This window comes from Planococcus sp. TJ-201 (assembly GCF_058268495.1).
Genome location: NZ_JBZDOG010000012.1, coordinates 1 through 51,780, shown reverse-complemented (window position 1 = coordinate 51,780; position 51,780 = coordinate 1). Strand labels below are relative to the sequence as shown.

The window sequence follows — 51,780 nt, the reverse complement described above, 5'->3', positions numbered from 1 at the left end:
TAAGGGTTGTTCTCCACCATTTGTGTTACGACGATACCGATTCCGTACCGCCTCTTACGGTCTCCCGCAAGATCAGACTATATCATCAGTCAGCGACGACTAAATTACGCCCATTTATACCCTAAATCGTGATTTATCTGCGCCGGACAATCCGGTAGTATTGCAAAGAAATCGTTTAACATGCGTCTAGGTATGCGTAATCTTCTGCGGTTCCAGTCTATTTGTAAGGGAATACCGAAGTCACGTTCGAAGCAGTCGCGTAGAAATACGATTTCTTCATCTGTGTATCTATCAGTACAAAACTGCACCCGTTGTGGAACGCCTTTTAAGTGGACTAAATACCCGTCGCCGATGTACCATTGCAGTAGACTGATTGGAGTCAGTTTTAAGTCTTTTGGTACGATCTTGAAATGAGTGCCATCATCTCTTGTTTCGTACCGTCTGCTTTCTAAATCGGCGAACGTCTTGTAGAACTTCGAGTACACCGTCGAAGCTGCTGTCGAGCCAGGAAATGCGCCCTGCTTATCCCGCAACTTAACCATATGATCGACGTCCTCTTGCGCAAGTAACTCCGCTACATAATGAGCGTGCGAAGCGTATTTATTAGTCACAATAAATTGGCTTGAGTGTTTGCTTTTATTACGGTTAGATAAATAACCGTCCCCTAACATAAACCCTTCAAAACTTTGCATAAATTCGTCAGATAAGTTGCGTTCTTTGAAGAACTCCCTCATATCAAACATCCCCTTTTCGATGGTTTGTCTGACGTAATTTAGCTCGCTGACTGCCTCCCGTTTCGAGCGCTCTTGCGCCCTACTCTACTCGCTTCCGCATTTCTGCGTGCTTTCGATAGTCGTTGAACGTTCCGCTTTCGCGGCTTCGCTGCTGATTACCCTCGGCTTTACGTTAGGGCGTTCCAGCAATTAAAGAGGTTTTACATCCGCCTGTCGGTTGGCCCTTAACGGATTAGTTGCGACGACTTTCTGACCGTATGCCACGGCGTTCGTTGCGTCGTTGGCGTTGTCTAAGAAGAAGATGCCCGGCTCAGCGCTGTATGTTGCGCAAATATTAACGAGGTTCCATAACTCGCGCGCCTTGATCGTGCGGTACGTTTTGATTGCGAACCCTTTCGCCGCCCAGTCGCGCACATCACCGCTTGCCTGCCAGTTATCGTCGTACAGCGCCATGTCGTACTCGCTGTAGTTTTCAACGTCAGGAAAGCGTAGTTCGTAGTCGGCGTCGGCTTCAACTGCAGCCATAAATTCACGTGTGATAGCTACGCTAATGTTGGCGCCGGTTAGGAAGTCCGGTTCGTGGACGCTGTAACGCCCACCATCGTCAAGGATGTCTTGCGCATAGAATTGCGCGTCGTCGTCGAGAATGTGGTCGGCTACGTATTGCAGCGACTTCAGCTCATTCTCCGCCAGCGGCGTAAACTTCAGCTTTTCTTGCGCTAGTTTGCGAATTTGCTCATCTTCCGTAGTCTCGATAATAAAGCGCAATATACGCGGGTTCTGCATCTTCGACAGAATAAACTCGACTATATCCGGATGCCAGTCCGCCATCATAATCATTTGCGCGCCTCTACGGCTGCCACCTTGCTCGACGAGGTGCGTAAGCTGCGCAATATCGTTCAGCCACGAAACCGATCCGCTGGACTTACCGTTGACGCCGCGTGCTAACGTATTACGAGGGCGCAATGTTGAGCCGTTTGTGCCAACACCACCACCACGCGACATGATCTCCATGACTTCATTGCGGTGCTGACCGATGCCCTCGCGCGAGTCCGCCGGGTAAGGCATTACAAAACAGTTACCAGTCAAGATACCGGATCCAATTACGAAGCTGCGCGTTTCTGGTTCTTGCGCACAGTAGACCGGCTCGACGATGTTCAGCGCTTTAACGCTAATTACTTTGAGTGACGTTGTTTTAATGGAATCCGCAGAGTTGTCGAAGTTATCTCGGTGGGCTTTACGTAAGAAGTTTTCGCTGCTTGCCGAACGCTTCGCAAGCTGGACTTTGTAACAAGGGGCGTAGCTACCGTCGTATGGGCTTAGTTTGCGCGACATTTTGACGGAGGTGTATAGGAAGTTTGTTCGGTGGAGATTAGCGATAATATAATTAATCGCTTCTAAATCGCTGCTGTGAAATCCGAATGAACCGCGATTATCGACATAGCCGTCAGTTGCGATCAACCCTTCGATGAATCCCTGCCAGTATGATTCGTCTTCCGTCGTTGGAAGCGCCTTGTACTTAGCGTCTAATTTATAAATACCGACATAATCGCTGTTATAGTGCTCTGTGATATGAGCGCCATCGAAGTAACTAGTTAATGCGGTTTTTTCTCCGAATAATTTGACGTTAGCGTATCCATGCTGTAGCGTTCCGTCGCCGTAAACGATACCGTGTCGAATACCTTCGAATAACGTCATTGTCTTGAAGTTCTTACTTTTCTTAACGAGTGGCACGCGCTTACCTTCTAGGTTTAACGTCGTTGTCTTCGCCAGGCCGTTACTTGCAGTGTAGAACCATTCGTGGCTGGCTGTCGTACGAACCTTCTCGCCATTAGCGAATGTTACTTCGAATAACTCCTGCTCGCCGAATTGGCTGAACGTAGCTGTGCGGTAAATACCGTCTTTAGATAATACGGAAACTTCGCCGTCAAGTTCGTCGATACGCTTCGATCCGTCGCGCGTCTGCACGATTGTTTCTCCGCTAAAGCAGTTAAAGAACGTCACGTCGGTGTCACTTCCTGCGCCGTATAACACGCGGCCAGCCGGTACGAAGTTCAGCGACGACAACTCTTCGTAGAACTCGCGCTCGGCTTTCGTCCGTGCTGATCGCGTTAGCTCCGCCTTGGCGATTCCTTTAGCGTTTCGCAACGCAATCTGTTCGTAGTAAAGTTCAAGCGGCTTGTCGACGACGCTAATATCAGCAATCAGCACTCCGTATTCATCGCCGTATCCTGCGTATGCCTCTTCGAGCTGCACGGTAATCGTACGCCCGTCAATCGCGGCTACTGCGCCAATGCCACGCGCAGGAAACTTCGGATCAGTTTTAACGGTCAGCACAACGGTGTCGCCGACTTTTAGAGTGGACTTTTTAACGTCTTTAAACGAGTAGCGGTCGAGCATAATAAGGCGCGAAACGCCGGCGAAGGTTGTTTTCATAGTGGGTTCAATCGGGTGGACTTGCGGAAACTGGCGGATATCCTCGTTTAATGCGGTGTGTATGTTTGTCAAATTATCGCTCTCCCTTTTCGGTTAATGTACGCAATTCCTGCGCCTGGTCGTTCAGTACCGCCAACTGTGTTTTTAGTGCCGCACGCCTTTCGTCGACGCGGACTAAGTCGTAGCGCAGTTCGGCCTTGCGTTCTTCGACGTATGCGAGCGCTTGTGCAGGCGTCAACCCCATCGGCGTTCTGCCACGATGTAACTTGCGAAGCCAACGAGTATATAGACGAGGTACTGGTCGCTGCTTAGCGTCGTGAATGCGCCAGCCAGCGCGGCTATTGCGTGTAGCACTACTACGATGGCGAACGCTAGTAAGTACGTTTTCATAGGTAGCCAACGGCTTTCCCTACGATGAATATCGTCGCAGATGCGATTAACGGAATTAGTATGATGCGCGAAATCCGTCTGCTGATAAGCTCGTCCGTTTGTTCCTCGGTAATTAACGCGGGATTCGGCAAGGCTACTGCGCGTAATGTCATAAGCACCCAAGCGCCACCGTATCCGATACTAGCGGTGCCGAACATGCCGACTACCAACGTATTCCATGCGAACATTATTACGAAAGGTGTTACCGCAAATAGTGCGGCGATTGATAAGAATAACTCGACCCTTGATAGTTCTGCAACGTTTTCCTTACTCGATACTCTACTCATTGCAACGCCTCCAATTTACGCTGTAGTTGCGCGATCTGCCGTTCGATGTCGCGGCGCTCGGCTTGCACGTTGCTGGCGGCTTCTAATTGCTGTAGTGCGGCAAATCCATCGGCGTCGGTCGATACCTCAACGTTGTAAGCACTTTCGTATTGCGACGATGTGATGCTAAACGCGCCAATTCGTACGATGCCGGCCGGCAGTGGTTGCGCATGTTCTTCGGTCACTAATTCGAAATGCTCTAACTCGTCGCCCTCAATCGTCATTATGTCTTGCACGTCGTCCACAAAACGAGCGCAACCATCATAATCCACATCAATAACGTCGTAGATTTTTCCTATAGTAGTGTCGTAGTAATCGCTAACACATCGAATCTTATCGCCTTTTTGCGGTATTGTTGTCAACATCATTTAATCACTCCTTCGTGTAGTAGATACGCAAGCGCTCCGGCTGCAGCATCCGATTGGTCGTCCGTTTCAAACTCGCCTTCGTAACCGGTCAGGCGTCGTACAGCCGCAGCCACTTCGTCTTTATCGGCAGCGCCGCGCCCTTTGCCGCATACTAGCAGCTTGATTTTCGATGGCGTCGGCCCTAACGTTGCTCGCTTGCCAGGCTCGCGCCACATATCGAATTTAAGACCGAACTTCTCGGCGGCTCGCTGCGTGCCCGACCATGCGGCGAATACTGGATAGTTCTGCGTTGAGGTGCGGCCGTTAAAATCCTCACGCAGTACCGACGTAAAACCTCTCGAAATATGCTCGGCGATGAACAGCGTAGCCCACGCTTCGACGATTTCCGTACGCAAGCCGTGTTCGAGCTTGGCGTTGGGCTTAATATGCGACATGGCGACGATGCGCGGCTTGCCGTTTTTAACTTCGACTATCGCAACTCCTGGCGACGATAGCGACGTATCGAAGAAGAGAACGCGCGTCATTGTGCCGCCTCCCTAGTTTCGCGAATCCACTCGTAAGCATCAAACACCGACTGCTTTTGCCATTCCGGCAGCCCCGACTTCATGTAGCGTTTTGTCTGCGTCTTCAAGTCGTCAAGCTCGGCGTCGGTCAGCGACTCGGCACACGCCGTTTTGAAGTTGTTGAAGCCGAACTTCGCAATGTCCAGCGGCGGCGGCGTCTTAGCTGCGACAGCCTTAGTAATGGCGGCGAACTTATCTAGTAGCGCCAACTGCATGCCGGAGGTAATGTCGACGCCGAACACGCGGAAGTCAGGAGTCTTTTCGAAGTCGTCTTGCGACATGTTCCACGCCTTTTTGCTGGCGTTGACGTAGACGATCAGAAATGCGTCGAGGTCGTACATCAGCGAGTACGCGGTGACTTGTTTAACGTGGTCTTCCTTCGGCTCGCGCATCGAGTAGAGCGACGTTTGAGCTGCGGTGGTTTGTTTCGATTTCACTTCGAGGCCAATGCGCCTAACTTCGCCGTCGTCCGTAATGTATTCGAGAATGCCGTCGGTTGTGCCGAGCAGCGAAAACTTGACGTCGTCATACTCGACGAAACGCTGCGTGAATACGAAATCTTCAAACGCAAAGTCTCCGTTAGCTAGGCGCTCCATACGGAACTTAGCCGGCTTCTTAGTGAATCGCGGATAGTGTTTTTCGGCGAGCAATACCTCCCGTTGGAACCAATCACCGAGCGCCGTTCCCTGACCCGTCCAGCGGCGTCGCCACGGTAGGATCGCTTCGTCGTCTTTCTTAGCGCGCAATGCCTTAACGTAGAGTTCGCGGTCGCACTTGTTGGCGCCGGAAGGTGAGAAATAAGGCGCTGACCAGTCGAGGTCTCTCTTGGTGCGCTTAATGCGGGAATAACGTTCGTGTATATCGGCGTCGAGGTCGTCGTCATACGGTTCCTGAAACGTATGGAACTCGTTGAGGTAGTCGGTAAATTCCTGCGCTACTGCGGTAATGTCAATCGTCAATTATTCGTCCTCCTTCGCAGCTCGCACCGCATCTAGTATTTCCGTCGTCGACACCAAGCCGACCAGGCGGCCAACTTCGCGTCCATTGCGCTCAATCACGATCACCGGCACAGTCGTCAGTTTGTAGCGTTCAACCAGCGTAGGCTCATAAGCGATGTTATGCTCGGTTACTGCGACGCCCAGCGCCAGTAAATCCACCGCAATGCTTTCGAGGTAATTCGTCAGCACGGCGCAGGCCCGGCAGTTTGGGCGTGTGAGCTTGCGTAGGGTTACGGTGCTCATTTACGCAAGTCCTCTACTTTCGTTGGAATCTGCGCCGATACGTAGAAGAGTATCGCCCAGCCTAAGTGATTCGTTTGTTCCGCTAAAGTATCGGAAAAGAATGCCGCTTGAATTACAGAGATAATACCGAATACGTAAAGTAATATGTTTATAATAAGCGTTAAATTCGCCATCTATGTGTCCTCCTTCGAGTTGCGTTGCTTAAACCATTCGTCGACCGATACGCCGTTGCCCCACCGCGTCATAACCTCGATGTCCGTGCCGTTCTCCACTTCGCCAAACACGTACGAATCGAGCATGACGCGCTCAATCACCGCAATGTCTTCGCGAGTAAAGTCCTCCGGTATTTCGAAGATAATTTCGTCGTGCACAGTGGCCCATAAACACCAGCCGTCACGCTTAGCGCATTCTTCATGGCCGCGTATCATCGTCACTTTCGTCTGAATCGACGACGATCCTTGTATACGGGCATTTGTCGCCTGTCTAAGCGCACGGTTGATAGCCGAGTTGTGCTTGCGGTCAGCTTCATACGCCGGATCGTTATATTTGCCGTACGGAATTTGCTTGCGTTTCAGCTTAGCGTCGGGCAGGCGCCGCTTGCGGTATTGCTTATCCGCCCACACGAAGCCGTTCTTCGATACGAAGCGCTCATTGTCTTTGAGCCATGCGTTTAGCTGCGGCATACTTTCGAATAGTTCCGTTTGAAACTTCTTCGCCTCGTCCTTCGATATTCCGAGCATGTCCGCCAGCGAATAAATACTCATTCCGTATAACGTCGCAAGCCATACGACTTTCATGCCTTTACGTTCAACCGTGTCGCTGCCGTCTGGATTCTTGTTGACATCTTCGTACGGTCGCTTGTAATAGTTTGCCGCCATGTTTGCGTAAGGATCGCGGCCAGCTTTAAACGCGTCAATCAGCACCGACTCGCCCGACATATACGCAGCACAGCGAATTTCCTGCGCCTTGAAGTCGGCCCCGACGAGTACTTTACCCGGCGGCGCTACGAACATATTGCGCGCGTCGGCTGGCTGGTTCTGAACGTTGAACTGCTGATCGGTGCCGGACTCTTCGTCTTTGCCGCTACTGAAGCGCCCAGTTACCGTACCCATCGGATTGAACCGCGAGTGCCAGCGTTTGGTAGTGACGTTTTGCTTTCGTGGCAGCGAGTCGATGTACGTGCTCGATAGCTTCGTAATCGTTTTGTACTTAAGCAACTTGTCGATAATATCGAATTGCTTGCGCAGTGGTTTCAGCGTACGCTTGGCGTCCAAGTTTGCGAGGGGCTTGCCGATTGCTTTCGATAGTGCAGGACGTAACTGCTGCGGAGAATTGAGGTTAAATTCGGCGCCCGGCTCAACGAACGGCTTCAGCGCGTCCATTAGCTCGATATACAGGGCGTCGGACTGTGCCCGCAACTCATTGCCGTATTTAACCGCGAAATCCAAGTCGAGCACGTAGCCGTTTGCTTCCAAGTCGGCAATGACATTCAGCAGCGGCACTTCTACATCGCAATAATAACCATACATTTCGGGGAAATTTTCGAGGTGTCTGCGTTGAAACAAATACAATTCGTATGTGAGTTGCGTATCCTTCGCCGCATATACTAGCGCAATGTCAAGCGGCACTTCGGCAAACTTCGCGTTACTTCCGAATAGCTCGGAGAATGTGTCGGATTCTGCGCCCAGGTATTTTGGCGCTAGATCTTTCAATTTAAAAGAGCCGACATTGCCCGGCTTCTTTTCTGCCTCATTCTCGTTAAGCAAGTGCATCGCCGTCATGCCGTCCCACGCAAGACCGCCGAACGAAATACCGTGACGCCGAAACATGTGAATATCGAATACTGCGTTAAACATTACTTTGCGTATGTCAGCCGACTCAATTACAGGTCGCATTGCTTCTAGCGCCAGCTGAGCGTCAAGCACGCGCTCGTCTTCGGTTGGCGTGATCGGTACATAGTAGTGCTTGTCAGCGATTGGTAGCGTAAATGAAACGCCTACTATGACGTCTGTGTAAACGTCCAGGCCGGTCGTTTCCGTATCAACTGCGATCAATGGTTCGTTGTGTAGCTCGGCGACCATTTTCGCCAATGCCGTTTCATCGAGTACCAGCACGTAATTAGCCGGTGTGCCCGCAACCATCGCAGCCAGCTTCGATTCACGCTGCAACGACGCCAGCTCGCGGTACAACCGCAGCGCCTCCGCTTTACTAAATCGTTTACCTGCGCTTGCCGGCTCGCGTCCTAACTGACCGTCGGCCATCGCATTTCTGACCGCCAGCAACTTCGCCTGGTCAGCGTCGGCGTTCTTCATCGCTAAAATGCGCTGCCATGCTTCGTCGGTTGACTCAACGTGCGCCGTGCGCTTGGCGGCCGCAGCTTGCAAACGGTCGGTCTGCGCCGGCTTATCGCTGCTTGCGCCATTTAACGTTAGTTTGAGTTCCATCTTGTGCCGCCTCCGCTTCCGGTGTAGTTACGTTTATGTTACGCGCGGTCGAAACGGTCTTCGACAGGCGTTACTAATTCGACTACGCTAAATTGCTCAAGCTTATTTACGCCAACCCACGGACGGTCGTCGTTCATGTCCCGCAAAACTACTCCAATTTCGCCGGGTTTGTGCGCTGTGTATGCGTCTTCCCGCGCTATAATTCGCACGATGTCGCCCTCCTTAAACTCGTTCACCTTGCGCCCAATTTCGTCCCAGCGCTCGGCTTCGGCGACTGACGCTTGCACTGCGACTACTTCTGCGTCGGTTACGCGTTCTAGTTGCGACGGTTCGAAGTAGTCGTGGTCGCTTTCGTCCGGCAAGGTAACGCGATACTCTCCGTCGCCGTCAGGGCCGAGGTCGATTTTTCCGGTCGTGCCTACTTCAACACCTCCGAAACGTCCGGCTGACTTAGGGCGAACGTAATCGCCTACGCTTAACTTTGGCGCCTTTGCAGCCGCTACTTCTGCGTCAGTTGCTTTGACGAGGCGGTGTGCGCGGAACCAGTCGTACGCCGATCCGTCTAATGTTTCCGCAGCATACGGCATACCAGTATCGTCTACTTTCGTAATAACGCGAATCTGTCCTTCTAAAATGCCGGAGTTTCTGCCACTAGCATCGACGATTTTAGCGTAGTAGCCAACCTTCAGCGGCGCATCTTGCGGCTGTGCATGCGCTTCGCCTACGATTACGAATTTATAATTGTCGTCAGCCACATCGCGGTAGAACGTGACGTTGATTTTATCGCCTACGTCGTCAATAACTTCGTAATCTCCGTCACTATCCTTGCCAGTAACTACGTAGGTTTTGTCGACTGTTACGTAACCCACGTTAGTCTCAACGCACTGCAACGTCATGCCTACCGCAAGATCGTCGTAGCTTGTAATCGGACGCGTGACTTGCTGTTGTTGCGGCTTCGCTTCAAGCTTGCCTACGCGAGCCTCTACGTCTGACAGCCTTGCGTCTAGTGACGGCGTTTCTGCGGTGACTTTTCGGTAATACTCGAATTTTGACAAGTCGTACCATCCGGCTTTGCGAGAATTGTCGATTACTCTAACCGTCAAGTCGCTCTTGTCGAAGCGGACTACCTCGTAGTAGCTTCCGATTGTAATATCACCGTGGTATGACTTCGAGGAACGGTATGCTAAATCGCCTTTCTTGGCGTCTCCCTCAACTAACTCATACGGTGCCCCTTCGTATTCAACTCGAATTACCTCGCCATTCTTCATATCCAACGCTTTAACTCCGGTTAACTTCGCCATTTATAAACGCCCCATTTCGTCTGATTTATAATCGGTGTGTATAGTGCTTTGCGTAATATTCGATTAGCTCTTCCGCGTTGTCCGCCGCCCAGTCGCTGAAGCAACTGCCGCTACACCAAACGGCGTCAGTGCGCTCGTCTACAATATACGGTTTGCCTGGCGTAATCGCCCGCGCACAATTTGCGCATTCCGGCGTCAACCTACATCCACCTCAACGTTATGCAGCGTCGTGCGGTCGAGGTTCAGCGGCAGCTCCGTCCATTCCTTACCGGCGCCTGCTTGCGGCCCCCAGTATTCGGTAATTTCGCGATTAGCAAACGTCCAGACGCGCGGCCCGTCGGCAACACCGACCAGTACACCGATGAACATATCGGCGTCTGACTTGGTGTAGACGTTGCCATTCGATTTCTTGCCGGGCACTTTGTATTCGCCGCGTCGGTCGTCGCGTACGTGGATCGTCTTGCACTGAAACGTCACCCACTCGTCTGTCGTCGGGTGCCGCGCTTGAATGTCGTGCGCCTCGCTGGCGTCGCAGCTCCCCACGGACTTCCACCCGTTAGCGTGCAACGCAGCTCGCGCAATTAGTTCGGCATACGCGCCGATTACGTTGAATTTATGCGCCAATTAGAACGCCTCCGTCGGGTCGGGTGCAAGCGGTGCGCCCTCGCTTGCCGGCGCCTGTTCTTCCGTAGCAGTGGCCGCTGGCAATACGGATTTGTCGATATTGGCTTCCGACAATGCGTCTTGCAGCAACGTCACAATGTCGCTCTCTTCGCGGAAGTTCGCCAGTTCTTCGTAACCGTAGTCGATTCCGATAAACGCTTTAGCCGCTTCGAGTTCTTCGTCCGTTGCGTCGCCTGATTCCAGCGAGAACGACTTGTCGACTTGCTTGATAAACACCGCTTCCCCTACGATGGAATACTCGGCGTCTTTCGTTACCTTGCGCATCGTCTTCTCGAACTTGTCGTAGTCCGAAATCAGGTTGTTGATGTGGAATTCCTTCGTGTCGATCACTCGGTACGTTTTGTATTCGAGGTCGTATACGGGAATCATGGCGTACATTTTACGTTTAGCGCCCGCTTTGCACGATAAGCACTCTTGCTTGCCGGGTTTGAAGAAGTCGATAATGTCAGCGTCTTGGGAACGTGGAGAATGCGTGCAGGTGTGTTTACGGAAGAAGTGCGTCGTTTTGCCGTTGAACTCGGAATGTTCGTGGACAAAGTAGAAGAACCAATTGTCGGGATCAGCGAGAGTGATGAACGTGCGTCCTTCGGCATTTACCTCGCCAAACTTACCCATGCGAACATATCGAGTGACGCCGTCCGGGAAATCGCTGTTACCCCCGTTTGCTGCTGCGTCCCGTTGTTCTTCGCGTTTTTTAAGCGTGTCTCTAATACCCAATCAAATCGTCCCCTTTTCGGTTTAATATGCGGTACACCATGCGCTTACTAACGTCGTGCACTACGTCAGCTTGCGGGATCAGCGTCCGCTAACGGCTACTTACGGCAGGGCGGCGTGAGCTTTCGCTCTTTTCCTGCATACCTATTAACTAGGCTCCGTGGCTTTATCGGGTGCCAGCCTTGGCGTTGTATTAATAACCTAGCGCGTGAGGAACCTTTCTCACCTCGTAAGTAACCGTTAGCCGACGTTGAGCCGGCTTGCATCGACTAGAGCGCCGACACTTCACGCATCTTAATTGGCGGCGTGCCTGCCGGGCAGACTGCGCTGTTTTCACGCGTATTTCAGCGTTAGTTGCAGCGCCCCGCCGTGGTCGCCCTCGATAGCAGCCTTGGTGCTAAACGCCGCTTGGTTCATTGCGTCCGCAGCGATTGCCACAGCCGCTACTACTGTCGAAGGCATTCACGACGGGGCGACGGTTAGGTCGCCGTGACGCCATACATACGCGCTGCTCTACGCTCTGTCTCAAGCACTTCGTCAGCTCGGCGCTGATCCAACGCAAGCCGATCGAGCGCCGCTTGCACTAACGCTATCTTACGGTCAATCTGCGCCTGTGCGACCGGCGACTTCGCCAGGCGTTGGTTCAGGCGTAACTGTGCAATCGCCACGTCTTTGCGCGCTCTTTCGATGTTCAATGCCCGCGTTTGCTTGCGGTGTGTTGCGTTAGCCAGCGTCAACTGGCGCATAACCAGTGCGCGTACTTTGTCGTGTACCGGCAGGTCGTCCTGCAGTGGCGTGACCGAAATAACCGTTGCTGCGTTGTCCGATACGATAAGCCGTGCGTCGGCCGATTCGTATATCAAGCGTCCGCCGCCGCCAGTCATGACGTAAGTGGCCGTGCGCATTTCGTTTAAAATCCAAGCCTGCACCGCCGGCTTAGCGATGCCGAATCGGACGTGCACCTGTTCGACTGCGTGTGTTGACGGTTGGTAGCGTGTTGGCTGCGTGGTTTTCGGTTTAACGTTACTCATGCGATGCGCACCGCCTTTACTAGCGGCTGGTAGTCGGCGTGGTCGTCGTCTGCGTTGTAGCAGCCGTCGTAGTTAAAGTCGATGTCGCCGCGCGCCTGTGCAAACGTATGTTTGTCGGACGAAAGTTGCGTTTTTAGCGGATGGACTGCGAATTGTTTCAATTGTGTCGACATTGTGTATAATGAAAATAGGGACTTCTTCATAGTTGTTCCTCCTTATGCGCCAGTGGCGTGTAATGGTCATGCGGTAATGTATTCGTTTAACGAAATGTCTTGGCGGCCAGCCGATATTTTTCTTATCCGATTCTTTATCGTTTTGTGATCCACTCCGATGAGCTTGCCGGCTTCTCGGAGTGTTTCACTTGCTGCGAATGCCGTAAGAGCTTGCCGGCTCTTATCGTCTGCACTTGCGGTTAAGTACCTGAGTAGCTCGCGCTGCTCTTTTTTTATTGCCGCGATTTCCGGTTCGTTGCCAGTCGACGTTGCCGCGTCTTCTAGGTAAACCGTGTCTCGCTCCGATTGTCGACGCTGTCCACGCCATAGATTTCTAACGTAGAACTTTACGAGTTTTATTAAATACGGTTCAAACCCGCCTTTCATGTCGTAACTGGTGATCGCTTTGTAGAGCGCTAGGTTAGCTTCCGACTCAGCTTCCGCCTGATCGACTCCGTAGTAGCTGGCGCGGCTTCTTGCAATGCCGAACGCTTTGTCGCAATGTCTTGCGTACACTTCGCTGAAAGCCATTTCGCAGCCTTCAACTTGAAACTCTTTTATTAAGATGTCTGTTGTTTTCATATTTTCCCTCCTGATTTCTTTGTCTTATACTACTATCTAGCCGCCGAAGTACTAAGTGGGGAATTTATTTCATATTCTTTTTCTTCTTCGATTTATTTCCTTTTATTTAGTACATCCCTAATATATACCAAAAGTTTTTAAAAGAAGTCAGAATGGACAAAATAGTCTTTTTTATCGAACGTTCAAATACTTGAACATGCTAACAAATAAAAAAGCGACCCTCGTAATGAGAGCCGCTTAATACTTCTGTCTTATCAACCACCTGTTCCGCCATTTCCGCCCGGATCTTTCGCAGCTCTTCCGAACTCATTGTCTTTTACTTCTATAGAAGCAACTTGCTCGTCCGGCTGTACCAACGCTACTCCGAGTGGTGCTAATACCAAGGCTGATACGATTAATAATTTTGCGATTAGATTTTTCATTAATAAATTCCCCCTACGCTGTTTTTAGTATTGTTAGATCGTTATAAACGTTTTGAAGCGGTTTAGCTTGTATGTGCTTCGCTGGCAACTGCGCAAAGAACTCGTTACCTTTGAGACGGTACTCCATCGCGGACATTAACAGCAACGCATCGTCGGCGAATACTAAGCCCTTTACGAATAAGTCAAACGCGCTATTACCTAACGCCAATGCTGCCGTCTGCGCCTTCGCAACTTCCCCGTCTATGAAATACCGATGTGCCTGAGCGCTTGCTGCCAGCGCACTACCTTGCGCCATCGGTCGGTGCCAGCAGTTATATAAAAACGCTATGTCGTCTTGCTCGATCGCTTCTGCGCGTTCAGGGCGGCCAAGCTTTCGCCAACCGTCTGCACTACGTTGCAAGTAGGATAGCGCCTGATCGAAGTCCTCGAACAAATACGAAATACCCGTTGTGTAGTCGTTGTTAATATGCGTCACCGCGCTTGTTAAGCAACTCTGTCGCGTGTTATTCGCGTAGAATCGGCATTTCTTCGTATCTTTGCGGCGAAACAGCATTGCGTTCGCCATCAGCTCGTTGATCGAATTCAGCAGTGAGTTGCGGATAAACTCGTTTTTGACGCCAACTGCGCAACGCTCGGCGTCCTTAACGAAGTCAAGAACGAATATAAAGTTACGCTCGGTATAATTTCCGTGGGCACATAGCGTGTGCTTTAGCGTCAAAACGTCGGGCGAATCGTGTGAAACCTTGTTAACATTCGTCAGCATTTCGTAGCCGACCACTTCGCCTTTCTTGTGCAGCGCCAGGCTTTTGACCAATTCGTACCACGCAATGTTCTCCTTATGCGTATGCGGAATGGATTCGCCGAGTACCGTTATCTCGTCGTACATATAGTTGTTAACGAGGTACAGCAGCGCTGACTTTACGTTAACACGGCTGGCTGATTCTGTATAATCGCTTACTAGCCAGCGCACCACTTCTTTCTCGCTTGCAGGCGCGACAAGCCTCGTCACCTTTAATACGTCGCAAAGCGATAATTCTCGCTTGCCAGCAAAAAACTTTGAAATTAACGATAGATCAATTCCCGTTTGTGTAGCGATGGATTTTAGTGTGATTGGTTTCGCACTGTTATCGATCGCATTTTCTAATAAGCTTTGTACTCTCAATATTTACGACCCCTCGCATGAAAGTTTTCCGTGACTTTTGTAACGTTTTATGGCTTAATTAAATAGTAACATCTTATGTTCAACTTGTCGAACATTTTTTATAGTAATTTACAAATAAGGAGGATTTGCCCATGATTACCTATGAACCACTCAAACAAACGCTGCTCGAAAGAGGCTGGAATATCAGTGAGCTGCGCAATCACGGCGTTCACCCGGATACAGTGGCGAAGATTAACCGCAACGAGCTTCTGACGTTGTTGCAAATCGAACGCATCTGCATCGTACTAAACGTTCCAATCGAAAAGGTTGTGCAAGTTATCTTGGAAAAGGAGTGATCCGCAGTTGGAACGAGTTGGCCGCTGCCTGCTTCAACAACGCCTGGACGAACGCAAGCTCTCACGCCGAGAGTTCTCGCAACGCACCGGCTTGACTGAACAGCGTATATCCGACATCGTTCGCAAGAGGTACATATTGTCGCTGGCAAACGCAAGATTCATTGCGCAAGCTGTCGGCTGCACAATCGACGACCTCTACGAATGGCTACCGTCGGGCGAAGAGTAGCTTCTTCGCGGCTGCTAATACGTGTTTTCGCGTAGCGAACGTTCGTTCCGATGCTCATAACGTTATTTTAGCGACTTAGGGGCCGAAAGTCCACCGCATAACGAAAGTATATCGAACTATTTTTACGTAGGTAAATTCCTAAACGTGGAACTTGCGTAGTTATTTAGTCACTGGCGAAGTTAAATAACGGTGTCACTTCGCGGTATTCCAACGCCCGCAACGCCGCAACGCCCGCTTCGTTCGCGTCCTTCGGACTAACCTTCGCATCACCCGTCCACACAGGCGCCAGCAGCCGCACATGGCCGCCGAGCAACCGTACAACCTCCGCATTCAACTTAGCGCCCGCCTTATCGTTATCGCCGCCCAAAATTAACGTCTCAATCGTCGACCGCTTAATAATGTCCGCCTGCTGCTGCGTAAATGTCACGCCTCCAACCGCTAACCCCGCAATGCCCGCCGACTGCCACGTCATGGCGTCGAATTCAGCCTCGCACAGTACCGCCCGCTTAATGCCGCGTTTGTAAACGATGTCGGCGCCCCATACGAGCGACCGCAATGACCGCCCACCTTTCGCATACCAGAACGTCTTGCCGAACACCTGGCGATATTTAACGTTTGCCAGCCGCCCTTGCGGATCGCGCCACGGTATTACAACCGCCTGGCTGTCCGCGTCATAGCCTACGCCGTTCAGCGCCGTAACTGCCGGATGAATGCCACGCTGGGCCATATACGCAACTCCTCGGCCGGCTAACGGAGGCACGGTTTCGGCGTCAAGCACAACCAACGGCGTGTCGGCGCGGTAACGTTTCAAGTCGAGCGTGAGCTGATCGTCATAGCCGAAGCCGCCGTACGTCGCCAGCAAGTAGTCTTCGGTGTCGACCGTCGGCTCGTCGCGCAGAAACGCCAGCAACTTAACGAAATTACCACGCCCATATTCTGCGTCATAGGCGCCGCTGTCCGACCAGCCACCCGATTCCAAGTTGACGAAGAAGCTCGGCGTCTGATCGTGGCGGAACGGCGAGCCGGCGAGTAGCTTGTCGGCAGTCCATCGCGGGCGCGTCCATTCGTATTGTTCGAGTTCGGCGGTAATGTCGACGTCTATTTGCGTGCTGCGTACGCTGATTAGCGGCATGGCGGTGGCTCCTTTCGTAGGTTATTTAACGCGTAGTTTGAGCGAACGGTTAATATCCCATTGCAAACGGTGAAGCCAAATTCACTGTAATTTCTTCTGAACCCGCTTCGAGTATTACCGTTTTAGCGATATATTCATTACCTCTAATAACAATCACATCGTGTCTGCGAGGTACTATTGGCAATAAGACGCTTTCGTTTATCGGCTCTTTATATTCTTCAAGCATCCAGACATGTACTCTTTTCATAAAACCCCTCCGTTTCCATCTACTGTGCGGCAGCCTTAAAACCCGAACTGATCCGGCGCAACTACCGCTTCCTTAATTACGCCAATCTGCGGTAGGTACACGATTTCGCAAACCTCGTCTTCCCCACCGTCGCGCCCTTTGTTCAAGCCGATAATCCCCCGCGACTCCTTAAACACCGTGTCGACCGCAATCAGCACCGCCGCATCTTGCAGCAACGCTTTGGTCTTCGATACTTCTTTACGCTTCGGCAGCGCCAACTCACGCCCACCTTCGTCGTTTAATGCCTCGTCCGTTTCGTCGGCCTGCGTTATGGCGAACATTACCACGTCTAAGCTGCCGGCTAATCGGCGCAAGCCCTTCGATGTATTAGCCGCATCGCCGCCGCTGGTTTTCGACGTGTTGGTTTCGTAGTCCATATAGTAAAACGGATCAACGAGCACGACGTCGGCCTTCGTATTAATGGCGTCGGCTTCAAGCGCCGTCAGGTGGCGGTCTTTGAAGTTATCGTCGTCGACGCCCCGCAGCACGATATTGCCCGGCAAGATTGCGTTAATGTCGTCGAGGAACGCCATAAACTTCGCCTCGAAATCGGCAGCAAATTCGCCTTTGCGCATGTCGCGTGAGTTAAACCCAGCGTCGAAGTTTACGCCGTCGAGAGCAGCCATGACCACGCCGGTGCGGGCGCTAATATACGTATACAGCCGCACCATGCCTTCGAACCAGCCCATTTCCATCAGCCATACGAGGCAGGTTGCGCCTTGAAACGCCAGCTCAACCATTTCGTCGAGCGCTACTGCCGACTTGCCACGACCCGATCGACCGTATATAACGTACATATTAGACGAAGCATAGCCGCCGGCGCCGTCGTTGATAATCGAATACTTCGACCGCCAGTATCGGCTCGACTCGCCTGCTTTACGTTTGGCGTACTCGGCGCGAAACACGTCATTGTCGTCTTTAACGCTCAGGCCGACCTTAGCGCTGGTTGTCGTGCTGCGCTTGATGTCGGCAATTTGCGCCTGCAATCGGTCGAGCAACTTGGCACCGTCGCGCTCGCGGCTGAACTCGGCGCTGAAATCGTTCTGCAAATACGCCATGAGCTGCGTCTTGGCTGCGTGCGCCTTGACTTGGCCGGTCAGGTAGCCGTAATCGTCGTCGACTTGCGGCACGTAGTCAAACGTCGGGCACTCTTCGATCATGACGGCGTAGCTCGGCGCGCGGCCGCCGTTAGCACGTGCATAGTCGCGGATGAACTGTAGAGCCTGGCGCTCGCCTTCCGTGGCAAAGTGCTCCGGTTCGAGGGCGTGGCGGGCAATCGCTTTAACGTCGTCTTGCTCGACGATCTTATTGAGTAGTAGCATTCCGTAGTTCAATTGGCGTTAACCTCCTTCGTTAATTCTCTCTCAATCGCGGCGTAGTCGTTTATAGCGAACAGCACGGAGTCTACCGCGTGGAATGTCCGCCGATTAGTTACTGCGCCGTTAATACGTAGTTCGTTCGCTGGTGCGCCGATTTTAGCCATGCGCTCTAAATGTTCGTGATAATCCACGTCGGTAGCCTCCCTCGTTATTTCAAATCGGGGTTTTCGTAGATGTTTCCGATGACTTCGAAAATAGTACTGGTATTCCACGCAAGGGTTTCTACTTCGATTCCTCGGATTTTTATAGTTTTCTCGTCCAACCATTTCCTTTTGAACCCAGCGTGGTGAAATATGACCTCGAACATTAACACACTTTTCACATCGCCGGAGTAATCCAGAACATCACCCTCATAAATCTCAACGCCGTTCTTGTCTTTTAAGCCAGCATATTGCATGAATACTAATTCGTCCTTGTGTTTCAAAAACTCATTCAACATGTCCCATGTATCATCAAGAATCGATATATCGCTAAGCATTTCGCATTCTTCCTTATCCCAAGCGCGAAACTTAATATCTCTCATTCGTCAACCTCCTTCGTTAATATTTGCGCGGGTCTATAAACATCACGGCTATCGTTACTATTGCTAGTATTCCGATGAATAAAAGGAATCCGATTACGTCCGTACTCATTCGCTTACCTTCGTCAATTTCGCAAGCATGTCGTCGTAGAACTGCAACAGCGCCAATTGTTGCGCTAGCCTACGTTTCAGCCGCGCCGATTGCTTCGAATGGTTGCAGTAGTAGAGCGCGTCGGCTGTGGCGTCGAACCGCGCTTTGCTGCTGTCTCGCAGGTGCTTCGTTAGTTCTAAGAACGTCATTCTTCGTCAGCCTCCTTCGGCTCTACGGCTACGCTTATTTTAGCTAGCGTTATATCTTCGGGCAGTATTTCCTTTATCCAATCGCGAACTGCGCCTGAATAGTCGAGAACTTGCGGGGTGGTAATGTCGTCAGAAACGTCCTGCTTTAGCGTTATTGTCGTAATTATTTCCTGAGTCATTCGCCCACCTCCGGCTTCAACGGCGCGTCATACGTCCGGTGTGCTAGCCGTTGCTCAATACGCAGCTCAACGTCGTTCATAAAACCAGCCGCCGGCAGTTCGAGCATGGCTAACGCCGTCAAGTCTTCGTCGATTTGCGCAATGCTGCCGTCGTAACCGCCGCTAAAGAACGCAGCCAAGTCGCTGTATTGCTTGCGCTGGTCTAACAGCCAGTCGGTCAAGGCGAGCTTGCGTTGGCGTGTGAGGCGATTGCCCGCCTCTATAGCGGAACTGATCTGACGTGGCGTTTGCTTCTGCATAGGTATCGCTCCCATCGGATTATAGTCGTCGGCAGGCACGTATGCGTAGCCGTCTAAATACGCCTCGGCGTCGGCAGCACGCGCAACCAGCGTCAAATCTTCCATAAACGCAATTTCATAGTCGCCTGTGCCTGCGCAGGTTAAGTCGTAGTGGACGTCCTCGATTACGCCGTCGCCGTCGGTTTGGCGCGACTCCGTGAAGCAGTCGACGTAGTAGAGCTGGCCGTCGTAACCTTCGATCGACACCAAGTCGCCAATTGCGAACGGCGCGGCGGGCAGGCGGTGAGGCACCGGCGGGGTTTTCTTAGCGAGTACCTGGACGGTGAGTAGCGCGGTTAATACTGCGGTGATATGTGTAAAGAAGTTATTGCGGTTCATTCGGCGCCCTCCTTCGAGTTATTTACGTTCAGGCGAAACGGGTAGCTTTCCGGCGTACGTAGTTAATACCGTGACGATTTGTTCGTTTCTACGGGGGATCTCTTCTCTGCCGCTGTCGTCTATGAAATCGGCGTTTATCAGATGCTTCGCGAACCTTAGACCATTTATAGCGCCGGCGTATCTATCTGTTAAACGTTGGTTATCGGACTCCTTAATACTATCTTCGTTAGTTTCGATCTCCTCATCGATCATATAGTTTAAGTAGTCTAGCGTTCCTTGCTGGATCATTCGTCAACCTCCTACTATATTTTGTATACTGGTCAGAACAATCAACGTCATTACAATTACGAAAAGCATCGTGGCCAATAACGAATTAATTTCTTTCACTTCCTCGTATTTAGCCTTCAAACGGTTGTTTTCGTGGCAGATGTCTGTGACCAGCTCAAAATGCTCATCGAATGTCGTTTCGTAAATAACACGCCACTCTTCTGCAGTACGTTCCTGTAACACCTTTTCTATATTGATGCTCATTCGGCGGCGCCTCCTTCGTAGTCAGTTGTCAGCGTAAATCGCGGCCATGCACCGGTCATTACAAGGTTTCCGTTATGCGCAAGCCTCAACGCACGCATTCCGTAGAACACCTCGACCGTGCAGTCCGTCGCATATTCTTCGGCGTAAAACGTAGCGCCCAGCGGCAAGTCGGCGACTAACGTCGGCCTCATTATTTGCCGCCCCGATGCGAGCTGCCTTCGAATTTGTAAACGGTGCACATGTCGCGCATACGGTCGTGCAACCGGCTGTCAAACACGCGCTCCATTTGTTCCAGCGGCAGATTCGACGTATAGACTGTCGGCTTGGCGCCGGCACACCTTGCGTTAATAATGGCGTGTACATACGCCTTAAAAGCCGGCGTTGCGTCGCGTATGCCAATATCGTCGATTACAAGGAAGTCGACAGCTTGCGCCCGCTTCAACGTCGCCTGTACTTGCGCCATGCCTGCGTCGTCGTTCGTCATGGTGGCGAGGTTGTAGTCCGACTGCCACTCGTTGATGTCGAGAAACATTGCCGGCTGCTGTGGCGCTTGTCGGCCGCGTTTGACGGCGCCCATAAGACTAGCGCGCAGCCATTCGTTCAGCAATGCGGCGGCCGTCGTGGTTTTACCTGTGCCGGGCGATTGCGACCAAAGGTACATCGACTTGACTTGCGCCTTCTCGACACCCACTTCGTCCACACGCGTTTGCATGGCGTCGGGGTACTGGCGATCGAACGTAGCTGCGTATGCCGCAAGCTGCTTGTAAATAGGCGCTTGGCCGGCGGCTGCGGGGCTATTGGCGAGCGTGGTGAGGCGGTAGCGTTGCGGCAGGTTGGCGCTGTTTGACCGACCGCGCATTGCGATAAACGCCGTGCAGTGGTCGGTGCAATGCGCAGACTGGCCGGCGAGGAGACATTCGGCTGCTAATAGGCAGCGTGATTCGTTCGTCATTGGCGACGCTCCTTTCGTTTGTTGCGGTTATTGCGCAGTTTCGTTATTCAAAGAGACGATTCTTCAGGACTTACAAATTTTGAAGCTAACTCCTTTTTGGATAAGTAAACTCGTTCCCCCGTCTCTAAATTATCTAAGTGGAAAATAGGATTAGTCATGCTAATATTCCCAGCGCTCACACCGATAATACTTGATGTAGCTGTTACAACCTCATGCAATACACCATCAATTTCGTAAGTCTCTCCTGGTTGAATAATTGGTTTCCCTCTGTAGAATTCGGGTCTATTCATACTTATCTCCCCTTCTATTCGTAAGAATTTAATTACAGTGATTTCAAAATAAACATCGCTAATTCTAACGCTTGTAGTTTTTCAAGTCGCATTGACGCAAATAATTCGCTATCATCATCGCTAATAGTTAACTCCAAGTGGCCGGCATCTTCGACTTTTGCCCTTAGGCACTCACTGCGATAATCCCCGTAGAATAATTGCGATTTGCTTAAATTCTCCATACGCCCAGCCTCCTTCGCATTTAAAACCACCCGTCATTATCTGCGTCTACATCCGTACGCCCCTCCGCCAACTTAGCGTCAAGCTGCAGCTGTTGCCATACGTTGGCGCGGTATTGATAAAGCCAGCCGAAGCTTGTGCCGGGGTACATTGCGGTCGGCTTATAAGTAGCGAACCCTTCGTCGATGAACGCCTTAACCAGCGCCTTGTCGACGGTGCCTGGCTTACGCGCTGTGCCGATCAGCCCGCCGAGTAGCCCTTGTTCGCGCCCCCATGACGCTTGCGGCCGGTAGTCGACGTTGAATAGCCGTAAGTGTTCCGCCTGCATATACGTGTGGAAGTCTTTAACGTTCCAGTCGGTTAGTGGCTTTGTAGTGTCCGTCATTCAAACGCCTCCTTGCGATAAAATACCGCCTCAACCGGCATTGCGTCGAGTTTATTGTCGTTAATTATAGTGAACCCGGAATTTCCAGACGAGCTGTTCCATACGGTGGCGACTGAATACTCGCAACCTTCCGTAACGCCATCGGGAAATGGAACGCTATGCTTTGCGATGATTATATCGCCTACTTCGAGTGGTTTCGTCATTTTGCGCCCTCCCATCGTAATTTAAGTTGCTTGCCGCATACTCGGATGTAATAGAACTCTGGTGGCATTAGCTTTGAAAACATTCGCATAACATCGTCCTCCTTCGTTTTAACCGCGCTACAGGCGTTCTAGCCGTCGCCCATGCGCTTACCTTACTTACTTGCTACCGTATCTGTATTGCGCTGAAATCCCGTCTAAACTACGCTAGTTCCGTACAGCGCCACGACTTCGGCCTGGTGCGCTAAAATAACGTCGCGTAGTTCAGCCAGCGTTTTGGCTTCCGAGGTGCGCACGCGGTAATCAACGTACCAGTTTAGCGCGTGTGCTACGTCGCGACAATGCGCAACTGGCGCCCAGCTTTCGCGCGGTGTGGTGTCGTGCTTACTTGCGTCGAAGCCGGGTCGGCGCGTCGGGTCGCTCAACTTGCGGCGTTCTATATTGACGTTGTATTGGTCGCTGGTAATGCGGTAGTCGGCGTTGATTGCGATGTTCATTCGGTGGCCTCCTTCGATTTTAAGCCTGTTTTCAGCGCGTAGGCGCCGTCTTACGGAGTTGGTCGAGCGTTTAGTCGTTCGGGGCGCTGCGAGGGTGTGAGGCGACTTACTTGTGTTTAAGTTCAGGCGTTCCCTTATATACGGGCACATGCGCTTTTGCGTCTGTACTTATATGCGCAGTTACTTTACGTATGATCGCCTGACGAATGAGCGTTAGCGAATGAGGAAGTATATCTTTTATTAATTAGTTATTATTACTTTGTTATTATTACAGGCACCGTAGAGTGCATCACTGTGCACTGCTGAGTGCATCGGTCTGCACCGTAGAGTGCATCGCCTTCAACCGGCCGTGTATTTCAGCATCGTTTAGCGTCGAATAGTATTGCGGATAATAGAACTTCAACCGCTTAGTCGGCTGCTGCTCATATTCAACTTCGACCAATCCCACAGCTTCGAGCACGCCGGCCAAACGTGGGACTCGGTTTCGCCCTATGCCGGTATCGGCAGCGATAGTTAGTACGCTAGGCCACGCACTCATATAACGCGGATTATCCGGTTGGCCGTTGACGTTCGCCAGTAAGTATAGGTAGAGTTGCGCAATATCGCCGTAACCCTTATCGTATTGGCGTGCCAACGGAATCAGGCGGCGGTACAAATCGTGAGGCACTGGCGCATTGCCTCCGACGGCTAGACAAGCTTGCTTACGATCTGCTGCTTGATTACCGGCTTTCATGACCGATAAGCAAGCCCGTCTTTAAACGGATGTGAGCCGTCTAATAAGAAGCTACGTTTAGCACGGTGCGCCCATAAATTCGTGATAGTTACCGTAGAATCTTCATAGTTATAGATAGCGAGATAATTCTTGGGCTTCCTGCCGACTACTACGTAAGGCTCTCCGTCAGTCAAGTTCGCCGTCTCTATCGCGACATTCTTGATATCGTGGTAACGGATCAAACAGTGCCTTACATGCGATTTGCCTACTTGCACATACGGATTAAATCCTAGTTCTTCAAGTCGTGCGCAAACATTCGCCGCCACTTCGTCCATAACTTACCGCCTCCCCTTTCGATGTCTTATACAACTATCTAGCCGCCGACAGTCGAAGTGGGGAGGTATTTGCGAAATTAATTGCGACTTCACTAAATCACGTATTACGAACTCGCTCTGAAAACGCAATTTACCGTATGTAGCAAACTATATAAGGGTTTAGGCGTTTTCAGTACGGCAAGAGCGCCAGCAACTCGTCGGGATCAGTCGAATACACTTCGCCCAGGTCGCTAAATAACGTCTTTTCGATTTGATTGCGCAGTGTGCCGTAGAAATACCCGACTGCATTACCGACGTTTCCGACTTGCTGACGTCTTAGTGCTGAATACAGCGCACGTACCGCCAATAGTTCCAGCAGCTCCGCCTTGTCTGCGTAGATGTCGAATTTAAGTAGCGACGCTACTTGCTTCTTGAACGCAATGTAGTATTCGCGGCGTTCTTTCTTATCGCTGATTAACGACTTTAAATGTTCATAGAACGTTGCGGGCGCTTTTTCCGCTGCTGGTAACGTTCCATTTAAGGTTTGTATCGGTTTGTTTATAAAGATAGTAGCTTCGGCTTGCTGTGAAGTAGGTTTCGCTTTACTCTCCGTAAGCTCCGCGCCAACTGACCGACTGGACACTTGCGACTGGACACTAGTGTTAGCAGCCGGCAGGATAACGATAATATTCGCACCGTAACCTCCGCTGATCATACGTAGAGTCGAGCGCTTTTCGATAATTCCTAGCCTCTGCAGGCGAGCCAGCCCGCGCCGAACCGTCTTCACGTTGACGTCGAGAAGGCCCGCAAGTGTGTCGGCTTTAAGCCAGGCTGCGCCCGTGTATTTGACGGCATGACGCGCAACAGTTTCGAGCAAGCGTTTAGTCGTAGCGTTCATGGCGAATTGGTGCGTGTAGAAATGCTGGCGAATGGCGCCGTTTAGGTCGGCGGTAGTAGCAAACGTTTTGTGATCGGATAGTTTCTTCATATGTAACGCTCCCTTTGTAGGAACGCAAAAAGGCGGCAGTCATTATCGCATCAATCACGACATGACCACCGCCCGTTACTAACATTCGCTTATTTGCGACATATTAGCGTGTACCTCTTTACAAGAACGCCGAATTTAGATATAATCGGAGTATCCAATTAAAAAGGTGCTGAGCAAGTGGTGCATGTCGGGGTGTTCCGACGTCACCGGTTAGAAGGAATTGGCGTTCCTCTTAACAAGCTTTGCACCTTTTGCTATTCCGTTGTTTTTCGTTATTTAGTATATTACACGTAAACGCGGCTAAGCGCAATACTAATTATTTCGTCACCCGAACCAGCGCCACCACGGACGCTTTGGTTCGGGTTTTTCTTCGGCTGCTGGTTGCGCAGGTTCGGCTGCACGCGCTTCTTCTATATAAGTCTCGATACGATCTTGCCCCGCTATAATCCGTTTCATCTGATCGCGCAAGTATTGGTTATCGTCCATCACAGCGCGCATCATCTTGTCTTGCTCGTCGAGCTTTCGCACCATTGCCGCAAACACTTCGCGATCACCCGCCTGCACTAGTTCACCCGCTTCAGCGCGCGCCTGGCGTTCTTGATTCAACAGACCCGCAGCTTCCTTGCCCGCATCGGCAAGCGTTGCGCCTTTGTCGATCAGCTTGCGCATGTACCGCATTGCCGATAAGTCTTGGTCGCTGAATATACGCTCAGCACGTTCGTCGCGCGCAATGGACGCGCCTGCAGCTTCGAGTGCCGCAGCATGTCGCCGTATGTTCGGCGCGCTAATGCCGAGTAGCTGCGCCAGTTCGTTTGTGCGGTAAGTCTGTGTAATTGCCGGTAGTTGTGTTTCGTTCGTCATAACTGCGCCCTCCTATCGTTTGGCGATTGTCTGCCCATACGGAAAGTATACGCTAAGACCGTCATGTAGGCAACCACAGGCGCTCGTTTACGCCGCGCGCGGCGTAAACCGAAAAAGCCAAGGCGGAAGCCCTGGCGGTTTTAATTGCTCAACATGCGTTGCTGCACGTTTTGCGGCGTTTCGGCCCCGAGGTCGAGCCGGTCGTATTCGACGTAAAGCATATTCGCCACAACTAACGGCGTCAGATTGTCGGGGTTAGCGATCGACGCTTCGATTAGCGACACGGCGTAGTAGCCCATCGCTTGTATTTTTTGCTCAGCCGTCATAGTGCGACCGCCATGGCGCAAGCAAGCACCGCTGTAATGGCGTATGAGCCGTAGAACCAAACTCTATCTGCGTTAGTGCCTTCGTCGGCTCCGATAAAGTAGTCGTCTAATTTGCGTAATAGTTGCATATTGTTGCGCTCCCTTGCGTTTAATTTCGTAAATTAAATATAACGCATAAGCGTAATTACGTCAATAACTATTTACGCTTTAATTTATTTGCGGTATACTTAACGCATATTGAACGGAGGTACGCACATGAAGAAACGCATCCGCATTAAACTACGCGAACAACTCGACCAGCGCGGCATGGCGCAATCAAAGCTCGCCGAGCTAACGGAAATACGGCCGGCAGCCATCAGCAATTTGACGCGCGGCTACGTCGATCGGCTGACGATTGACCACATTGAGCGCATTGCCGACGTGCTGGGTATTACGGACATTAACGAATTGATTACGTTAGAGGACAAAGAAAAACGCCCCAACCGCGAAGGTTAGGGCGTTTGTTTTACATAGTATAATACTATCTTCTGCGCATTGATTGAATTAATTCTTGCATTTCTTTCGCAACTCTCTCGACATCCTCTGCGCCTTTTTCTATAATATCTAACCTGTTTTTAGGCCTAAACACTATTGCATCGTGAACTACGCTCGTTAATTCCGACAGTTCATCCTGCAGTGTGTGGAGTTTTTTGCTTTTTTGAGTGAATGTAGGGGAATAAGTCTCCAAATAAATTACCTCCGTTTTTAGGTGTTGTAGACTTAAACAGCGACTAGATTTTCGAGCTGGCGGAATAACTTCGCGTCGCACTTGAATACGATTTCAAACTCGCTGCCGTCGGTGTCTACGCACAACAGCGCAGCCTTCGACTCGTTCTTGCGTTTAGCGCCGAGTGCACCGCCAACAATGCCGCCGATTGGGCCAGCAACGACGCCACCGACGATAGCACCTGCGGCCGTCTTGCCGGCTGAGCGCGAATAGGTTTCGTTCATCCAGGCGATGTCTACGAGCTGGGCCGGCTTTTTAAATGCCATCGGCACCTCGAAGGTAATGTCGCCGCGTTCGTCGCCTTCCACTACGTTAACCATACGCACGTTGTCAAGCCGTGGCTCCAAGAAGCGCGCGCCCGCCGTTACCTCAATTTTATACCGTGTTTTCATTGCGTTAGACCAAAATCCCATCCGAACCTCCACCTTTCTTACTTGTTAATTTCCTTTATCATACATCAAGCGATATGTAAGCGCAAGAGTTTTTACGCTCTTACGCGTATTTATTTTGCGTTACTTACTTGCGTTGTATCTGCGTAGTGTTTCCCAGAACTCTGCGCGTGTAATCGGACGGTCGGGGTAAGTGCCGTCGCTTAGGTTATTCGCAACGACCCACGCCTGACCTTCGGCTAGACTTGCGCTTGCTTGCGCATTCTTTTTGTACGTAACTTCGTTTTTAGCAGCCACGGTTGCAGCCTCCTTTACGATAGGTTTGGGCGCTAGTACCTGCGCCAGCTTAGACTTCGACATTGCGCCGAAAATGCCGTCTACAGCGAGTTTGTGTTTCGCCTGAAACGCCTTAACTGCTCGCGTCGATGCTGCACCGAATATACCGTCGACTACTAACTTCGGCGATGCTCCGGCTTTGTTTAATTCCGACTGCATAGCGCTGACTGCCGGGCCTCGGTCGTCTTCCATAAGGTAATCACGCGAGGCTGTAACCGGCTTAACTACGTTTAGGGAAGCACTCCCGCCAACGTATGCTACGCCGAAGTATTTACAAACGGCTTGCGCTAGTTCCTGCGCTACTTCACGCTGAAACGCCGGGTCGATCATCAGTAACGCCTCGCGCTCGTCGTCCATAAAGCCACCCTCGACTAAGATTGCCGGCATTCGCGTTTGCCGCGTAATGGCGAGGTCTTGCTTGACGATGCCGCGATTTACCTGGCGCGTACCTTTCGCTAGTTCTGCGACGGCTAGTTGCGCCAGCTTGTACGACTTGCTGCTGTTCGACGAGCCAGCTTGGATATGAACGCTGAAGCCTTGCGCTGTTGACGCGCCGAACGAATGGCTGACGGCGTTAAAATGCACGCTAATGTAAATGTCGGCGCCGGCTGCGTTAGCCGCGTTGGTGCGTGCAGTTAAGCCGGTGTCGGCATCGGTTGGCGCCGTCTGCAACGTACGGAAGCCACAACGTTTTAACTCGCCTTCGAGCATATTGACGACGGGCTTGTTAAATTCGTTCTCGCGGATCGACCGACCTAGCGCCGCAATATGAGGCGTGCGTTTGCCGGCTGTGTTCGGGCCGTGGCCGTCGCACATCGCTACGAGAAAATCGCTTGCTTTCGCCATTATTTCGCCCCCTCTACTGGTTCCGTGCGGTTAAGCACGCGCTGACTGTCGCTCATGCCGCGCACCGTCGGATCGAGCACGGCGTTATATGCGCTGACACCTGCGGTAAACATGACGTACGGGTTCGATACTGCGTCAAGTAACACGTCGCCTAATATCGCCCACGACGTAATGTCGGCGCCTGTGATGCCGAAATATGCGCCTACTGGCATGACGACTGATAACGCAAGCTGTAGCCAAAACAGCGGATTCTTGGCGCGTACTTTAAGATTGATTTTCATGCGTATGTCCTCCTTCGTATTCTTCGTGCGTTGCGCGCGTTTCTTGAATGACACGTTCGCATTCTACCTCGGCTGCGTGTGCTTCCTTTTCGTCCTGAATATCGTTCAGCACCTCGACGATCGACATAAACGTTGCCAACGTCCAGACGGCGTACGTAATGCTGGCGATGTTCGGAAAGCCGAGCAAGTAGCCGCATAGCACAAACAGCACGAAGCCGCCGCTAATAAACAAGCCGACGACCTCCACGTACCGATTGCGCAGCACAAACGCCATAAACAGTATGACGGCGGTTGCAAACGCTACAATTGCGTAATATTGCTGCGGCATAATTGCGCCGAGAAATTCGTACACTTTCGAGTCACTGGACGTAAATAAGTCGTCTTGCACCGCGAGAATAACGGTGGCGCCGAGCATGAAAAAGAAGTTCATGATGCTCAACGACGTGATGCCTAGTTTCATACGATTCCGCCTCCAATTAACCCGTATATCAGCGCAATGGCGCCGCCTATGACACCCGTTGCGACCGCGCCAACTATAATGCCGGTCATTTGTCGCCGCGTGTGCGTGGTGTTGTCGTCGATTTTTTCGAGCGACTTTTCAATGGCGGTCATGCGCTGATTAATTAACGCCTGCTCCGTTTTCACTTCGTCGACGCGTTTGCCTTCCTTGAGTAGTCCTTCTTTAAGGACGTCGAGCTTTACGGCTACGTCGCGTTCTAGTGCGCGTAGTTCGTTTTCGGCTTTATCTACTTCCGATTCAATGCGGGTAATGCGGTCAAATATTCCGTTGAGTCCTGATTCCGGCATGTTAACGCCTCCTTCTTTGACGGCCGCCGGCTGGTTGATCGTTCTGTGTCGCGGTCATTTTAGCCCTCCTTGGATAAAAAGAACGCCCAGGCTGCGGTAGCCAAGGCGTTTTATTTGTTGCGGTTAGTACCGCAGTGCTATCGCTGAGTAATTGGCGGCCGGTAATCGCCCGCTAAAAATCCATCACCGCTGTCAACTAGTCGGTCGTATGTTCCTGGTTTTAAAGAGTCTGGAATATCGCTGAACTCGGTTTTACCAAGTAACACACGTTGCGCAAAAAATATCTCCATCATATTCTCACCTCCATTGTAAATAACCACTTACATAGGTGTATTACTGGTAAACCTTTAGGGCCATCTCTGCTATAACTTCCTCTATGAAATCAGAACGTTCGGAAAGGGCTTTGTTTTGGATTTCTAACAGAGTGACTTTGCTTTCATCTTGCGTTTCTTTCCGAAAAACCAAAAAATTCCCAGTAAAGAGGTTTTCTTCTTTCACAAGTATTAATCCATTGTTCTCGGCAATTATCCTTGATCGAGATTTGCTATCTGAGTATTCGTATTTACGTTCCATGCGGTAACCTCCTTTTAGAGATTTCGGTCTGTCATTAGGCCCCCTGTGATGCCTAAACGGTAATTTAAAATACTAGGTAAATTTCCGACATTCGCCTGTGAAGCGTATAGTTGGACTAAATCACCTTTTTCTACCGTGATATCTTGAGAGTAATCTGTAGTGCCTGTTAGGCTATTACGTAAAACTCCGCGTGCGACCCCATTCACGTATATCTGGCTCCTAAGAGGGAAGGAATTACTGCCCGACTGTAGGTAAGCTGAATACAATACACGAACTGAACCGCTGTATAACATTTCGTGTTCGATGTACTTTGTCATATTGTATTGCGCTGTTAACGTTATAGACGTAGTGGCAATAGGGTCAAATATATTGTTTTCGCCGGCTACCAAAGAGAATGTATTAATCGAGCCAATTCCGTCGACCAAGTCCTGAAAGTCCGGATCTGTCGGTATAGTAACACCGGGGTCTAGGTCAGTGATCGCCCCACTTATTAAGTCTTTCCCGTCACTGACATTTATAAAAAGCTCTTGCATTGCTCCGCCGACAGTGGTAGCTGTGAATAGCGAATTGGGGTCAGGTAGACCGATTGTATCTGCGCCTTTGCCGACTACCTGAGACGCTAAATCCGTCTTATTAGACGAAACGGATTCGGACACCTTCCGCACTGCATTTGCTGTCGCCGCCTGCAAAACGGACGTACTAGTCGTATTATCATTAAGCTGCACGACACCTCTCTGCGTTGTGGAAGCGTCAGCAGGCGGTGCTATGCTCAGTTGTTCTGCGGGTATCTTGCCGTTTGTTCCCAGCGTTGCGAGACCGCCGGCAACGCCCACATTTGCGTCAACTGCTTCGGCAAGTGCGTTTATGTCGCGAGGTACGTCCGCTGTTTGGTTATACGTAATGGTCGGCAGGTTTAATTTATTCGTTGCCATTATAGCCCTCCTTGGTATAAAAAAAGAACGCCCGTTAGGACGCTCAAATCGTTTATTTTATCGCGGGTGATTACCACGCAGTTTGTTCCTACTCAAATATAATCCTCATGAACTGATTCTAAAATCCAAGCCTCCGGGATTAACACTTCCCCGAAAACACAATTACTTATATAGGATTTACCGCCACGTTTCAGGTAGATTCTGTTCATTTCTTGCACGGATTTATCTTGAGTACTTATCAAAGTAACTCTTGATATTAATCCTTTTTGTTCCTCTGAAATAAAATTGAATAAATAACTGATTACTAATTTAGTTCCCTCTTTCGGCGACATTCCGTCAAGCCATTTTGAACTAATTAACAATGTAAATGAAGGTTCTCCGTCATCAGGCAAGAGCATCAAAAGGTTTACATTTCCCTTTTCTCTAATCATTTTGTCAGTTAGAGATCGGATAGTATCTACCAGTGATTTTTCAGCCATGTATAAACACCATCTTCCTCGCCATCGAGTGCATCAATAAAGTCAGCCGCCTGCTCTTCGCCATTTGTACCGATAGGTTGATATCTCATATGGACTGACCATTTACTTAATAAAGACCAATTCGTGAAAAAATCAATATCCTTACTTTTCATCGATAGTTCCTGTTCTAATTTTGCAAACTTAACTAGTTGCTTAAAATTATGTGACCGGTATTCAGGTTTGTGATCTGGATATGCCACTGTTTGATTTTTATTGCATACAGCAGATTTCAAGCTATATTCCACAACATAGCCAGAATCTTGGCAAACAATATCATGGTGTCCTGTTATCAATAAATCTTTTAATGCGGCAAGTCTTGCCATGGATAAATCTTGAAGTTCTTCTCTAGTTGGCATAATATTCCTCCCTTTCTCATCCTGTTTCGACAAATTTAGGGAGGAAACCTGCATCTTTTATCAATATATTTTCAAATTATTGTCCGGGGAAGGACGTTTCTGCCAAAACTTCTATAAAACCGTAAACGGAATATCAGCCGGGATGTTAATACCCTTCATTTGCTGAATGTATAAATCAACATTTCCGTCTGTATTAAATGTCCATGTGTCCTTTCCTCCGCCAGCACAATTAATCAGATAAACCTTTCCTTGTCTTAATGGTTCACCTGATTCATCAAAGTAGAATCCAGCGCGAGTACGGAACGTTGGTCGTAAGGAATCGTACATTGTGCAGTCGATATTGACGCTATAGCACCCGTTTACATCTGCGCAGACAGGCCCGTAACATTCGTAGCCAACAGAGCCAACCCGTAAGACTGTCATACCCTCGTGAGCTGTCGTTGCATTCATTGTGGAGTCACCAGGATTCCCACAATTGAACGCTTCACAATGATATTCGAAAGCAAATTCATTTCCAGCGTTGGTTAGCGATAACGCATGATAATTAAAACCGTCTGATGCTGTATCAAATGCAGTTGAATCGAAACCATAACAATCCCGAACCCCAACAACCGCTAAACCATTCGTTTTCGATTGAGTAAATACGCAATTCTCATAATAAAACTCGCTTACGTCATTAGCATCTGTACCTAATCCATTAACCCTCAACGCATTTGAACCTCCATTGAACACATAATGGATGTCGCGCATGACAAGTCGCTTGTTATTTAGATTGAAGACATACGCAAATGATTGCTGTTGTAACAGCATGATGGAAGAATCTGGTGAGCGATTATCCAGCGTGTGAATATAGGTCTGTGTGGCTCCAAAGAATACAGAGTTGGGCGTGTCCTTTGCTTCTTGAATACTTCCGACAATCTTCATTTTCTTCGGTATTCCTCTGTAGTCTTTAAACTTCCCGTCAAAGGCGATATTGAGTGAAAAAGGTACTGCGTTACCATAATAAGCAGTGCCATCTTGCGTCCATGCTTGTGCATTCATACGATAACCACCAAAGAAAGCCGTTCTACCGCTAGGGGCATGTGATTTGAAGATTAGATTTTTTTGTAGCGTATAAGAATACACAGCACCACTTCTTGAGTGATCGATAGCATCATCATACAGATGAATGATAACTGTTTCTTGAGGTAAGGCGTTGGCTTTTGTAATTGCGTCATTTAATAATCGTACAGGCGTTGCTTCCGTTAACCCGTTATTTGCTTCACTACCGACATACGCTTTTAAATGAATGTGTCCAGCGTTCAATTCAAAGTTATCAAAATTAAGCGTATGTTTGATGATGCCGTCATGATCTCGGTACAGGTCAAAAGGCAATACTTTGGGAAAGTCATCAGGAAGTTTTATTTTTCCGTAACGATTGAAGTCATATAGCGTGTCTATGCGCTCTCCCGTTTCTGCCAATAGCGCGGTAACTTCGTCTAATGAAGTAACGTCCGCTTTCAACGCTAAATCTTCGACTGTAACGCTGCCGGCGTTTGCCAGGTCGTCATGCAGCGCAAGCCCTCCGGCTACGCCCGTCTTTGCGTCGATTGCTTGCGCCAGGTTGTTGACAACCAGCGGTACATCTGCCGCCATTGATCCGGCGACTTCCGGTAATCCTAGTTTATTCGTCGTCATTTAAGCCCTCCTAGATTCGTAAACGTAATACTACTCATCGAAATGCCGCTTGCTCGAAGTTGGTCAAACGTAATGCCTGCCGCCTTCAAGTCGTCGAACGTATTGTAAATCGTGCCACTGGACGTTTCGCCCATCAAGCCGTAGTAGTTGAGTTCAGCCGCAATAATGTCGTCATACGTGGCGTAAGACGTACGAACGTCGTTGTATGTCGCAAATTTAAACTCGAATTCAAGCAGTAAATGCGCCGGCAATAATAGCCGCAACGCGCGCTCGACGTCGCCGAGGTTTGGCGGAATACCTAACGAACTAACAAATCGTATTATCACACGGTGTTCAGCCGCTACCTCAATAACCTCAACTTCACCGCCATACCACGACTCGGCAACGTTTTTAATCATCGTTTTAGACACAGTACCAACACCGCGCATTCTTGCGTAAATAGCCGATCGGCGTTCTGCCAGCGGTTTTGCTGCGTCGGTACCCAAGCCAAATATACGCTCCCAATGCGCCAGCCCCCACGTAGCAGACTCAACGAAGAACTGCGCTAAAACGTCTTGTGTATCGGTGTATAACTGATCGTGTAGCTCGGCGTGGGCGTTTACAATAGCTGCCGCTTCGGTGTTCTCGCGATAATAGCCAGGCATAGCGTCGAACATAATTTGTCGTCGATTAGACTGCCACATCGAATGTCACCGCCCCCGCCACTGCCACTTCGTCGCCCGTCAGTACCACGTTGGCTGTGCCGCCGTCAACCGTTAAGTTGGCGTAATCAATAACGCCTGGCTGATCGAGTAGCAACGTGGCAATTCGGCTGTATCGGACAATGTCGTCCTCAAACGCCTGTGCGCCGAGCATAGCCGAAAAGGCTTCGGCAAATGACGTTTGAATGTCGTCAAGTACTGCGCCTTCTGTCAGCGTCAAGGTGGCCGCAACTGCTACCGCCTGTTCTATCGCAGGCACAACTGTCACCGCCGCACCGACAGGGCGTTCTTCTTCGATATGAGCCGCAACTTCTTCCACTTTTTCGGCGTCAGGCGCGCGCCCTTCCGTCGACAGGACGACTACTTTAACGGTGCCTCCGCCAGCCCACGTTGGGTAGATTCGCGCGCGTTCGATGCCCGCAATTTCCAGCGCCCATTGTTCATAATGTGAAGCGTTACCTGACGTCGACGGGCGTTGTGTTCGAGCGTAGTATCTGCTTAGTAGCGATAGGTCGTCTTCGATATCACCGCCGCCGCTAAACGCCTGTGCGTTTGTAGCCGACACCGAGCCGAAGTAGTTCGATCCTTCCGCAAACGACTCAATTGCGCCGGGTCGCACGTTGCCATTAGCGCCGCCTAGTTCTGCCTGTACGCCGACGTCCACTGCGTTGTTATCGAGTGATACGTCTTCTAGCGTTGTGAAATAAACAGGGCCGTCTTCAAGCTGCGCCACAACGCGTTGGCCGGCGGGCACTTCGATAGTACCGTCGTAGGAAAGCGTAACCGTGCCGCTTGCTTGTTCCGCTGGCTTGCGTTCGACGCCGAGTTCCATCGTGCGCCGTTCGAGCCAATCGCCTGCAGCCGTGTCGGCAAAGCCCAACGCCAGCACCGAGTCGAGTTCAACGTATAGCGATTCACCCGACATGGCAACCGGCGCAGTTAAGTCGAATGCAACTTCGCCTTCGCGCTTGTCGATATCGTCGCCAATACTCGCCAATAGTTCCGCGTGAATGTCCGTATAAGATCTATTTTCGTACATTTACACCAACACCTCCGTTCTTGCTTCGCCGTAAATCGTATCTAAGGAAAACGAAATGCTCAGCTTGTCGCCATCCAATTCGTAAACAATATCGGTTACGTCGTTAATATATTCGTGATAAACAAGCGCCTCACGCACCATGCGGGGCACTTCGCTGTCGAGGTAGCCGCGCGTTACGTCGTCGCCAATAAGGTCGCGCAGCTCGCAGCCGTAGTCGTCGGTGTAGATTAAAAACCGCGACCGTGCCGTTGCCAACGCTTTTCGAACGTATTGCTGTAGCGCCTCGAAGTCCGTAATTTGTTCGCTAATGCGCCCGCGCTCGAAGTCTAGCCGCCAGGTACGTTTCGGCGTTTCGAACTGTTGCTCGACCGCTTCGGCTTCAATTTCAGCGAGTTCGGGCGATCTGTAAATATCAGGCGTTAATGCCATCAGTATGTCACCGCCTTGTCGAGTATGACGTATTGCATTTTATCGTCCATGCAGGCGACAATCACACGATCGCCGGTCGTTAGGCTCGCTTGCATAGTTAGCGACATCGTGCCGCCCCCTTCAAATGACACTTGGCGAACATGCTCCGTCAGACTGTTGGCAACAATTAAGTCGCTCGCAGTTACCGTAATGCCATCGCCGTCTAATGCAACCGCGATGGCAGGAGGCGGTGCAGTGACGGTACCGAGTTGGATGTCAACATCGACGTTGCGCCCGATGTTGCGCATAAGCTGTACGAGCTTGGCGGGGTCGCCGCCGGTTAAGTTTGTGCGTTTTTCCACTGTGCCGCCTCCTTATAGTACGCGTCTGATTTGCATGTAATGATTCGCCCAGTAGCCGCTAACGTACGACGCTTCGTAACAGCCGCCACCGGCTAAGTTGATGAACATGCCGGGCTTTGTGACGATGCCGACGTGTGAGACGCCTGCGCGGTAGGTGCCTTGGAAGAACACCAAATCGCCCGCTTGTGCTGCGCTCTTGTCGACCTGCGAGCCTTGTCGGATTTGCGACAGTGTGTCGCGTCCCAGCGATGTGGCTGCGTATGTGCGGAAAATGAACTGCGTGTAAGACGAGCAATCTCCGTAGCCGCCCGGAATATTGGCGCCACCGAAGCTGTACTTGAGCTTGCCGAGGTACTTGCGTGCGCCTGCGACAACTTTCGTTTGTTTCGATCCGCCGCCACCGCCGGTACTTACCGATACTGGCGTGACTGTTGTCTTGGTGACTGCGTACTTCGACTCGTAGTTCGACCAAGCCTTCGATTTCGCGCGCGAGTCCGCCGGGCCTTTGCCTCGTTCAATAATCGCCACTTCTACGTTGCGTCGTCCGAAGTTCATCGCCGCTGTGCGTCCGTTGATTACGATATCAATGCGTTTCTGCTTAATGGCACCACCGGTGTCTTCCGCCAAGTACAAGCCGTTATATTGCGGCATGGACGGTACGCGGATAGCCACAACGGAACCATAAGGAATAACGCGCGGATCGACGGCAATGGAACGGCCAGCGGTTGGCTTCGTCATGGTCGCCGTGTTGCTTGGGTCGCTGTTGGCGTTAATACCGCCAAGCCCCGGATCATACGCCGTTGCAACGAAGCCTTTTTGGTAGTCGCCGCTTGGCAAGCCGCCGGTCGTTGTTGTGGTGGTAGTGCCGCCCGCGCTGGACGAATTAGACTTCGCGGTTTCGGGTTCTTCGTAGTCCTCGCGCGGTATATCGAGCGTGCGCGACAGCTTCAGCGACATCGTGTGTAAGCCGGCTGCATCATAAGTGTGCGTGTCCTGGTCGACATAAAAAGCGCCGTACATATCGGACATGCGGTCATTGACGACAATCGCCGTGCCGCTAATGACGTCGGGCAATCCCAGCGCCTCGATACTGTATTCTTCCTTCGTTACGTCGAGCTCCGCCAATAACTTGCGGGCAATACCGTCTAGCTGCGTTTTATTCATGACGTCGCTAATCGCTTCATAGTGGCGCAATGTTCCGTAAGCCTTGACGTTTTCAGGCGTGCTGGCTGACGACTCGATTTGCCCCGACGTCGATTTACCGACCAGCTTGACGGTTGTCTTGCGTTCTTCGTTCGATTTCGAATAACTTGCCGACAGCATCGTACGACCATTTTCGATAACCACGCGCGTGAGTTGTTCCTTGCGCTCTTTTATGTAAAGGCGCCCCCAGCGGTTTATAATCGAAAACTTGCGACCGTTGCGCTTTTCCGTCTCGGTCAACGCAATGACCATCATGTCGTAAATCGACTTGTCGCGGTAAATGTGCTTCGGAATAACGTAGCCGGTGTCGGTTAGCGTACCGATGTCAATGCCGAACATGCCTGCCAACTTCGACACGATTTGCGACGCCTTCTTGCCTTCGAAGCGCAAGCTGGCCGTTACCTGCGTTAAGTAGTAGTTATAATCGTATGCCACAACGCTACCTGTGCCGCGATCGTCTGCGTTGTATACAAACACAGGCCCGCGAAAGATTTCGTCGCTGCCGTCGTACACGCGAAGCTCTTGACCCAACGTAAACGAGAACGCCTGGTCGAGGCCGTCGACGGAGTTGTTAACGCTGAGCTCACACTTGCGGTAAGCCTGCGCAACGTCGCCACTGATCGTAACGCCCGTCGTGATGTCGTCCAGATGCGTAATGTTTTGGCCATCGTACATCTGCACGTTGATTGCCGGCCGATTGCCGTTATAGACCGCTTGGAAATAATCGGTAGCCATTACGGAATCACCAACTTCTGGCCAACTTTGATTGCGTTCGGGTTGCCGCCGATCGTTTTCTTATTGGCGTTGTAGATTTTGCGCCAGTCGCCCGTTGATCCGTAGTATTTCTTAGCGATTTTTTGCAGCGTGTCATTGCGCACAACCGTGTGTGATTTCGCACCTTTGGCTGGCGTCTTCGGTACAGGCGGTCGTGACGGCGTTGATTTCTTGCTGCCGGTCGATGCTGCTCCGGCGTTCACACGTTGCACGCGCAAGTCGATAAACCGGTATTCCTTTAAGCTCATCGAGAAGTAAATATCGCCCATATTGCCGGCGCGTTCTACGTCAAGCGTGAAGTCGCGAATGGTAGCTGCGTAGTTGATGCGTGTGCCCGTTACGATTAGCCGCATAGGCTTCTTCGAGTCGCGCCATCGTTCGATTGTTTCGACGATAAGCCACGGCTCTTTGAAGTTGCGGTACTCGCAGTAGGACGGATTGTATGTGCGCGGGAAGAACGAGCTAAACGAAAGTTCCGTTAGCCCGCGATTACCGAAGATCGACACCTCGCCCAACTGCGATACAGCTACGTCGGTCAGTCCGAAGGACGAACCAACGCTAATCGAGCTGGGGTTGACGGGCAGGCGTATCTTCTCTGCTCCGCTGTTAAACGATAACCAAAATTCGACGTTGCCTGCCATTACGCACCTCCTGCCGCTGCTGCCGCGATATTCTTAACTAAGTAATTCGTAAATCTGTCCATTTCCTGTTCGTCTAGCTTCTGACCGCCGTTGTAGTGAACCGTCAAGTTAACGACGTTGCCGCTGCTTCCGTCTGAATACGACTTGTTCTCGGCTGCCGTCATGACGCGTTCGCCTTTGTGCAGCTTCGCCACATAACCGTTGTAAGGCACGCGGTCTAAGCCGTTGTAATGCGAACCATCTACGTTAGCAGGCCCGCCTACGCCGCCTGTTCTTACCGAACGATTGACTGCGACGTTGACCGTTTGTTTCTTATCGAAGATACCTGTTACGGAGTCCCAAATATCGTTGGCTGTCGAAAGTAGCGAATCCCAAACGCCTAGAAAGCCGTCGATAATGCCTTGGACGAAATTCTTACCGATGTCGATTGCTCCGCCGATCCACTCCGTAATAGTCTCGCCGATATTCGATAGCGCCGTAGACAGCGTGTCTTTCATCGTTTCCCAAGCGCCCGAAAAGTCGCCAGTTAAAATCTGCAACGCCGCGGTGAACAGCCCGGACACGATGCCCCAAACTGTCTTAACGATGTTTATGACGTTGTTCAGCGTTACCGAAACTACGTTGACAATCGTATTAAACGCTAACTGCACGAACTCCCAAATAACGCGCAAGTTGTGCGTAAAGATTGGCCCGATAATCGCCCACACGCCGCGAATGATCTTTAGAATCAACGGCATGACTTCGCCGATAAACGCTGCCACCGAAGAAAATGCCGCTTTGACCGTTTCCATTGTCGTTGCGATATACGGTTTCAGCCATTCCATGACGATGGTTGCGCCGGTCTTCAGTGCCGCCCACGCTTTGTCAAACGCTTCGCGCGCCCAGTCGGTGTTGCGTACGAGGTAGACAAGTACGCCGACGACTGCGCCAATAGCAAGCGCAATTAATACGAATGGGTTTATCGCCCCGACTGCGTTCATGATTGCCGTGGCTGCTGCGGCGCCTAACATACCTACGCGATATAGTCGCAGTAAGTGGTTGAGCTTGCCGATAATTAATAGGCTAACTACGATGCCGCGGAATGCGATAAACGCTGCACCAACGCCAGCTACCGTCGCTATGATCTGCTCCCAGTTGTTTTTAATTACCGTCGCAAGTTCGCGTGCTTTTGCGATAATCAGTAATATCGTCGGCATTGCCGCGTCTTTCAATTCGAAAAACTTGTCGATGGAGCGCTGCAAGCCGTCCGCAATTGACTGCGCGTTGAAGCCTGCGACAGAACTACTCATTCGTTGCAAGCCGTCAATGGCTACGTCTAGTAACGGAACACCGACGACTGCTTTAAAGTCCGTCCACGATTGTTTCATGTTACCAACAACGTTTTCCCAGCCGTCGGCTTCGCGTGCTGCTTGACCCATTGCGCCGGTTAGTTTGTTGGCGTCCTCAACCATCTGTAACGACGTTAGCTGCTTCTGCGCTTCCGATAGTTCTTTAAAAGACTTTCCGTAGAGATCGTTGGCAGCCGCGTTTCGAGTCGTTTCTGTAGAAGATAGGCCTAAAGCACTATCGTTCTCAAAATTTCCCTTCAAAAATGACTGCAAGCTCTCCGTCGTATCTTCGAGCGACCTGTCGTAGAACGCAGCGCTGTCGGCTACTGCTCGCATGGAACGGTCGGCTAAGTCAAGCGAATCGGCCGTATCCATACCGCCGGTCTTAGCGAAGGCTGCAATCTTCGTAAAGCTACCTTTCATCCGGTTCTCTAAGATCGTCGCCTCAGTGCCGATAGCGCTGAGTTTATCGGATGCAGCACCTTCCATGTCGCCAAACACCGTCGAAAACTGAGCTTCCATTGCGCGAGCTTCACCGGCTGACTCGATCATGCTGACGCCGAGGTCTTTGATTTTGTCGATTGCGAAGGCTCCGGCTAGGATACCGCCGACTCTTTTCGCTGTGTCGCCTAACTTGCTGGTGTTGTCGGTCAGGTTATTCGTATTTGTCGACGTGGTTTGGAGATCGCGTATAGCTCGTCGAAGCGAGTCACTCATGTTATTTTGCAAGTTTAATATTGCCGTTAAATCAAACGCCATTTACGTATTCTCCTTTCTACGCTTTGCGCTTGTCAGCGGTTCGGCGCTGTTTTTCTTCCGCTTCCATAACAAGCTCTTCGCTCGCATACATGAACATGCGGTGACGTATGTCTTTCGCGTAAACTTCGTCGGGCGGAATGTGATGTTCCTGGAATATGCGGTGTAGCAAATACGCCTCGCCGCCCGACTTTATTAGTTTTTTATCTTCGCCGTATCGTCAGTGAATCCGCTGATCTCCATAATGGTTTGCGTCAGCTTTACGACTTCACCGGCTAATAGCGCTTTGTTTACGACCTCGGCCGCTGTTACTGCGTCATAGCGTTCGCGTAATCCTGCGTCTTTAAAGTCAGGGTCGATGCAAGCCGCAGATACTAGCAAGCCGTTAATGTCGGACTCGACGACTTTACCGTTCGGGCCTTTTGCCTGTTCGTTGATTTTGTTTAGTTGATCGCTCGTAATCGCCTTGACCGTGAAATCGACGCCCAAGCGTTTAATGTGTACCGTTTCGACCGTCTCTAGCTCTGCCGTTAGTAATGCGTCCAATGCGTTTGCTTTATTCGTCAAATTAATCCATCCTTTGAGGTTCGTATTTTCGCAAGCACTCGCGCGTTGTGCTCGCTATTAAAAAGAAAAGCGCCCCGACTAAGAGGCGCATCATTGATTATTTACGGCTGTAACCGCTAAACGTGAAGTTCCATTCTTCTTCGACAAGTGAGCCGACTTCGAAGTTCAGCAACGGCACGTTATCGAAATTGACGTTCTGTAACGTAATGAACGTTTTGGCGTCCGGGCTTTCCGGGTCGTTTACTTCCATGACTAGCTCCGTCACGAATGGCGCCCATGTGCCTTCGCCTCGCTGTACTTGTCCGACTAGTGAAAGTAACTCGTTGTTGACGCGGTAGCCGGTGAACGACCCCTCGCCTTTCAATGTCGTTACTTTGTCGCCTAACCAACGTGTGCCGGCGCGTGCTACTTCTTCTTTGCTGATTGCGACGGAAACTTCTGCGCTGGTTACGTTAAACAGCCATTGGCCGTCGTGGTAAACTTTGCAGAACGTACCGTTTACGATTGTTTTCGAATCTAACATTTATGCGGCCTCCTTATACGTTAATTGTGATAAAAATACGTTCCATCGAATCTAGTTCTACGTAGCTAACCGCTAAGAACACGCTGTCGCCGACGCTTTCACGCGTTGAATCTAGCGCTACTGCCGGGTCGGCGAGCACGTTGTCGTTTGCTAAGCCGCGCAAGTACGCTTCGATAGCGCTAATCAACGTCACCTGACCGGCTTCGCTGTTGTCGAGCTTGCCGATGTAGCTTTGGCGGGCTGTCTTCGTAATGTCGGTGCTAACCGCTTGGCGAGCGCGCTGAATACGAATCTTGCTGACGGATGTGGTCAAACCTTGTTCGATGCGCACACTGTCGCCGTCATGCGTTAATACAAGCGAGCCGGCTTCGAGCGCTGCTTTAATTTCGCTGTTGCGCAAGCGCTTGGTAACGTCTGCGACCGGTAACTCTGTGAACGTAATCGAGGCGTTGATCGGCGTGCCTGCGATTAAGCCTGCGATATACGGCGCAAACTTGCCGCTTGAGTACGACGTATCGCCAATGACGACACCAACAGTTAAGTTGACCGCGTATTCATCGAGCAAGCGAGTCGTGCGTGCATTTCCGACAGAACTGTCTTGATCGTCCGCCGCTGATCCGCCAAACACGACCATAAAGTGCTTGCCTTCTTCGCGGTTGACTTCGCACCATGCGAGGGCTGCGTCTTGTTCCGTCGCCGATACTTCGTCTTCGAATACGAACACGTTGAATGGGCGGGCTTCAAACGCCGTGTACACGTCTTCGTAAAGACCTGCGTCAGGCACCGTATAGACAAGCACTTCTTTAGCGCCTGCCTGCAGCGCGAATCGAACCGGCTGCACGTTAGCTTCGCCAAATAAAGCATTGGCGGTAGTTAGCGTATTGGCCGTGATTGTGTAAAACTGCGCTTCGTCAGCCGTTCCTGTGTACGTCGTTAATGGAATTGCGACTGTTCCGCGCACCCCACCAGCGATTTGATCCGACGCTGCGTTCACAAAGTTGATGTAAACGTCTGGGCGAATCGGTAAGTTAGCTGAGTCAAATTGTCCTGCCATATCCTCCGTCACTCCTTCTTATTGCGTTGGTTTCGTAATGATTTGCGTAAATTCGTAGCGATCTTCGTCGGCGTAATCAGTCGTAGTGAGTCCGACTTCCACTCGGTCGACTTTCGGATAAACCGGTTTGTCGCGATTGTCGTGGAACGAAACGGGCAATACGCAGATAACTGCGTGTATACCGCCTTCCGTCTTGAACGGCTGCGACATCGAAAAGGCGCCGAGCGTTAGATGCCCTGCGCCAGTGCCGAGTGTCGTTTGTTTTGAAAAATTACGGCTTAGTGCGTCCACCGCGTCAATGACGTCGATGTTCGTTTTGCCGAAGTAAATAAGTTGGTAAAGCCGCTCGACCTTAACGTGTAGCGCCGACAAGTCTTGCGACGACTGATTCGCCAACCGAATCGCCAGTGCGCCAGTGGCCGGTGTTTCTGGAACGTCCTGCAAGTAGAACTTCGTAGCTTCCGGCAAAACGGTTGCTGCGAATGTGCGTAGCGCTAGAATGTCGTCCTTTATCGCTGCCATTCGACAACCACCCCCTGCTGCCGCAGCTCTTCGCCGACCTCTTCTTCGATCCAATCGAGCCACGTATTTGTGCGCTGTTCAGCCGGCACGTCCAGGAACTTTTTAATCGTTCCCGACGTTCTCAACTGTCTGCCTCCGGCGTCTTGTTCGTGAATGTAATGTGCGTAGTTAAAGCGCCCACGGTTCACGGCGTTGGCCGAGACAACCAACGTGTCGTTATTCGTAATTTCACCGCTAATTTGATTGCGTAAGTTACTCGTATCTAATGGCGCCACGTCGCGCGACTCTCGAATCCAGTCGTCTTTGATGTCGTCCAACGCCTTGGCGCCGCCGGCATCAACTGCGCGTGGCATTTCTTCAAGCGCGCGAATGAACCGCTGCAACTCCCCACGGAATGCGTCTGCCATTACACGCTCACCTCCGTCAGCATTGCCTTGCCGTTCAGACCCCGGATAACGTTTACTGCGATCGGGCGGTACGTGCGGCTAATGCCGTTGTCGTCAACGTATACAATGACGTCGGTTAGGCGAATTTCGAGCAACTTGTCGAACAGTATCGACGCCGAGCTTGTTACTTCGTCGGCCGTCTGTGCGCTGGCTACAATCTTCGCCCCTTCATCAATGCGGCATTTCTTTTCGAACATAGTCGGTGCATCCCCGTTGCCCCACTCGTCTTGAGCGCCTTCGCGTATAATAGTTACGGTTTGTTTTAACGGTAATACCGCCATCAGCCGATCACCGTCGTTCTAACAACCGGGTTTGTCGATAAGTTGGCTTCGGGATTTGCGTCGTTTATTAGTTCGATCGCCTCTTCGGGTATCAACGCGTCGAGGCCTTTTTTCGCCCAGTCTTTGAAGGTAAACGAAATGCCTTTAACGGAGAACCCGGCGACGCCCTGCTGTTGCAGCTTGTTCGTATCGTTATAAGCTGACGCAAGGGTTGCCGCAAACAGGTAAACCGCTTCGGCGGGTATTAACACGTTCGTAAACTTGCGTGCAAGCGTTCGGCTGGCCACGTTCATTAACGCCTGCTTGCGCGTTTCGTCGGCGTCAATATAGTCTTCGTTGTCCAGCGTGTTCAGCGTGATATAGTCGGTAGCTTCTTCGAGATTCCATAGCGTCATTTAACGCGCCTCCTTATTTTGCGGAGGGCTTACGCTTGGCTGCCGGTTTCGCGTCCTCCGCTTGTTTCGGTTCGGGTGGTGCCGGCTTGTCGACGCGTTTTGCGTCCGCTGATTTTTCAAGCGCTGCGATTTCGTCCTTGTCGTCCGTTACGTAACGGCCGTTCTTAAACGTCTTCATTGCGCCACCAGCGTAAAAGCCGAATCCTGCGTATTTTGATTCGAATGTTGCCAATCTAAACACCTCCATAAGAAAAACCCGCCGGCAATGCACGACGAGCGTTAATTTATTGCGTAGCTTATACCAAGTTTTTAATGCGTGCGTGTGCTTTTTCTTGGTGGAACTCAAGCGTAAATTCGCCGACGATTTGACCAGCGTAGTAATCGCCTTGCTTACCAAGGTATTCGTGCGTGAAGTTACGTTCAACCAACGGACGGATTGCCATACGGTTAGTGTCAACGATGAATAGCTCGTTAGCCGCAAGGTTGTTGTTCAATACGATTTCAGCGTTGCCGAAGTCTGATACGAAGTAATCTACAACTTTACCCCGGCCGTTGTCAGCACGGTCAATGCGAATTGCAGCGCTGCCGAAGTTAGAGATAGCACGTTTCTGCTTAGCGCCAACCATGATTACGAAATTACCGCCGCTGTTGAATGCGCCGCGCTCGTACATCTTCTGCATAGCGTCGTTAATCATTTCGTCAGACAATGCTGCGTTAGCTTCGATAACGTTTGTCTTAATAAAGCTGCGCACGCCGCCCATTTGACGAACAAGGCCGTCTGTAGACTCGTACTTAACGCCGTTAATCAACGCTTTTTCAAGCTGCAGCGCCAATTGTTTCTGCGTTTTTGCTTTTTCGTATTCGTAGATGTCGTCGATACCGTGGTTCGCAACTGCTGCTGCTGTACCCGTGATCGTGATTGTTTCGTCGAAGATTTGCGTGATATTCGAGTTACGCTTACGTGCTTTGTAGCGAGCTTTACGTGCGTCCGCGCCTTCTTCGCCTTCTACGAATTGGAACTCGGCAACTGCGCCGTCTTCGATAGCGCCTGCAGTCGTGTCAGCGTAGCCACGTTGTACTGTCAACGTTTTATCAGCAACCGCTGTTACTAATAGCAATTCTTCGCCGATTTTAACGACAGTGTTTGGTGCGAATGGTTCTGCGTCTGCAACCGTGATAGAAGTTGCCGCTGCGTCAGATGCGCCGACTACTGCTGATTCGTCAGAGAACATTTCGTCCTCAAACCATTGGTGCTCGACTTGCTGTACCGGCTGGCTGAAGCCTATTACGTTTAATAGTGGCGTTTGGTGCTCGTCCAACAATAGAATTTGATCCGATACCGATTCGCGTTTTCCTACTAGTTCACCTGAAGTAATTTTAGACATGTTAGTTTATCCCCTTTGAGTTTGTTTTTTTTGTATTAAAAAAAGCCGGCCATATGCCGACGTCTTACATTCCTAGCTCGCGCTTCAACTTCGAATAGGCTGCCATGTCTTCGTCTTTACCTGACCGCTTATACTTCGCTGCTGCTTCCGCTAGTAACTGTTCTTTCGTTTTGTCCGTACGTTCTCCGTCGCCATTACTCGGTTGGCCAACTGGCTTCGGTGCTACTTTCGCAACTAGGTACGGGCGCTGTTCAACGAGCGCTTTTACTACGTCTTCCACACCTTCGACTTGTCCGTCTTCTCCGACCACTACGCCGGTTAAATCTGCGAGCTTAAACGCATCGTCGATGTAAGCTACGTTAAGTGCGGTTGCTGTTCTTGTGAATGCGGATGCGATCGCCTGTTGCTTCGCTTTTGATTCCGTTTCAGCTAATGTCTGACGCAACGATTGGTTTTCTTCTTCGTATTTCTTTGCGATTTCCTGAAAGCGTTCTTGCTCGCTAAGTTCCGCCAGGCGCTTTTCTTCGAGTTCCTTTTCGTACTGCGCCGCTTTCGTTTTCAATTCGTCATACCCGTCGAATTTCTTTCGCTCGCGTTCAAGGCGTTTCTTCAGCGCCTCGTCAAATTCGGCTTGCGTCAGTAATTTCTCGGCTGTCGGCGTCTGAGGTTCGCCTTCTGGCGCATTTAAATCCGGCTCATCGGGTGTTGACCCGTCTGGCGTCGGCTCTGGCGCTTCTGGCGGCTGCTCGTCTGCAAAGAATTGTAAGTTTAAGCGTAATAGGTCGTTTGTCATAATCGTCCTCCACCGCTGTGAGGTAGCGTGTCCCATGGATTTTAGTTCGCCGTTGCAGTTTCAAGACGTAAACGTTCGGTCATGTTGCGGTTTATAATCCGTTCTGTTCTTTAAGTCGCGGCGACAACCGGTCTAAGCGTCGAACTGGCGTAACTTGATGACGGCAGTTTGGATGGAAGATTTCATTACGCGGTAAGTCGCCAACGTACGGATAATCACCGTCAGCCTCGCGCGCCAGCTTGACGATCTTGCCTTCGTAATTAGCGCAAGCGTCCGTCGCTCCGTACGAGCTGATAACTCCGTACAAAGCACCGCGACTAACCGCTTCGTTAATCGTCGACTCTTTGTGCGCTTCCATCATCTTCGTGCGCACGACCATATCGGTATATGCCTTTAGCTTCCAGCGCCGACCAGCCGCATCAATAATCGCTGTGTCAGCGCCTTCGCCGATAACGCCTCGAAACTTGTCGCGAATGTCTGCGCTCACGCCGCGTGGCGCGTTAACACCTTTCGCTGCGTTCTCGCGCATGACTTCCGCCGTTACGGTGCGCATTGACGTCTTAATTCGCTTGTCTACGTTCTGCGTAACGTTCAGCAAGTCCGCTTGCGTGTCGGCGATAACCGCAGCAACCAGCGTACTGTTGAGTGTGCCGAATTTAACGAGCGCCTTGGCTTCGGGTAACGTCGCCGCAACTCCGAGTGATACCATCGCCTGTGCTGCGCCAAATGTAGCTGCCGTCGGTATAATTTCCTCGATAATTTCGGACACGTCGACGTCGAGCTTCTTGAGTATTTTGCCGATCGACGCCGCAGTAGCTATCGCGTTCGCGCGGCGCACGTCGCTAATGTCATACTTCGCAATTTCAAGCTGTATCGCGGCCAATGCCTTTTCGTATTGCGCCACAACGCGATTAACGTCGTAGTCAAACGATGGTTTAGGTATTTCGCGTAAGTCCATTGCGCTGTGCCTCCTTACTCAGTGTCCGCAACAGGTTCGACGGGACTTTCGGCAACTGGCGCTACCGGTGCGTTAAATATCGAGGCGTCTACGGTGCCGAACGCTTCTTTGTCGTCTTCGGCGATTCGTCGCATGATTTCCTGCGCCTTGTCGTCGTCCACTTCGTCCTGGCGTTTGATTGCGTCCTGGACAGCGAGCGTTGCTTTGCCGCCGGTGCGAATTTGCGCGATTTCGGCTTCTTCTTTCTCGTTCTTCGGCAAGCCGTCTTTCCAATGAATCGTCGGATATATGTCAGCACCGTCGTATTCACCGAACTGCTTGTCGAATAAGAAGCACGTCCATAGCGCGTCCTTAACGGCCTTGTCGTAGTGGTTTCGAATGCGCTTTACCTTCGACAGGATAGGCATGAACCGCGCTTTAATGCCTGCGCCGTCTGTATGCGATGTGCCCGATCCGCCTGCGTTACCGCCGCCACTAATCGTTGTGCCGAATAGCCACTGCGGCGTTTCCGACATTTGGTAGATATACGAAAGTAGTAAGTCGATTTCCTTAAACACCGATTCAAGGTGACCGTTCCATGTAATGGCGCCCGGCGTTGCGTCTTCCTTCGTAATAGGGATGTAAATACCGCCTAACGAAACGCTATTACCTCCAACGCTATTAAACTCCGGCCCGTATAGAGTCGGGTCTGCGTGTTTCAATAGAATGTAATCAAGCTGCACGATGCGGTCTTCCAACGCCTGCAGTGAGCTAGTGATTTTCTCGACGAATCCCTGACCGCGCCAGTCGTCATCGACTGAGGTATACGGTATGTGGAATACCGGAATGTGTGGCAAACCTGTTGACTCAACGTCTTGTCCAGACGCCAACTGCTCGCCTATTGTGTACGTTGTGACCGGTACGCCGTATTGCGTAACCACGCCGACTTCAGGCCGTTCGTGCAAGCGGTAGCGTTCGTAAATAATGAAGCCGGGTACATGGCGCTCGACGTTTAAGAACGGCACCTCGCGCTTGGCCGTTTCGACCCACTCGATTGTGGCGATATTAACCGCCTTGAACTGCTTGACGTTGCCGACGGCTGTTTCAGGAAATACGCAGTCAGCGCGTACGTGCTCGATGATCGGTTCCATTGTTTTGTCGGCCATATACGTGTCAAAGTCGTCTGGCGACAGCGCCTCTTGTACTTCGCTGAAGTCTTGGCGATAGCCGTAACGTACCTTGACGAATGAGTCGCCTCGATAGCCGTTCGACGTGGCGCTTTCGTAAATCAACGTATTCAAGTCGTTCTCTTCAACATAGCTGTTGAGCGCTTGTTGTTCAGGTGATCGGTCAGGTAAGCCTGCCTCGTAGATCGGCCGATCGCCAACGAGTAAATCGGCTGGCTTGAGCGTCAGTAAGTACGGCAAGTTAATCGCGATGTACAGCCGTTCAAGCTGTGGTGCTTGCGGCGAATCTTTTAATAACTCGCTGGCACGGTCGTATACTTCGAGTTGCTTGCCTTCGAAGAATTTCTTCATGCGTTTGTATTTCGCAATGCGTTCGATGTGATCTTCGGGCGGAAACTGTCCGCCTGTTTCAAATAACGGCACGGTAGCGCCTCCTTTTCATCCTATTTACATCCAAGCAGGTTTAACCACCGCTTGAATCGCCATTCTCTTAAGTACCGACTTCGCCATTTCAGTGGCGTCGATACAATCGTCATGTTCACCGCTTCCATACCGTTCAAACTGCTCAATAAGTAACGCGTGCGACCGGCTGAATCGAAGCTTGCCGGACTCAATGTCGGGTATCATTGCTTCCATCCGCAGCTCTTTGTTCGAGCGTGAGTATATCTTCTTGACGCGGGTACCGGCCGGATAGCCGGCGGCTTCGAGTGCTTCTTTTACAGCGTCAACAAAAAACTCCTGCGCATTGTTGGCTTCGGCGGCAATAATGTGAGGTTCATACTTGATTACTCTCTTGACCACTTCGTCGATAAAGATGTTTGGCTTAATACGCTCTCCGTAGGACTCAATTACGTATTCAACGCCAGTTACGCGGTGCCTCGCGATTACACTAATTGCGCTAAAATCACCGCGCTGCTTGCCCATCGCCAAATCGACGCCCATGCTAACGTCGTATTTCGAACTATGGCGAATCTGATCGGGGTCTATCTCGTTCTTGTCCGTCCAATACGTAAAGGTCGATGGCGAAAACACTTGCGATTCTTCGTCGACCGGGTTGTTCATGTACTCGGTGTTAAACGCCTTGCTGCCGTTGTCCCATTTCCAGCGCATCAGCTTATATAACGGCTGAACGTCCGGCCATAGAACGCGCGACCCTTCAAGCAAGGCCGCCTCGTTTGCGTAGTAGAACGCATCAGCCGCAGCCAGCCGGTCTGGGTTGTCGCGGTCAACGTAGAGCTGGCGGCATTGTTCCCATAGCTTGCCGTTAGTCGGCTCGTCGATAATGGCGCGATAAACACGCGACATAAAATCCGAACGCTTGTGTAAGATCGTCATTAGTAGCGATGACCAGTGTACGGTGGTGCCCATGACGACGAACGCCGTACGCTTGCCCTTCGGATCGCCTAGCGGCATAACCGTTTGGCTGAACCACTCGCGCAGTTTCATGCGTTGGTCTTCCGTCGAGGCGTTACCGCCGGGGCGTGCGTCTTCGAGGTCGTCGCAGACAATAAGGTCAGGCCGGCTTCCGTTCCAGTTACGTCCCCGCAGCGCTTGGCCGGTAGACGCCGCTTGTACTAGCGTGAGTTGGCGTTTGGAGTCGCCTTCGCCGGCGTGCCATGCGATAAATTCCTCCGAGTTGTCGGTGAGGTTCGCCTGATCGCGTGGTGACAACAGCGGGCCGAAGTCTTGGCGCAGCTTAACGTTAAATTTCAACTGATTGCGTATCCACTCCATATTCGCTTTCGATACGTTCGGCGTTTCGGAGATAATAATGATGTACTTACGCAGGCGGTAAACGACTTGGTGAACAGGGAAATTTTTACTTAAATATGTGCTCTTGCTGTGGCTTCTGGGCGCCGCAGCCGCTATCTTGGCGTTAATTTGTTCGCTAGAAACAACGTTCATCATTCCGGTTAGCTCTCGGTGGAACTCTGGCGCCTCGTCAACGTGGGTAACGTCGAAGCCTTCCCAGTTGCCGTCGTTACCGGGGTTGCGTGCGTCGCTGAAATACTCGAGCGCAAATTCGAGCTGGTCAATCTCACAGCGGTGCACGCGGTTTAGCTGGGCGAGTTCTTGCGCCACTTCGAAGTACTGCAGCGTTAAGTCGTCGGGCATGTCGTCTGTTACCGGAAATTCTGCGTTTAAGTAGTCGATGATTGCGGTGAGTTCGTCGATGCGGGCTTGGCGGGCCGGGCGGTCTAGCCATGCGTTACTTAACCAGGCGATAACGACCGCCTCCCTTCCGTTTTATAGTTGCGTTATGTATTGCGTATAAAGTTACGTGTTGACATTGCGTTAAATACGTCGTATACTCGATGTAACATAATAAAACTTATGAAACGGGGTTATACCGATGAACGAAGTACAAGCGATAAAAAGTAAAGCCGACATTAACCGCATGAAACGCTCACTACACGGTCGCGACCAGCTTTTGTTTACGCTAGGCATTAACTTGGGCCTGCGCATTAGCGATTTGTTGCAATTACGTGTGCGCGACGTAGTAGGCCGCGACTTTATCGACTTCACCGAGCAAAAGACCGGCAAGCGCAAACGGCTGACGTTTAATAAGAGCGTCAAGCAGGCGGTCAAGGTGCTGGCGGCTGGCACGAAGCCCGACGCCTATTTGTTCGCCAACCCGCGCACAGGCAAACCGCTTAGCCGCGTGCAGGCGTACCGTATATTGAACGATGCCGCTGATCGGGCGGGCTTGCTGGCGAAGTACGGCGCGATTGGCTGCCACTCGATGCGTAAGACGTTCGGTTACCATGCGTATCAAGGTGGCGCTGACATTACGTTGCTCATGGCGGTGTTTAACCACTCGTCGGTTGCGCAGACATTGCGTTACATAGGCGTTACAGCAGACGACATAGCCTGCGTATATGAAGGCGTTAACCTGTGACGCTGATATCACCGCAAAATAAGCGTTCTGGCACCGAGAGGGTACGAATACCTTCCGCGGTGGCTAGGACGCTTATTTCGTGGTGAAATCGTGTTATAATCGTATAGGCTGCGTGTGGCTGCGCAAAGTCAAAGTGAAAA

The 51,780-nt window shown here is 51.1% G+C and carries 77 protein-coding genes and 3 pseudogenes (1 of these 80 only partly in view); 4 read left to right on the top strand and 76 right to left on the bottom strand.

The annotated features are described in order from the left end of the window. From AC4EG4_RS18600 to AC4EG4_RS18495, 22 genes and pseudogenes are all read right to left on the bottom strand, one after another. A pseudogene (locus tag AC4EG4_RS18600) lies at positions 1-15 on the bottom strand (ribonucleotide reductase barrel domain-containing protein); its annotated part reaches 1,083 nt to the left of the window's first position; the annotation flags it as partial. 89 nt (positions 16-104) lie between these two features. After that, complete coding sequence (locus tag AC4EG4_RS18595) at positions 105-734, bottom strand: hypothetical protein (protein ID WP_490988665.1); 630 nt, start codon at positions 732-734, stop codon at positions 105-107. Positions 735-962: 228 nt separating this feature from the next. After that, positions 963-1,814 (bottom strand): annotated as a pseudogene (locus AC4EG4_RS18590) (ribonucleotide reductase barrel domain-containing protein); the annotation flags it as partial. A 990-nt stretch (positions 1,815-2,804) separates the two neighbouring features. Beyond that, positions 2,805-3,134 (bottom strand): annotated as a pseudogene (locus AC4EG4_RS18585) (vitamin B12-dependent ribonucleotide reductase); the annotation flags it as partial. A 109-nt stretch (positions 3,135-3,243) separates the two neighbouring features. Next, entirely contained in the window at positions 3,244-3,414 is a 171-nt protein-coding gene (locus AC4EG4_RS18580) for a hypothetical protein (RefSeq protein ID WP_490988664.1), read from the bottom strand. A gap of 142 nt (positions 3,415-3,556) precedes the next feature. Further along, on the bottom strand, positions 3,557-3,718 hold the full coding sequence (locus AC4EG4_RS18575) for a hypothetical protein (RefSeq protein WP_490988663.1): 162 nt from the start codon (positions 3,716-3,718) through the stop codon (positions 3,557-3,559). 164 nt (positions 3,719-3,882) lie between these two features. Further along, the gene (locus AC4EG4_RS18570) at positions 3,883-4,293 is read right to left on the bottom strand and encodes a hypothetical protein (RefSeq protein ID WP_490988662.1); all 411 of its coding nucleotides are present in this window, start codon (positions 4,291-4,293) and stop codon (positions 3,883-3,885) included. Then, on the bottom strand, positions 4,290-4,817 hold the full coding sequence (locus AC4EG4_RS18565; RefSeq protein WP_490988661.1) for a hypothetical protein: 528 nt from the start codon (positions 4,815-4,817) through the stop codon (positions 4,290-4,292). The genes AC4EG4_RS18570 and AC4EG4_RS18565 overlap by 4 nt, the downstream gene beginning before the upstream one ends. Further along, positions 4,814-5,815, bottom strand: coding sequence for a hypothetical protein (locus tag AC4EG4_RS18560; protein WP_490988660.1), 1,002 nt, complete (start codon positions 5,813-5,815; stop codon positions 4,814-4,816). The genes AC4EG4_RS18565 and AC4EG4_RS18560 overlap by 4 nt, the downstream gene beginning before the upstream one ends. Continuing rightward, a complete protein-coding gene (locus AC4EG4_RS18555; protein ID WP_490988659.1) occupies positions 5,816-6,097 on the bottom strand; it encodes a thioredoxin family protein in 282 nt (93 codons plus the stop codon). Next, on the bottom strand, positions 6,094-6,270 hold the full coding sequence (locus AC4EG4_RS18550; RefSeq protein WP_490988658.1) for a hypothetical protein: 177 nt from the start codon (positions 6,268-6,270) through the stop codon (positions 6,094-6,096). The genes AC4EG4_RS18555 and AC4EG4_RS18550 overlap by 4 nt, the downstream gene beginning before the upstream one ends. After that, positions 6,271-8,541 (bottom strand): DNA polymerase, encoded by a 2,271-nt coding sequence (locus tag AC4EG4_RS18545; protein ID WP_490988657.1) that lies wholly within the window; start codon positions 8,539-8,541, stop codon positions 6,271-6,273. Between the two features lie 38 nt (positions 8,542-8,579). Then, positions 8,580-9,842, bottom strand: coding sequence for a hypothetical protein (locus tag AC4EG4_RS18540; RefSeq protein ID WP_490988656.1), 1,263 nt, complete (start codon positions 9,840-9,842; stop codon positions 8,580-8,582). A gap of 25 nt (positions 9,843-9,867) precedes the next feature. After that, complete coding sequence (locus AC4EG4_RS18535; RefSeq protein ID WP_490988655.1) at positions 9,868-10,041, bottom strand: hypothetical protein; 174 nt, start codon at positions 10,039-10,041, stop codon at positions 9,868-9,870. Next, positions 10,038-10,466 carry a hypothetical protein gene (locus AC4EG4_RS18530; protein ID WP_490988654.1) on the bottom strand — a complete coding sequence of 143 codons (429 nt, stop codon included), beginning with the start codon at positions 10,464-10,466 and terminating at the stop codon, positions 10,038-10,040. The genes AC4EG4_RS18535 and AC4EG4_RS18530 overlap by 4 nt, the downstream gene beginning before the upstream one ends. Then, positions 10,467-11,243 (bottom strand): single-stranded DNA-binding protein, encoded by a 777-nt coding sequence (locus AC4EG4_RS18525; protein WP_490988653.1) that lies wholly within the window; start codon positions 11,241-11,243, stop codon positions 10,467-10,469. Positions 11,244-11,573: 330 nt separating this feature from the next. Then, positions 11,574-11,702, bottom strand: coding sequence for a hypothetical protein (locus AC4EG4_RS18520; protein WP_490988652.1), 129 nt, complete (start codon positions 11,700-11,702; stop codon positions 11,574-11,576). Between the two features lie 17 nt (positions 11,703-11,719). Beyond that, positions 11,720-12,271, bottom strand: a complete 552-nt coding sequence (locus tag AC4EG4_RS18515; RefSeq protein ID WP_490988651.1) for a hypothetical protein — start codon at positions 12,269-12,271, stop codon at positions 11,720-11,722. Further along, positions 12,268-12,474 (bottom strand): hypothetical protein, encoded by a 207-nt coding sequence (locus AC4EG4_RS18510; protein WP_490988650.1) that lies wholly within the window; start codon positions 12,472-12,474, stop codon positions 12,268-12,270. Before AC4EG4_RS18510 ends, AC4EG4_RS18515 begins: the two co-directional genes overlap by 4 nt. A gap of 36 nt (positions 12,475-12,510) precedes the next feature. Beyond that, positions 12,511-13,065, bottom strand: a complete 555-nt coding sequence (locus AC4EG4_RS18505) for an RNA polymerase sigma factor (protein ID WP_490988649.1) — start codon at positions 13,063-13,065, stop codon at positions 12,511-12,513. Between the two features lie 254 nt (positions 13,066-13,319). After that, complete coding sequence (locus AC4EG4_RS18500) at positions 13,320-13,487, bottom strand: hypothetical protein (protein WP_490988648.1); 168 nt, start codon at positions 13,485-13,487, stop codon at positions 13,320-13,322. A 13-nt stretch (positions 13,488-13,500) separates the two neighbouring features. Beyond that, on the bottom strand, positions 13,501-14,649 hold the full coding sequence (locus AC4EG4_RS18495; protein ID WP_490988647.1) for an AimR family lysis-lysogeny pheromone receptor: 1,149 nt from the start codon (positions 14,647-14,649) through the stop codon (positions 13,501-13,503). Between the two features lie 131 nt (positions 14,650-14,780). Here AC4EG4_RS18495 and AC4EG4_RS18490 point away from each other — a divergent pair, with 131 nt between their 5' ends. After that, a complete protein-coding gene (locus AC4EG4_RS18490) occupies positions 14,781-14,984 on the top strand; it encodes a helix-turn-helix domain-containing protein (RefSeq protein ID WP_490988646.1) in 204 nt (67 codons plus the stop codon). Positions 14,985-14,991: 7 nt separating this feature from the next. Then, on the top strand, positions 14,992-15,210 hold the full coding sequence (locus tag AC4EG4_RS18485) for a helix-turn-helix domain-containing protein (RefSeq protein ID WP_490988645.1): 219 nt from the start codon (positions 14,992-14,994) through the stop codon (positions 15,208-15,210). 163 nt (positions 15,211-15,373) lie between these two features. On the opposite strand, the gene AC4EG4_RS18480 is transcribed toward AC4EG4_RS18485, so the two are convergent. The 22 genes from AC4EG4_RS18480 to AC4EG4_RS18375 form a co-directional block, all read right to left on the bottom strand. Continuing rightward, entirely contained in the window at positions 15,374-16,342 is a 969-nt protein-coding gene (locus AC4EG4_RS18480) for a toprim domain-containing protein (protein ID WP_490988644.1), read from the bottom strand. 49 nt (positions 16,343-16,391) lie between these two features. Next, entirely contained in the window at positions 16,392-16,589 is a 198-nt protein-coding gene (locus tag AC4EG4_RS18475) for a hypothetical protein (RefSeq protein ID WP_490988643.1), read from the bottom strand. A gap of 35 nt (positions 16,590-16,624) precedes the next feature. After that, positions 16,625-17,962, bottom strand: a complete 1,338-nt coding sequence (locus tag AC4EG4_RS18470; protein WP_490988642.1) for a DnaB-like helicase C-terminal domain-containing protein — start codon at positions 17,960-17,962, stop codon at positions 16,625-16,627. Next, a complete protein-coding gene (locus AC4EG4_RS18465) occupies positions 17,959-18,138 on the bottom strand; it encodes a hypothetical protein (protein WP_490988641.1) in 180 nt (59 codons plus the stop codon). Before AC4EG4_RS18465 ends, AC4EG4_RS18470 begins: the two co-directional genes overlap by 4 nt. 17 nt (positions 18,139-18,155) lie before the next feature. Continuing rightward, positions 18,156-18,530, bottom strand: a complete 375-nt coding sequence (locus AC4EG4_RS18460; RefSeq protein ID WP_490988640.1) for a YopX family protein — start codon at positions 18,528-18,530, stop codon at positions 18,156-18,158. 105 nt (positions 18,531-18,635) lie between these two features. Continuing rightward, the gene (locus tag AC4EG4_RS18455) at positions 18,636-18,827 is read right to left on the bottom strand and encodes a hypothetical protein (RefSeq protein ID WP_490988639.1); all 192 of its coding nucleotides are present in this window, start codon (positions 18,825-18,827) and stop codon (positions 18,636-18,638) included. Then, positions 18,824-19,006 carry a hypothetical protein gene (locus AC4EG4_RS18450; RefSeq protein ID WP_490988638.1) on the bottom strand — a complete coding sequence of 61 codons (183 nt, stop codon included), beginning with the start codon at positions 19,004-19,006 and terminating at the stop codon, positions 18,824-18,826. The genes AC4EG4_RS18455 and AC4EG4_RS18450 overlap by 4 nt, the downstream gene beginning before the upstream one ends. Further along, the gene (locus tag AC4EG4_RS18445; protein ID WP_490988637.1) at positions 19,003-19,683 is read right to left on the bottom strand and encodes a YodN-related protein; all 681 of its coding nucleotides are present in this window, start codon (positions 19,681-19,683) and stop codon (positions 19,003-19,005) included. Before AC4EG4_RS18445 ends, AC4EG4_RS18450 begins: the two co-directional genes overlap by 4 nt. A gap of 18 nt (positions 19,684-19,701) precedes the next feature. Next, on the bottom strand, positions 19,702-19,971 hold the full coding sequence (locus AC4EG4_RS18440; protein ID WP_490988636.1) for a hypothetical protein: 270 nt from the start codon (positions 19,969-19,971) through the stop codon (positions 19,702-19,704). Positions 19,972-19,974: 3 nt separating this feature from the next. Then, positions 19,975-20,214, bottom strand: a complete 240-nt coding sequence (locus AC4EG4_RS18435) for a hypothetical protein (RefSeq protein ID WP_490988635.1) — start codon at positions 20,212-20,214, stop codon at positions 19,975-19,977. 190 nt (positions 20,215-20,404) lie between these two features. Next, the gene (locus AC4EG4_RS18430; RefSeq protein ID WP_490988634.1) at positions 20,405-21,166 is read right to left on the bottom strand and encodes an ATP-binding protein; all 762 of its coding nucleotides are present in this window, start codon (positions 21,164-21,166) and stop codon (positions 20,405-20,407) included. Positions 21,167-21,213: 47 nt separating this feature from the next. Beyond that, positions 21,214-21,456 carry a hypothetical protein gene (locus AC4EG4_RS18425; RefSeq protein ID WP_490988633.1) on the bottom strand — a complete coding sequence of 81 codons (243 nt, stop codon included), beginning with the start codon at positions 21,454-21,456 and terminating at the stop codon, positions 21,214-21,216. 32 nt (positions 21,457-21,488) lie between these two features. Then, positions 21,489-21,677, bottom strand: a complete 189-nt coding sequence (locus AC4EG4_RS18420) for a hypothetical protein (RefSeq protein WP_490988632.1) — start codon at positions 21,675-21,677, stop codon at positions 21,489-21,491. A gap of 20 nt (positions 21,678-21,697) precedes the next feature. Next, complete coding sequence (locus AC4EG4_RS18415; RefSeq protein ID WP_490988631.1) at positions 21,698-22,060, bottom strand: hypothetical protein; 363 nt, start codon at positions 22,058-22,060, stop codon at positions 21,698-21,700. Further along, entirely contained in the window at positions 22,057-22,263 is a 207-nt protein-coding gene (locus tag AC4EG4_RS18410) for a hypothetical protein (protein WP_490988630.1), read from the bottom strand. The genes AC4EG4_RS18415 and AC4EG4_RS18410 overlap by 4 nt, the downstream gene beginning before the upstream one ends. Positions 22,264-22,457: 194 nt before the next feature. After that, a complete protein-coding gene (locus AC4EG4_RS18405; RefSeq protein WP_490988629.1) occupies positions 22,458-22,757 on the bottom strand; it encodes a hypothetical protein in 300 nt (99 codons plus the stop codon). 289 nt (positions 22,758-23,046) lie between these two features. Then, entirely contained in the window at positions 23,047-23,295 is a 249-nt protein-coding gene (locus AC4EG4_RS18400; RefSeq protein WP_490988628.1) for a hypothetical protein, read from the bottom strand. 191 nt (positions 23,296-23,486) lie between these two features. Beyond that, the gene (locus tag AC4EG4_RS18395; RefSeq protein ID WP_490988627.1) at positions 23,487-23,804 is read right to left on the bottom strand and encodes a hypothetical protein; all 318 of its coding nucleotides are present in this window, start codon (positions 23,802-23,804) and stop codon (positions 23,487-23,489) included. A gap of 169 nt (positions 23,805-23,973) precedes the next feature. Continuing rightward, positions 23,974-24,771 (bottom strand): helix-turn-helix domain-containing protein, encoded by a 798-nt coding sequence (locus tag AC4EG4_RS18390; RefSeq protein WP_490988626.1) that lies wholly within the window; start codon positions 24,769-24,771, stop codon positions 23,974-23,976. A gap of 324 nt (positions 24,772-25,095) precedes the next feature. Continuing rightward, positions 25,096-25,632: a MerR family transcriptional regulator gene (locus tag AC4EG4_RS18385; RefSeq protein WP_490988625.1), complete on the bottom strand. Its 537-nt coding sequence runs from the start codon at positions 25,630-25,632 to the stop codon at positions 25,096-25,098. A gap of 140 nt (positions 25,633-25,772) precedes the next feature. After that, on the bottom strand, positions 25,773-25,958 hold the full coding sequence (locus AC4EG4_RS18380) for a hypothetical protein (protein WP_490988624.1): 186 nt from the start codon (positions 25,956-25,958) through the stop codon (positions 25,773-25,775). Then, complete coding sequence (locus AC4EG4_RS18375) at positions 25,955-26,086, bottom strand: hypothetical protein (protein WP_490988623.1); 132 nt, start codon at positions 26,084-26,086, stop codon at positions 25,955-25,957. Before AC4EG4_RS18375 ends, AC4EG4_RS18380 begins: the two co-directional genes overlap by 4 nt. Before the next feature lie 127 nt (positions 26,087-26,213). Here AC4EG4_RS18375 and AC4EG4_RS18370 point away from each other — a divergent pair, with 127 nt between their 5' ends. After that, positions 26,214-26,453, top strand: a complete 240-nt coding sequence (locus AC4EG4_RS18370; RefSeq protein WP_490988622.1) for a helix-turn-helix domain-containing protein — start codon at positions 26,214-26,216, stop codon at positions 26,451-26,453. Positions 26,454-26,717: 264 nt separating this feature from the next. Here the strand turns inward: AC4EG4_RS18370 and AC4EG4_RS18365 are convergent, their stop codons facing one another. From AC4EG4_RS18365 to terL, 32 genes are all read right to left on the bottom strand, one after another. Continuing rightward, the gene (locus tag AC4EG4_RS18365; protein WP_490988621.1) at positions 26,718-27,137 is read right to left on the bottom strand and encodes a hypothetical protein; all 420 of its coding nucleotides are present in this window, start codon (positions 27,135-27,137) and stop codon (positions 26,718-26,720) included. Between the two features lie 99 nt (positions 27,138-27,236). Next, the gene (locus AC4EG4_RS18360) at positions 27,237-28,295 is read right to left on the bottom strand and encodes an N-acetylmuramoyl-L-alanine amidase (protein ID WP_490988620.1); all 1,059 of its coding nucleotides are present in this window, start codon (positions 28,293-28,295) and stop codon (positions 27,237-27,239) included. Further along, positions 28,295-28,576 (bottom strand): phage holin family protein, encoded by a 282-nt coding sequence (locus AC4EG4_RS18355; RefSeq protein ID WP_490988619.1) that lies wholly within the window; start codon positions 28,574-28,576, stop codon positions 28,295-28,297. Before AC4EG4_RS18355 ends, AC4EG4_RS18360 begins: the two co-directional genes overlap by 1 nt. Continuing rightward, the gene (locus tag AC4EG4_RS18350) at positions 28,560-29,036 is read right to left on the bottom strand and encodes a hypothetical protein (protein ID WP_490988618.1); all 477 of its coding nucleotides are present in this window, start codon (positions 29,034-29,036) and stop codon (positions 28,560-28,562) included. Before AC4EG4_RS18350 ends, AC4EG4_RS18355 begins: the two co-directional genes overlap by 17 nt. Beyond that, positions 29,033-29,383 carry a hypothetical protein gene (locus AC4EG4_RS18345; RefSeq protein ID WP_490988617.1) on the bottom strand — a complete coding sequence of 117 codons (351 nt, stop codon included), beginning with the start codon at positions 29,381-29,383 and terminating at the stop codon, positions 29,033-29,035. The genes AC4EG4_RS18350 and AC4EG4_RS18345 overlap by 4 nt, the downstream gene beginning before the upstream one ends. 137 nt (positions 29,384-29,520) lie before the next feature. Then, positions 29,521-29,676, bottom strand: a complete 156-nt coding sequence (locus AC4EG4_RS18340) for a CD1375 family protein (RefSeq protein ID WP_490988616.1) — start codon at positions 29,674-29,676, stop codon at positions 29,521-29,523. A 40-nt stretch (positions 29,677-29,716) separates the two neighbouring features. Continuing rightward, positions 29,717-29,956: a hypothetical protein gene (locus AC4EG4_RS18335; protein ID WP_490988615.1), complete on the bottom strand. Its 240-nt coding sequence runs from the start codon at positions 29,954-29,956 to the stop codon at positions 29,717-29,719. Between the two features lie 14 nt (positions 29,957-29,970). Then, positions 29,971-30,888, bottom strand: coding sequence for a phage tail protein (locus AC4EG4_RS18330; RefSeq protein ID WP_490988614.1), 918 nt, complete (start codon positions 30,886-30,888; stop codon positions 29,971-29,973). 92 nt (positions 30,889-30,980) lie between these two features. Then, a complete protein-coding gene (locus tag AC4EG4_RS18325) occupies positions 30,981-31,367 on the bottom strand; it encodes a hypothetical protein (RefSeq protein WP_490988613.1) in 387 nt (128 codons plus the stop codon). Continuing rightward, positions 31,346-31,762 carry a HEPN domain-containing protein gene (locus tag AC4EG4_RS18320; protein ID WP_490988612.1) on the bottom strand — a complete coding sequence of 139 codons (417 nt, stop codon included), beginning with the start codon at positions 31,760-31,762 and terminating at the stop codon, positions 31,346-31,348. The genes AC4EG4_RS18325 and AC4EG4_RS18320 overlap by 22 nt, the downstream gene beginning before the upstream one ends. Before the next feature lie 111 nt (positions 31,763-31,873). Next, positions 31,874-33,439 (bottom strand): hypothetical protein, encoded by a 1,566-nt coding sequence (locus tag AC4EG4_RS18315; RefSeq protein WP_490988611.1) that lies wholly within the window; start codon positions 33,437-33,439, stop codon positions 31,874-31,876. Continuing rightward, entirely contained in the window at positions 33,436-34,083 is a 648-nt protein-coding gene (locus AC4EG4_RS18310; RefSeq protein ID WP_490988678.1) for a putative phage tail protein, read from the bottom strand. The genes AC4EG4_RS18315 and AC4EG4_RS18310 overlap by 4 nt, the downstream gene beginning before the upstream one ends. 25 nt (positions 34,084-34,108) lie before the next feature. After that, entirely contained in the window at positions 34,109-35,179 is a 1,071-nt protein-coding gene (locus tag AC4EG4_RS18305; protein ID WP_490988610.1) for a baseplate J/gp47 family protein, read from the bottom strand. Next, positions 35,180-35,608, bottom strand: a complete 429-nt coding sequence (locus AC4EG4_RS18300; RefSeq protein ID WP_490988609.1) for a DUF2634 domain-containing protein — start codon at positions 35,606-35,608, stop codon at positions 35,180-35,182. Beyond that, a complete protein-coding gene (locus AC4EG4_RS18295; RefSeq protein ID WP_490988608.1) occupies positions 35,608-35,949 on the bottom strand; it encodes a DUF2577 family protein in 342 nt (113 codons plus the stop codon). The genes AC4EG4_RS18300 and AC4EG4_RS18295 overlap by 1 nt, the downstream gene beginning before the upstream one ends. Positions 35,950-35,961: 12 nt before the next feature. Then, the gene (locus tag AC4EG4_RS18290) at positions 35,962-37,887 is read right to left on the bottom strand and encodes an XkdQ/YqbQ family protein (protein WP_490988607.1); all 1,926 of its coding nucleotides are present in this window, start codon (positions 37,885-37,887) and stop codon (positions 35,962-35,964) included. Further along, a complete protein-coding gene (locus AC4EG4_RS18285; protein WP_490988606.1) occupies positions 37,887-38,279 on the bottom strand; it encodes a LysM peptidoglycan-binding domain-containing protein in 393 nt (130 codons plus the stop codon). The genes AC4EG4_RS18290 and AC4EG4_RS18285 overlap by 1 nt, the downstream gene beginning before the upstream one ends. A gap of 287 nt (positions 38,280-38,566) precedes the next feature. Further along, positions 38,567-39,934, bottom strand: coding sequence for a phage tail protein (locus AC4EG4_RS18280; protein ID WP_490988605.1), 1,368 nt, complete (start codon positions 39,932-39,934; stop codon positions 38,567-38,569). A 736-nt stretch (positions 39,935-40,670) separates the two neighbouring features. Beyond that, positions 40,671-40,823: a hypothetical protein gene (locus AC4EG4_RS18275; RefSeq protein WP_490988604.1), complete on the bottom strand. Its 153-nt coding sequence runs from the start codon at positions 40,821-40,823 to the stop codon at positions 40,671-40,673. 23 nt (positions 40,824-40,846) lie between these two features. Continuing rightward, complete coding sequence (locus AC4EG4_RS18270) at positions 40,847-41,218, bottom strand: phage tail assembly chaperone (RefSeq protein ID WP_490988603.1); 372 nt, start codon at positions 41,216-41,218, stop codon at positions 40,847-40,849. A gap of 97 nt (positions 41,219-41,315) precedes the next feature. Beyond that, positions 41,316-41,741: a phage tail tube protein gene (locus AC4EG4_RS18265; protein ID WP_490988602.1), complete on the bottom strand. Its 426-nt coding sequence runs from the start codon at positions 41,739-41,741 to the stop codon at positions 41,316-41,318. A 13-nt stretch (positions 41,742-41,754) separates the two neighbouring features. Further along, complete coding sequence (locus AC4EG4_RS18260; RefSeq protein WP_490988601.1) at positions 41,755-42,795, bottom strand: phage tail sheath subtilisin-like domain-containing protein; 1,041 nt, start codon at positions 42,793-42,795, stop codon at positions 41,755-41,757. 18 nt (positions 42,796-42,813) lie between these two features. Continuing rightward, complete coding sequence (locus AC4EG4_RS18255) at positions 42,814-43,317, bottom strand: hypothetical protein (protein ID WP_490988600.1); 504 nt, start codon at positions 43,315-43,317, stop codon at positions 42,814-42,816. Further along, positions 43,305-43,724, bottom strand: coding sequence for a hypothetical protein (locus AC4EG4_RS18250; RefSeq protein ID WP_490988599.1), 420 nt, complete (start codon positions 43,722-43,724; stop codon positions 43,305-43,307). The genes AC4EG4_RS18255 and AC4EG4_RS18250 overlap by 13 nt, the downstream gene beginning before the upstream one ends. Continuing rightward, positions 43,724-44,044 carry a hypothetical protein gene (locus tag AC4EG4_RS18245; protein WP_490988598.1) on the bottom strand — a complete coding sequence of 107 codons (321 nt, stop codon included), beginning with the start codon at positions 44,042-44,044 and terminating at the stop codon, positions 43,724-43,726. The genes AC4EG4_RS18250 and AC4EG4_RS18245 overlap by 1 nt, the downstream gene beginning before the upstream one ends. Next, positions 44,044-44,439 (bottom strand): hypothetical protein, encoded by a 396-nt coding sequence (locus tag AC4EG4_RS18240; RefSeq protein WP_490988597.1) that lies wholly within the window; start codon positions 44,437-44,439, stop codon positions 44,044-44,046. The genes AC4EG4_RS18245 and AC4EG4_RS18240 overlap by 1 nt, the downstream gene beginning before the upstream one ends. Positions 44,440-44,452: 13 nt before the next feature. Then, positions 44,453-44,671, bottom strand: a complete 219-nt coding sequence (locus AC4EG4_RS18235) for a hypothetical protein (protein WP_490988596.1) — start codon at positions 44,669-44,671, stop codon at positions 44,453-44,455. Between the two features lie 64 nt (positions 44,672-44,735). Further along, a complete protein-coding gene (locus AC4EG4_RS18230; RefSeq protein ID WP_490988595.1) occupies positions 44,736-45,824 on the bottom strand; it encodes an SU10 major capsid protein in 1,089 nt (362 codons plus the stop codon). A gap of 64 nt (positions 45,825-45,888) precedes the next feature. Beyond that, positions 45,889-46,617 (bottom strand): phage scaffolding protein, encoded by a 729-nt coding sequence (locus AC4EG4_RS18225; protein ID WP_490988594.1) that lies wholly within the window; start codon positions 46,615-46,617, stop codon positions 45,889-45,891. A gap of 91 nt (positions 46,618-46,708) precedes the next feature. After that, the gene (locus AC4EG4_RS18220; protein WP_490988593.1) at positions 46,709-47,575 is read right to left on the bottom strand and encodes a phage minor capsid protein; all 867 of its coding nucleotides are present in this window, start codon (positions 47,573-47,575) and stop codon (positions 46,709-46,711) included. A gap of 14 nt (positions 47,576-47,589) precedes the next feature. Next, positions 47,590-49,164 (bottom strand): portal protein, encoded by a 1,575-nt coding sequence (locus AC4EG4_RS18215; protein ID WP_490988592.1) that lies wholly within the window; start codon positions 49,162-49,164, stop codon positions 47,590-47,592. A 24-nt stretch (positions 49,165-49,188) separates the two neighbouring features. Beyond that, positions 49,189-50,856: a phage terminase large subunit gene (terL, locus tag AC4EG4_RS18210; protein ID WP_490988591.1), complete on the bottom strand. Its 1,668-nt coding sequence runs from the start codon at positions 50,854-50,856 to the stop codon at positions 49,189-49,191. Positions 50,857-51,094: 238 nt separating this feature from the next. Between terL and AC4EG4_RS18205 the strand changes: the two genes are divergently transcribed. Further along, on the top strand, positions 51,095-51,640 hold the full coding sequence (locus tag AC4EG4_RS18205; protein ID WP_490988590.1) for a site-specific integrase: 546 nt from the start codon (positions 51,095-51,097) through the stop codon (positions 51,638-51,640). Positions 51,641-51,780 lie beyond the last annotated feature (140 nt).

Bases quoted from the DNA above. Each gene is read 5' to 3' on its own strand.
- AC4EG4_RS18595 (WP_490988665.1), bottom strand. From the start codon at position 734: ATGAGGGAGTTCTTCAAAGAACGCAACTTATCTGACGAATTTATGCAA.
- AC4EG4_RS18580 (WP_490988664.1), bottom strand. From the start codon at position 3,414: ATGGGGTTGACGCCTGCACAAGCGCTCGCATACGTCGAAGAACGCAAG.
- AC4EG4_RS18570 (WP_490988662.1), bottom strand. From the start codon at position 4,293: ATGATGTTGACAACAATACCGCAAAAAGGCGATAAGATTCGATGTGTT.
- AC4EG4_RS18565 (WP_490988661.1), bottom strand. From the start codon at position 4,817: ATGACGCGCGTTCTCTTCTTCGATACGTCGCTATCGTCGCCAGGAGTT.
- AC4EG4_RS18555 (WP_490988659.1), bottom strand. From the start codon at position 6,097: ATGAGCACCGTAACCCTACGCAAGCTCACACGCCCAAACTGCCGGGCC.
- AC4EG4_RS18550 (WP_490988658.1), bottom strand. From the start codon at position 6,270: ATGGCGAATTTAACGCTTATTATAAACATATTACTTTACGTATTCGGT.
- AC4EG4_RS18545 (WP_490988657.1), bottom strand. From the start codon at position 8,541: ATGGAACTCAAACTAACGTTAAATGGCGCAAGCAGCGATAAGCCGGCG.
- AC4EG4_RS18540 (WP_490988656.1), bottom strand. From the start codon at position 9,842: ATGGCGAAGTTAACCGGAGTTAAAGCGTTGGATATGAAGAATGGCGAG.
- AC4EG4_RS18520 (WP_490988652.1), bottom strand. From the start codon at position 11,702: ATGCCTTCGACAGTAGTAGCGGCTGTGGCAATCGCTGCGGACGCAATG.
- AC4EG4_RS18515 (WP_490988651.1), bottom strand. From the start codon at position 12,271: ATGAGTAACGTTAAACCGAAAACCACGCAGCCAACACGCTACCAACCG.
- AC4EG4_RS18510 (WP_490988650.1), bottom strand. From the start codon at position 12,474: ATGAAGAAGTCCCTATTTTCATTATACACAATGTCGACACAATTGAAA.
- AC4EG4_RS18505 (WP_490988649.1), bottom strand. From the start codon at position 13,065: ATGAAAACAACAGACATCTTAATAAAAGAGTTTCAAGTTGAAGGCTGC.
- AC4EG4_RS18500 (WP_490988648.1), bottom strand. From the start codon at position 13,487: ATGAAAAATCTAATCGCAAAATTATTAATCGTATCAGCCTTGGTATTA.
- AC4EG4_RS18490 (WP_490988646.1), top strand. From the start codon at position 14,781: ATGATTACCTATGAACCACTCAAACAAACGCTGCTCGAAAGAGGCTGG.
- AC4EG4_RS18480 (WP_490988644.1), bottom strand. From the start codon at position 16,342: ATGCCGCTAATCAGCGTACGCAGCACGCAAATAGACGTCGACATTACC.
- AC4EG4_RS18475 (WP_490988643.1), bottom strand. From the start codon at position 16,589: ATGAAAAGAGTACATGTCTGGATGCTTGAAGAATATAAAGAGCCGATA.
- AC4EG4_RS18460 (WP_490988640.1), bottom strand. From the start codon at position 18,530: ATGAGAGATATTAAGTTTCGCGCTTGGGATAAGGAAGAATGCGAAATG.
- AC4EG4_RS18455 (WP_490988639.1), bottom strand. From the start codon at position 18,827: ATGACGTTCTTAGAACTAACGAAGCACCTGCGAGACAGCAGCAAAGCG.
- AC4EG4_RS18450 (WP_490988638.1), bottom strand. From the start codon at position 19,006: ATGACTCAGGAAATAATTACGACAATAACGCTAAAGCAGGACGTTTCT.
- AC4EG4_RS18445 (WP_490988637.1), bottom strand. From the start codon at position 19,683: ATGAACCGCAATAACTTCTTTACACATATCACCGCAGTATTAACCGCG.
- AC4EG4_RS18440 (WP_490988636.1), bottom strand. From the start codon at position 19,971: ATGATCCAGCAAGGAACGCTAGACTACTTAAACTATATGATCGATGAG.
- AC4EG4_RS18435 (WP_490988635.1), bottom strand. From the start codon at position 20,214: ATGAGCATCAATATAGAAAAGGTGTTACAGGAACGTACTGCAGAAGAG.
- AC4EG4_RS18430 (WP_490988634.1), bottom strand. From the start codon at position 21,166: ATGACGAACGAATCACGCTGCCTATTAGCAGCCGAATGTCTCCTCGCC.
- AC4EG4_RS18425 (WP_490988633.1), bottom strand. From the start codon at position 21,456: ATGAATAGACCCGAATTCTACAGAGGGAAACCAATTATTCAACCAGGA.
- AC4EG4_RS18420 (WP_490988632.1), bottom strand. From the start codon at position 21,677: ATGGAGAATTTAAGCAAATCGCAATTATTCTACGGGGATTATCGCAGT.
- AC4EG4_RS18415 (WP_490988631.1), bottom strand. From the start codon at position 22,060: ATGACGGACACTACAAAGCCACTAACCGACTGGAACGTTAAAGACTTC.
- AC4EG4_RS18410 (WP_490988630.1), bottom strand. From the start codon at position 22,263: ATGACGAAACCACTCGAAGTAGGCGATATAATCATCGCAAAGCATAGC.
- AC4EG4_RS18405 (WP_490988629.1), bottom strand. From the start codon at position 22,757: ATGAACATCGCAATCAACGCCGACTACCGCATTACCAGCGACCAATAC.
- AC4EG4_RS18400 (WP_490988628.1), bottom strand. From the start codon at position 23,295: ATGAGTGCGTGGCCTAGCGTACTAACTATCGCTGCCGATACCGGCATA.
- AC4EG4_RS18395 (WP_490988627.1), bottom strand. From the start codon at position 23,804: ATGGACGAAGTGGCGGCGAATGTTTGCGCACGACTTGAAGAACTAGGA.
- AC4EG4_RS18390 (WP_490988626.1), bottom strand. From the start codon at position 24,771: ATGAAGAAACTATCCGATCACAAAACGTTTGCTACTACCGCCGACCTA.
- AC4EG4_RS18385 (WP_490988625.1), bottom strand. From the start codon at position 25,632: ATGACGAACGAAACACAACTACCGGCAATTACACAGACTTACCGCACA.
- AC4EG4_RS18380 (WP_490988624.1), bottom strand. From the start codon at position 25,958: ATGACGGCTGAGCAAAAAATACAAGCGATGGGCTACTACGCCGTGTCG.
- AC4EG4_RS18375 (WP_490988623.1), bottom strand. From the start codon at position 26,086: ATGCAACTATTACGCAAATTAGACGACTACTTTATCGGAGCCGACGAA.
- AC4EG4_RS18370 (WP_490988622.1), top strand. From the start codon at position 26,214: ATGAAGAAACGCATCCGCATTAAACTACGCGAACAACTCGACCAGCGC.
- AC4EG4_RS18365 (WP_490988621.1), bottom strand. From the start codon at position 27,137: ATGGGATTTTGGTCTAACGCAATGAAAACACGGTATAAAATTGAGGTA.
- AC4EG4_RS18360 (WP_490988620.1), bottom strand. From the start codon at position 28,295: ATGGCGAAAGCAAGCGATTTTCTCGTAGCGATGTGCGACGGCCACGGC.
- AC4EG4_RS18355 (WP_490988619.1), bottom strand. From the start codon at position 28,576: ATGAAAATCAATCTTAAAGTACGCGCCAAGAATCCGCTGTTTTGGCTA.
- AC4EG4_RS18350 (WP_490988618.1), bottom strand. From the start codon at position 29,036: ATGAAACTAGGCATCACGTCGTTGAGCATCATGAACTTCTTTTTCATG.
- AC4EG4_RS18345 (WP_490988617.1), bottom strand. From the start codon at position 29,383: ATGCCGGAATCAGGACTCAACGGAATATTTGACCGCATTACCCGCATT.
- AC4EG4_RS18340 (WP_490988616.1), bottom strand. From the start codon at position 29,676: ATGATGGAGATATTTTTTGCGCAACGTGTGTTACTTGGTAAAACCGAG.
- AC4EG4_RS18335 (WP_490988615.1), bottom strand. From the start codon at position 29,956: ATGGAACGTAAATACGAATACTCAGATAGCAAATCTCGATCAAGGATA.
- AC4EG4_RS18330 (WP_490988614.1), bottom strand. From the start codon at position 30,888: ATGGCAACGAATAAATTAAACCTGCCGACCATTACGTATAACCAAACA.
- AC4EG4_RS18325 (WP_490988613.1), bottom strand. From the start codon at position 31,367: ATGGCTGAAAAATCACTGGTAGATACTATCCGATCTCTAACTGACAAA.
- AC4EG4_RS18320 (WP_490988612.1), bottom strand. From the start codon at position 31,762: ATGCCAACTAGAGAAGAACTTCAAGATTTATCCATGGCAAGACTTGCC.
- AC4EG4_RS18315 (WP_490988611.1), bottom strand. From the start codon at position 33,439: ATGACGACGAATAAACTAGGATTACCGGAAGTCGCCGGATCAATGGCG.
- AC4EG4_RS18310 (WP_490988678.1), bottom strand. From the start codon at position 34,083: ATGCCTGGCTATTATCGCGAGAACACCGAAGCGGCAGCTATTGTAAAC.
- AC4EG4_RS18305 (WP_490988610.1), bottom strand. From the start codon at position 35,179: ATGTACGAAAATAGATCTTATACGGACATTCACGCGGAACTATTGGCG.
- AC4EG4_RS18300 (WP_490988609.1), bottom strand. From the start codon at position 35,608: ATGGCATTAACGCCTGATATTTACAGATCGCCCGAACTCGCTGAAATT.
- AC4EG4_RS18290 (WP_490988607.1), bottom strand. From the start codon at position 37,887: ATGGCTACCGATTATTTCCAAGCGGTCTATAACGGCAATCGGCCGGCA.
- AC4EG4_RS18285 (WP_490988606.1), bottom strand. From the start codon at position 38,279: ATGCGGCTAATCGTAACGGGCACACGCATCAACTACGCAGCTACCATT.
- AC4EG4_RS18280 (WP_490988605.1), bottom strand. From the start codon at position 39,934: ATGAAACAATCGTGGACGGACTTTAAAGCAGTCGTCGGTGTTCCGTTA.
- AC4EG4_RS18265 (WP_490988602.1), bottom strand. From the start codon at position 41,741: ATGTTAGATTCGAAAACAATCGTAAACGGTACGTTCTGCAAAGTTTAC.
- AC4EG4_RS18260 (WP_490988601.1), bottom strand. From the start codon at position 42,795: ATGGCAGGACAATTTGACTCAGCTAACTTACCGATTCGCCCAGACGTT.
- AC4EG4_RS18255 (WP_490988600.1), bottom strand. From the start codon at position 43,317: ATGGCAGCGATAAAGGACGACATTCTAGCGCTACGCACATTCGCAGCA.
- AC4EG4_RS18250 (WP_490988599.1), bottom strand. From the start codon at position 43,724: ATGGCAGACGCATTCCGTGGGGAGTTGCAGCGGTTCATTCGCGCGCTT.
- AC4EG4_RS18245 (WP_490988598.1), bottom strand. From the start codon at position 44,044: ATGGCGGTATTACCGTTAAAACAAACCGTAACTATTATACGCGAAGGC.
- AC4EG4_RS18240 (WP_490988597.1), bottom strand. From the start codon at position 44,439: ATGACGCTATGGAATCTCGAAGAAGCTACCGACTATATCACGCTGAAC.
- AC4EG4_RS18230 (WP_490988595.1), bottom strand. From the start codon at position 45,824: ATGTCTAAAATTACTTCAGGTGAACTAGTAGGAAAACGCGAATCGGTA.
- AC4EG4_RS18225 (WP_490988594.1), bottom strand. From the start codon at position 46,617: ATGACAAACGACCTATTACGCTTAAACTTACAATTCTTTGCAGACGAG.
- AC4EG4_RS18220 (WP_490988593.1), bottom strand. From the start codon at position 47,575: ATGGACTTACGCGAAATACCTAAACCATCGTTTGACTACGACGTTAAT.
- terL (WP_490988591.1), bottom strand. From the start codon at position 50,856: ATGCCCGACGACTTAACGCTGCAGTACTTCGAAGTGGCGCAAGAACTC.
- AC4EG4_RS18205 (WP_490988590.1), top strand. From the start codon at position 51,095: ATGAACGAAGTACAAGCGATAAAAAGTAAAGCCGACATTAACCGCATG.